The 56294-nt window shown below is 43.8% G+C and carries 60 protein-coding genes (2 of these 60 running past the window's edge); 21 read left to right on the forward strand and 39 right to left on the reverse strand.

Annotation, left to right across the window (positions count from 1 at the left end; all coding sequences use genetic code 11):
• On the forward strand, window positions 1-708 hold the 3' portion of the coding sequence (locus LIX84_RS11755) for an NAD(P)-dependent oxidoreductase (protein ID WP_104970214.1). The gene continues 171 nt to the left of window position 1, outside the view; the window shows 708 of its 879 coding nt (coding positions 172-879); the start codon falls outside the window, past its left edge; its stop codon occupies window positions 706-708.
• A gap of 166 nt (window positions 709-874) precedes the next feature.
• On the opposite strand, the gene LIX84_RS11760 is transcribed toward LIX84_RS11755, so the two are convergent.
• The 17 genes from LIX84_RS11760 to malK form a co-directional block, all read right to left on the reverse strand.
• Entirely contained in the window at window positions 875-2314 is a 1440-nt protein-coding gene (locus tag LIX84_RS11760) for a catalase (protein ID WP_226421376.1), read from the reverse strand.
• 289 nt (window positions 2315-2603) lie between these two features.
• Window positions 2604-3221: a glutathione S-transferase family protein gene (locus LIX84_RS11765; protein ID WP_047008454.1), complete on the reverse strand. Its 618-nt coding sequence runs from the start codon at window positions 3219-3221 to the stop codon at window positions 2604-2606.
• Window positions 3222-3236: 15 nt separating this feature from the next.
• Window positions 3237-4271 (reverse strand): NADP-dependent oxidoreductase, encoded by a 1035-nt coding sequence (locus LIX84_RS11770; RefSeq protein WP_065645713.1) that lies wholly within the window; start codon window positions 4269-4271, stop codon window positions 3237-3239.
• 149 nt (window positions 4272-4420) lie between these two features.
• Window positions 4421-5020 carry a TetR/AcrR family transcriptional regulator gene (locus LIX84_RS11775; RefSeq protein ID WP_046873784.1) on the reverse strand — a complete coding sequence of 200 codons (600 nt, stop codon included), beginning with the start codon at window positions 5018-5020 and terminating at the stop codon, window positions 4421-4423.
• A gap of 50 nt (window positions 5021-5070) precedes the next feature.
• Window positions 5071-5391 carry a N(4)-acetylcytidine aminohydrolase gene (gene yqfB, locus LIX84_RS11780; protein ID WP_005392475.1) on the reverse strand — a complete coding sequence of 107 codons (321 nt, stop codon included), beginning with the start codon at window positions 5389-5391 and terminating at the stop codon, window positions 5071-5073.
• A 64-nt stretch (window positions 5392-5455) separates the two neighbouring features.
• Complete coding sequence (locus LIX84_RS11785) at window positions 5456-5854, reverse strand: VanZ family protein (RefSeq protein WP_005392476.1); 399 nt, start codon at window positions 5852-5854, stop codon at window positions 5456-5458.
• A gap of 2 nt (window positions 5855-5856) precedes the next feature.
• A complete protein-coding gene (locus tag LIX84_RS11790) occupies window positions 5857-7164 on the reverse strand; it encodes an oligosaccharide flippase family protein (protein ID WP_226421377.1) in 1308 nt (435 codons plus the stop codon).
• Window positions 7165-7172: 8 nt separating this feature from the next.
• A complete protein-coding gene (locus LIX84_RS11795) occupies window positions 7173-8204 on the reverse strand; it encodes a glycosyltransferase family 4 protein (protein WP_226421378.1) in 1032 nt (343 codons plus the stop codon).
• Window positions 8201-9034: a putative capsular polysaccharide synthesis family protein gene (locus LIX84_RS11800; protein ID WP_104972863.1), complete on the reverse strand. Its 834-nt coding sequence runs from the start codon at window positions 9032-9034 to the stop codon at window positions 8201-8203. The genes LIX84_RS11795 and LIX84_RS11800 overlap by 4 nt, the downstream gene beginning before the upstream one ends.
• Before the next feature lie 15 nt (window positions 9035-9049).
• Window positions 9050-10273 (reverse strand): O-antigen ligase family protein, encoded by a 1224-nt coding sequence (locus LIX84_RS11805; protein ID WP_226421414.1) that lies wholly within the window; start codon window positions 10271-10273, stop codon window positions 9050-9052.
• On the reverse strand, window positions 10251-11297 hold the full coding sequence (locus LIX84_RS11810; RefSeq protein WP_226421379.1) for a glycosyltransferase: 1047 nt from the start codon (window positions 11295-11297) through the stop codon (window positions 10251-10253). Before LIX84_RS11810 ends, LIX84_RS11805 begins: the two co-directional genes overlap by 23 nt.
• Window positions 11275-12099 (reverse strand): putative capsular polysaccharide synthesis family protein, encoded by an 825-nt coding sequence (locus LIX84_RS11815; RefSeq protein ID WP_161445405.1) that lies wholly within the window; start codon window positions 12097-12099, stop codon window positions 11275-11277. The genes LIX84_RS11810 and LIX84_RS11815 overlap by 23 nt, the downstream gene beginning before the upstream one ends.
• Window positions 12077-14257 (reverse strand): GumC family protein, encoded by a 2181-nt coding sequence (locus tag LIX84_RS11820; RefSeq protein ID WP_226421380.1) that lies wholly within the window; start codon window positions 14255-14257, stop codon window positions 12077-12079. The genes LIX84_RS11815 and LIX84_RS11820 overlap by 23 nt, the downstream gene beginning before the upstream one ends.
• A 15-nt stretch (window positions 14258-14272) precedes the next feature.
• Complete coding sequence (locus LIX84_RS11825; protein ID WP_005392485.1) at window positions 14273-14806, reverse strand: polysaccharide biosynthesis/export family protein; 534 nt, start codon at window positions 14804-14806, stop codon at window positions 14273-14275.
• A gap of 12 nt (window positions 14807-14818) precedes the next feature.
• Entirely contained in the window at window positions 14819-16024 is a 1206-nt protein-coding gene (locus LIX84_RS11830) for an outer membrane beta-barrel protein (protein WP_226421381.1), read from the reverse strand.
• Between the two features lie 10 nt (window positions 16025-16034).
• A complete protein-coding gene (locus tag LIX84_RS11835) occupies window positions 16035-17435 on the reverse strand; it encodes an undecaprenyl-phosphate glucose phosphotransferase (RefSeq protein WP_005392488.1) in 1401 nt (466 codons plus the stop codon).
• A 423-nt stretch (window positions 17436-17858) separates the two neighbouring features.
• Window positions 17859-18977 (reverse strand): maltose/maltodextrin ABC transporter ATP-binding protein MalK, encoded by a 1119-nt coding sequence (gene malK / locus LIX84_RS11840; protein ID WP_114322833.1) that lies wholly within the window; start codon window positions 18975-18977, stop codon window positions 17859-17861.
• A gap of 672 nt (window positions 18978-19649) precedes the next feature.
• On the opposite strand from malK, the gene malE reads away from it, so the two are divergent.
• From malE to malG, 3 genes are all read left to right on the forward strand, one after another.
• Complete coding sequence (malE, locus tag LIX84_RS11845) at window positions 19650-20828, forward strand: maltose/maltodextrin ABC transporter substrate-binding protein MalE (protein ID WP_053809629.1); 1179 nt, start codon at window positions 19650-19652, stop codon at window positions 20826-20828.
• A gap of 79 nt (window positions 20829-20907) precedes the next feature.
• Window positions 20908-22482: a maltose ABC transporter permease MalF gene (malF, locus tag LIX84_RS11850; protein ID WP_031780258.1), complete on the forward strand. Its 1575-nt coding sequence runs from the start codon at window positions 20908-20910 to the stop codon at window positions 22480-22482.
• A 12-nt stretch (window positions 22483-22494) separates the two neighbouring features.
• Window positions 22495-23385, forward strand: coding sequence for a maltose ABC transporter permease MalG (gene malG, locus LIX84_RS11855; protein WP_005375275.1), 891 nt, complete (start codon window positions 22495-22497; stop codon window positions 23383-23385).
• Between the two features lie 362 nt (window positions 23386-23747).
• Here malG and LIX84_RS11860 read toward each other — a convergent pair whose 3' ends face one another.
• From LIX84_RS11860 to LIX84_RS11870, 3 genes are all read right to left on the reverse strand, one after another.
• Complete coding sequence (locus tag LIX84_RS11860) at window positions 23748-23993, reverse strand: hypothetical protein (RefSeq protein ID WP_005375277.1); 246 nt, start codon at window positions 23991-23993, stop codon at window positions 23748-23750.
• Window positions 23994-24164: 171 nt separating this feature from the next.
• Complete coding sequence (locus LIX84_RS11865) at window positions 24165-24650, reverse strand: acyl-CoA thioesterase (RefSeq protein WP_005392490.1); 486 nt, start codon at window positions 24648-24650, stop codon at window positions 24165-24167.
• 145 nt (window positions 24651-24795) lie between these two features.
• A complete protein-coding gene (locus tag LIX84_RS11870; protein WP_226421382.1) occupies window positions 24796-25701 on the reverse strand; it encodes a DMT family transporter in 906 nt (301 codons plus the stop codon).
• A 98-nt stretch (window positions 25702-25799) separates the two neighbouring features.
• Between LIX84_RS11870 and LIX84_RS11875 the strand changes: the two genes are divergently transcribed.
• Window positions 25800-26588: an AraC family transcriptional regulator gene (locus LIX84_RS11875; RefSeq protein WP_048625321.1), complete on the forward strand. Its 789-nt coding sequence runs from the start codon at window positions 25800-25802 to the stop codon at window positions 26586-26588.
• Here LIX84_RS11875 and LIX84_RS11880 read toward each other — a convergent pair.
• On the reverse strand, window positions 26583-27500 hold the full coding sequence (locus tag LIX84_RS11880) for a M14 family metallopeptidase (RefSeq protein WP_226421383.1): 918 nt from the start codon (window positions 27498-27500) through the stop codon (window positions 26583-26585). The two genes, LIX84_RS11875 and LIX84_RS11880, sit on opposite strands and share 6 nt — an antisense overlap.
• A 172-nt stretch (window positions 27501-27672) precedes the next feature.
• On the opposite strand from LIX84_RS11880, the gene LIX84_RS11885 reads away from it, so the two are divergent.
• Complete coding sequence (locus LIX84_RS11885; RefSeq protein WP_046873771.1) at window positions 27673-28578, forward strand: DUF808 domain-containing protein; 906 nt, start codon at window positions 27673-27675, stop codon at window positions 28576-28578.
• A 98-nt stretch (window positions 28579-28676) separates the two neighbouring features.
• Here LIX84_RS11885 and pyrC read toward each other — a convergent pair whose 3' ends face one another.
• Both pyrC and LIX84_RS11895 read right to left on the reverse strand, forming a co-directional pair.
• Window positions 28677-29705: a dihydroorotase gene (gene pyrC, locus LIX84_RS11890; RefSeq protein WP_226421384.1), complete on the reverse strand. Its 1029-nt coding sequence runs from the start codon at window positions 29703-29705 to the stop codon at window positions 28677-28679.
• A 155-nt stretch (window positions 29706-29860) separates the two neighbouring features.
• Window positions 29861-30025 (reverse strand): YqaE/Pmp3 family membrane protein, encoded by a 165-nt coding sequence (locus LIX84_RS11895; protein WP_005375297.1) that lies wholly within the window; start codon window positions 30023-30025, stop codon window positions 29861-29863.
• A gap of 267 nt (window positions 30026-30292) precedes the next feature.
• Between LIX84_RS11895 and LIX84_RS11900 the strand changes: the two genes are divergently transcribed.
• On the forward strand, window positions 30293-32110 hold the full coding sequence (locus tag LIX84_RS11900) for a hybrid-cluster NAD(P)-dependent oxidoreductase (protein WP_226421385.1): 1818 nt from the start codon (window positions 30293-30295) through the stop codon (window positions 32108-32110).
• An 82-nt stretch (window positions 32111-32192) separates the two neighbouring features.
• Here the strand turns inward: LIX84_RS11900 and nadE are convergent, their stop codons facing one another.
• Complete coding sequence (nadE, locus tag LIX84_RS11905) at window positions 32193-33023, reverse strand: ammonia-dependent NAD(+) synthetase (RefSeq protein WP_226421386.1); 831 nt, start codon at window positions 33021-33023, stop codon at window positions 32193-32195.
• A gap of 177 nt (window positions 33024-33200) precedes the next feature.
• On the opposite strand from nadE, the gene LIX84_RS11910 reads away from it, so the two are divergent.
• Together LIX84_RS11910 and LIX84_RS11915 are read left to right on the forward strand one after the other, a co-directional pair.
• Entirely contained in the window at window positions 33201-33734 is a 534-nt protein-coding gene (locus LIX84_RS11910) for a nicotinate-nicotinamide nucleotide adenylyltransferase (protein ID WP_226421387.1), read from the forward strand.
• 14 nt (window positions 33735-33748) lie between these two features.
• Complete coding sequence (locus LIX84_RS11915) at window positions 33749-34231, forward strand: hypothetical protein (RefSeq protein WP_226421388.1); 483 nt, start codon at window positions 33749-33751, stop codon at window positions 34229-34231.
• Between the two features lie 121 nt (window positions 34232-34352).
• Here the strand turns inward: LIX84_RS11915 and LIX84_RS11920 are convergent, their stop codons facing one another.
• Window positions 34353-34961, reverse strand: a complete 609-nt coding sequence (locus LIX84_RS11920) for a hypothetical protein (RefSeq protein WP_047008435.1) — start codon at window positions 34959-34961, stop codon at window positions 34353-34355.
• Window positions 34962-35152: 191 nt separating this feature from the next.
• Between LIX84_RS11920 and LIX84_RS11925 the strand changes: the two genes are divergently transcribed.
• Window positions 35153-36262 (forward strand): 1-acyl-sn-glycerol-3-phosphate acyltransferase, encoded by a 1110-nt coding sequence (locus tag LIX84_RS11925; protein WP_226421389.1) that lies wholly within the window; start codon window positions 35153-35155, stop codon window positions 36260-36262.
• 74 nt (window positions 36263-36336) lie between these two features.
• Here the strand turns inward: LIX84_RS11925 and LIX84_RS11930 are convergent, their stop codons facing one another.
• Window positions 36337-36936, reverse strand: coding sequence for a hypothetical protein (locus LIX84_RS11930; RefSeq protein WP_226421390.1), 600 nt, complete (start codon window positions 36934-36936; stop codon window positions 36337-36339).
• A 317-nt stretch (window positions 36937-37253) separates the two neighbouring features.
• On the opposite strand from LIX84_RS11930, the gene LIX84_RS11935 reads away from it, so the two are divergent.
• The gene (locus tag LIX84_RS11935) at window positions 37254-37526 is read left to right on the forward strand and encodes a YnjH family protein (RefSeq protein ID WP_006742199.1); all 273 of its coding nucleotides are present in this window, start codon (window positions 37254-37256) and stop codon (window positions 37524-37526) included.
• A 74-nt stretch (window positions 37527-37600) separates the two neighbouring features.
• Here LIX84_RS11935 and LIX84_RS11940 read toward each other — a convergent pair whose 3' ends face one another.
• A complete protein-coding gene (locus LIX84_RS11940; RefSeq protein ID WP_005375307.1) occupies window positions 37601-37900 on the reverse strand; it encodes a YfcZ/YiiS family protein in 300 nt (99 codons plus the stop codon).
• 607 nt (window positions 37901-38507) lie between these two features.
• Here LIX84_RS11940 and LIX84_RS11945 point away from each other — a divergent pair.
• A complete protein-coding gene (locus LIX84_RS11945; RefSeq protein ID WP_005392508.1) occupies window positions 38508-38969 on the forward strand; it encodes a TetR/AcrR family transcriptional regulator in 462 nt (153 codons plus the stop codon).
• Between the two features lie 191 nt (window positions 38970-39160).
• On the opposite strand, the gene LIX84_RS11950 is transcribed toward LIX84_RS11945, so the two are convergent.
• Genes LIX84_RS11950 through LIX84_RS11975 form a run of 6 tightly spaced genes read right to left on the reverse strand, consistent with a single transcriptional unit; the run spans window position 39161 to window position 43745 of the window.
• Window positions 39161-39943 (reverse strand): heme ABC transporter ATP-binding protein, encoded by a 783-nt coding sequence (locus tag LIX84_RS11950; RefSeq protein WP_226421391.1) that lies wholly within the window; start codon window positions 39941-39943, stop codon window positions 39161-39163.
• Complete coding sequence (locus tag LIX84_RS11955) at window positions 39943-40980, reverse strand: FecCD family ABC transporter permease (protein WP_012842435.1); 1038 nt, start codon at window positions 40978-40980, stop codon at window positions 39943-39945. Before LIX84_RS11955 ends, LIX84_RS11950 begins: the two co-directional genes overlap by 1 nt.
• 9 nt (window positions 40981-40989) lie before the next feature.
• Window positions 40990-41859 (reverse strand): heme/hemin ABC transporter substrate-binding protein, encoded by an 870-nt coding sequence (locus LIX84_RS11960; RefSeq protein WP_226421392.1) that lies wholly within the window; start codon window positions 41857-41859, stop codon window positions 40990-40992.
• A gap of 28 nt (window positions 41860-41887) precedes the next feature.
• Window positions 41888-42301 (reverse strand): ExbD/TolR family protein, encoded by a 414-nt coding sequence (locus tag LIX84_RS11965; RefSeq protein ID WP_046873761.1) that lies wholly within the window; start codon window positions 42299-42301, stop codon window positions 41888-41890.
• 5 nt (window positions 42302-42306) lie between these two features.
• Window positions 42307-42996, reverse strand: a complete 690-nt coding sequence (locus tag LIX84_RS11970) for a MotA/TolQ/ExbB proton channel family protein (RefSeq protein WP_139059238.1) — start codon at window positions 42994-42996, stop codon at window positions 42307-42309.
• Window positions 42996-43745 carry an energy transducer TonB gene (locus tag LIX84_RS11975; protein ID WP_041853118.1) on the reverse strand — a complete coding sequence of 250 codons (750 nt, stop codon included), beginning with the start codon at window positions 43743-43745 and terminating at the stop codon, window positions 42996-42998. The genes LIX84_RS11970 and LIX84_RS11975 overlap by 1 nt, the downstream gene beginning before the upstream one ends.
• 160 nt (window positions 43746-43905) lie before the next feature.
• Here LIX84_RS11975 and hutW point away from each other — a divergent pair, with 160 nt between their 5' ends.
• From hutW to LIX84_RS11995, 4 genes are all read left to right on the forward strand, one after another.
• Complete coding sequence (gene hutW / locus LIX84_RS11980; RefSeq protein WP_226421393.1) at window positions 43906-45276, forward strand: heme anaerobic degradation radical SAM methyltransferase ChuW/HutW; 1371 nt, start codon at window positions 43906-43908, stop codon at window positions 45274-45276.
• 29 nt (window positions 45277-45305) lie between these two features.
• Window positions 45306-45809: a heme utilization cystosolic carrier protein HutX gene (hutX, locus tag LIX84_RS11985; protein WP_005392516.1), complete on the forward strand. Its 504-nt coding sequence runs from the start codon at window positions 45306-45308 to the stop codon at window positions 45807-45809.
• A 56-nt stretch (window positions 45810-45865) separates the two neighbouring features.
• Entirely contained in the window at window positions 45866-46396 is a 531-nt protein-coding gene (hutZ, locus tag LIX84_RS11990; protein ID WP_226421394.1) for a heme utilization protein HutZ, read from the forward strand.
• A 98-nt stretch (window positions 46397-46494) separates the two neighbouring features.
• Complete coding sequence (locus LIX84_RS11995) at window positions 46495-47031, forward strand: ATP:cob(I)alamin adenosyltransferase (RefSeq protein WP_048625311.1); 537 nt, start codon at window positions 46495-46497, stop codon at window positions 47029-47031.
• Window positions 47032-47131: 100 nt separating this feature from the next.
• Here LIX84_RS11995 and LIX84_RS12000 read toward each other — a convergent pair whose 3' ends face one another.
• Complete coding sequence (locus tag LIX84_RS12000) at window positions 47132-48046, reverse strand: chemotaxis protein (RefSeq protein WP_005392519.1); 915 nt, start codon at window positions 48044-48046, stop codon at window positions 47132-47134.
• 214 nt (window positions 48047-48260) lie between these two features.
• Here LIX84_RS12000 and ppiC point away from each other — a divergent pair, with 214 nt between their 5' ends.
• Window positions 48261-48602 carry a peptidylprolyl isomerase PpiC gene (gene ppiC, locus LIX84_RS12005; protein ID WP_074189873.1) on the forward strand — a complete coding sequence of 114 codons (342 nt, stop codon included), beginning with the start codon at window positions 48261-48263 and terminating at the stop codon, window positions 48600-48602.
• 124 nt (window positions 48603-48726) lie between these two features.
• Here the strand turns inward: ppiC and LIX84_RS12010 are convergent, their stop codons facing one another.
• The 3 genes from LIX84_RS12010 to rcnR form a co-directional block, all read right to left on the reverse strand.
• Window positions 48727-49155 (reverse strand): hypothetical protein, encoded by a 429-nt coding sequence (locus LIX84_RS12010; RefSeq protein ID WP_226421395.1) that lies wholly within the window; start codon window positions 49153-49155, stop codon window positions 48727-48729.
• A complete protein-coding gene (locus LIX84_RS12015) occupies window positions 49152-50078 on the reverse strand; it encodes a zinc dependent phospholipase C family protein (protein WP_226421396.1) in 927 nt (308 codons plus the stop codon). The genes LIX84_RS12010 and LIX84_RS12015 overlap by 4 nt, the downstream gene beginning before the upstream one ends.
• 196 nt (window positions 50079-50274) lie before the next feature.
• Entirely contained in the window at window positions 50275-50547 is a 273-nt protein-coding gene (gene rcnR / locus LIX84_RS12020; protein ID WP_085344497.1) for a Ni(II)/Co(II)-binding transcriptional repressor RcnR, read from the reverse strand.
• 136 nt (window positions 50548-50683) lie between these two features.
• Between rcnR and LIX84_RS12025 the strand changes: the two genes are divergently transcribed.
• The 3 genes from LIX84_RS12025 (at window position 50684) to LIX84_RS12035 (ending at window position 54067) form a co-directional block, all read left to right on the forward strand.
• Window positions 50684-51760 (forward strand): nickel/cobalt efflux protein RcnA, encoded by a 1077-nt coding sequence (locus LIX84_RS12025; RefSeq protein ID WP_047008424.1) that lies wholly within the window; start codon window positions 50684-50686, stop codon window positions 51758-51760.
• Between the two features lie 51 nt (window positions 51761-51811).
• The gene (locus LIX84_RS12030) at window positions 51812-52162 is read left to right on the forward strand and encodes a DUF3147 family protein (RefSeq protein ID WP_005392525.1); all 351 of its coding nucleotides are present in this window, start codon (window positions 51812-51814) and stop codon (window positions 52160-52162) included.
• Window positions 52163-52507: 345 nt separating this feature from the next.
• Complete coding sequence (locus LIX84_RS12035; protein WP_226421397.1) at window positions 52508-54067, forward strand: methyl-accepting chemotaxis protein; 1560 nt, start codon at window positions 52508-52510, stop codon at window positions 54065-54067.
• A 131-nt stretch (window positions 54068-54198) separates the two neighbouring features.
• Here LIX84_RS12035 and LIX84_RS12040 read toward each other — a convergent pair whose 3' ends face one another.
• Entirely contained in the window at window positions 54199-55098 is a 900-nt protein-coding gene (locus LIX84_RS12040) for a LysR family transcriptional regulator (protein WP_182018284.1), read from the reverse strand.
• A gap of 142 nt (window positions 55099-55240) precedes the next feature.
• On the opposite strand from LIX84_RS12040, the gene accD reads away from it, so the two are divergent.
• On the forward strand, window positions 55241-56104 hold the full coding sequence (gene accD / locus LIX84_RS12045) for an acetyl-CoA carboxylase, carboxyltransferase subunit beta (RefSeq protein WP_047008421.1): 864 nt from the start codon (window positions 55241-55243) through the stop codon (window positions 56102-56104).
• 31 nt (window positions 56105-56135) lie between these two features.
• On the opposite strand, the gene LIX84_RS12050 is transcribed toward accD, so the two are convergent.
• A protein-coding gene (locus LIX84_RS12050; protein ID WP_226421398.1) for a hypothetical protein crosses the window boundary here: on the reverse strand, window positions 56136-56294 show its final stretch. 819 nt of this gene lie beyond the right edge of the window; only the last 159 of its 978 coding nucleotides appear in the window; the start codon falls outside the window, past its right edge — the gene reads right to left on this strand; it ends in the stop codon at window positions 56136-56138.

The raw sequence follows: 56294 nt of genomic DNA on the forward strand, positions 1-56294 counted from the left end.
GCAGAAGGTTGCGATATCGTATTTACTTGTGTCGGTAATGACGATGACGTGCGCAGCGTTGTATACGGTGAAGAAGGGATTCTAGTCGGTCTAAAAGCAGGCGCGGTACTGGTTGATCACACCACGACTTCCGCTGATTTAGCCGTTGAATTGGCCGATGCTTGTACCAAATATGGCAATCACTTCATTGATGCTCCGGTATCTGGTGGTCAAGCAGGCGCAGAAAATGGTGTTCTAACCATCATGTGTGGTGGTGAACAAAGCATTTTTGATCGTGTTGCTCCAGTGATGGACGTATATGCGAAGCAAATGACACTTCTGGGTGAAAATGGCCAAGGTCAACGTTGTAAAATGGTAAACCAAATCTGTATTGGTGGTGTGCTTCAAGGCTTGAGCGAAGCGTTGTTACTTGCGCAGAAATCCGGTTTGGATATTGAACAAGTAGTTGAAACACTCAAGCACGGTGCTGCAGGGTCATGGCAAATGGAAAACCGCGCCAAGACGATGGCGGAAGATCAGTTTGATTTTGGCTTCGCGATTGATTGGATGCGCAAAGACTTAGGCTTCTGTCTGCAAGAAGCAGAGCGAGTGGGTCTGGAGCTCCCACTGACTAAGAAAGTGGATGAGCAATACGCAGACCTTCAACGCGATGGTTTAGGCCGCATGGATACATCTGTTCTGATTAAAGCCGTCGCTAAGAATCAGTAGTAGATAAACAGTTCTTTGGTATCAAAGAGCTTGAAGAAATTTAAGTTGATCATAATCGTTCCCCTCGAACATTAGTGTGTGACTAACGAACTTGAATGAGGAGGTGCTTTGGGGCACCTCCTTTTTTATGTCTACTTATCACAGCATTTGCTGGTGCAGTGTCCGTTTACTTGTTTAAGCCTAGCGCAATCTCAAGGCCTTTGCCGTAAGCTTCGTCCGCTTGGTAGGCGTGGTTAACGTGACGTTCTTTGATGAAGTCTGGCACACCATCCATTGCACGAGCGGTGTTGTCGAATAGAGTTTGACGCTGTTCTTCGCTCATCAGACGGAATAGGTCTCCCGCTTGGCTGAAGTAGTCTTCGTCTACACGGTGATCGTAATGATCAGCATTGCCGTTGATGCGTAGAGGTGGCTCAGAGTAATCTGGTTGCTCTGCCCATTCTTGTTTGTAGTTTGGCTCGTAACCTAGTGTTGAACCAAAGTTGCCATCAACGCGCATTGCGCCATCGCGGTGGTAGCTGTGTACCGGACAACGAGGCGCGTTAACTGGAATTTGGTGATGGTTTACACCTAGGCGGTAACGCTGCGCGTCTCCGTATGCAAACAGACGGCCTTGCAGCATTTTGTCTGGCGAGAAGCCAATTCCAGGAACGATAGCTGCCGGGTTAAACGCGGACTGCTCAACTTCCGCATAGAAGTTTTCTGGGTTACGGTTCAGTTCAAACTCGCCTACTGGGATCAATGGATAATCTTTTTGTGACCATACTTTTGTTAGATCGAACGGGTTAAAGTTCACTTCATCCGCTTCTAGCTCAGGCATGATCTGGACGTACATCTTCCATTTAGGAAAGTCTTGATGCTCAATCGCTTCGTAAAGGTCACGGTGATGGCTTTCGCGGTCTTTACCTACGATCGCTTCTGCTTCTTGGTCAGTCAGGTTTTTGATGCCTTGCTGAGTTTTAAAGTGGAATTTCACCCAGTAACGCTCGTTTTCTGAGTTGATAAAGCTGAATGTGTGGCTACCGAAGCCGTGCATATGACGGTAAGACGCAGGAATACCGCGATCACTCATAACGATCGTAACTTGGTGGAATGCTTCTGGTAGTGATGTCCAAAAATCCCAGTTGTTTGTCGAGCTGCGCATGTTGGTGCGTGGATCGCGTTTCACCGCGTGGTTTAGATCTGGAAATTTTAGTGGATCACGGAGGAAGAACACTGGCGTGTTGTTACCAACCAAGTCCCAGTTGCCTTCTTCGGTGTAAAACTTTAGCGCAAAACCACGGATGTCGCGCTCTGCATCTGCGGCACCGCGCTCCCCCGCAACAGTGGTAAAGCGAGCAAATAGTTCGGTCTTTTTACCAATCTCCGAGAAGATCTTCGCGCGAGTGTATTTTGTGATGTCATGAGTCACAGTAAAGGTGCCGTAAGCGCCTGAGCCTTTGGCGTGCATACGACGCTCAGGAATCACTTCACGATCAAAGTGTGCCAGTTTTTCAAGGAACCAAACGTCTTGCAGTAGTTGGGGACCACGAGGACCTGCAGTCATCACATTTTGATTATGGGCGACAGGACAGCCTGCGGCGGTGGTTAATTTCTTATTTGTCATTTTTCTTCCCCTCCAGGGATCAATACCTTAGCAACTGAAGAGAAGATTATTACGGAAAAGCTGGAAGCAAAAACTGATACTGCTTATCAATTCAATAGGTGGTAACGATGATGAAAAGTAACTTAGAATCAAATTCTTAGCTGATTTTTATGATTGGTTTATTAACGTATTGGCGAAAAGGGTAAAAAGAGCACGCTGGCATTTGCATGAATTGCGCTTTGTTGACAAGGCTAACGTCGGAAATCGCCCCTTTGATATCGCTTTATTGAACATCAAAGGGGCGGAATGATTAGGAGTACTTCACTTCAATTTGCTCAGCTTTTTCAAACGCTGGATGCGTTGCGAGTTGTTTTCCATAACGCTCAATATTCGGGAAGTGACCAGCCAAACCGAACTTATGCACGAGCTCGACAATAAATGACATCATGATGTCTGCGCCAGTTAAACGTTCTTCTACTAGGTAAGTTTTGCCTTCTAGCGATTGCTCGAAATAACCCAGAACGTTCATCGCTTCTTTGTCAGCATAGCCTGATAGAAATTGAGTTTCGTTTGGCTCTTTGCTAATAAAGATTTTTAACAACATTGGTAAGATTGCTGAACTTTCAGCAAAGTGCATCCATTGCAGGTACTCAGTGTGCGCCTTCGTCCCACGCTCAGGAGCAAACGCACCATCACTGTACTTCTCAATCAAATATTCGGTCATCGCGCCAGATTCAATGATGAACTCGCCATCATCTTCAAGCAGGGGCGATTTACCAAGCGGATGAACGCTCTTTAGCTCAGGCGGTGCCATGAAAGTCACTTTGTCACGAACATAAGGCACGATTTCGTAATCCACATTTAGCTCTTCAAGTAACCAAATGATGCGCTTTGAGCGAGACTGATTGAGATGGTGAAGTTTAATCATTTATTTATCCCTTCCTTATAATGGGTCGTTAATCTGTACTACAAGCTTGCCGAAGTTCTTACCTTCCAACAGACCGATAAATGCTTCTGGTGCATTCTCCAGTCCTTGTACTAGATGTTCACGGTATTGGATCTTTCCTTCAGCCAACCATTGATTAATATCTTGCGCAAATTCACCGTAACGATGTCCGTAATCATCAAAAATGATGAAGCCTTGCACCTTGATTCGTTTAGTAAGCAGCTTACCCATTAATAATGGAAGATGGTCGGTACCTTCAGGCAGTTCTGTTGCGTTGTATTGAGAAATCAAACCACAAAGTGGGATACGTGCGCTGGTATTCAGAAGTGGCATTACAGCTTCGAATACTTTGCCACCTACGTTTTCGAAGTAAACATCGATACCTTGGTCACAGGCGTTTTTCAACTGCTCTGCAAAGTCGTCAGCTTTGTGATCAATACATTCATCGAAGCCAAGGACTTCTTTGGCGTAACGGCACTTTTCTTCTCCGCCTGCAATACCAACAACTCGACAACCTTTGATTTTGCCAATTTGACCAACGGTCGCGCCCACAGGGCCTGTCGCGGCTGCTACCACAATGGTTTCACCTGGTTTTGGCTGACCGATATCGAGCAAGCCCATGTACGCGGTAAAACCTGGCATGCCAGCAACACCTAGAGCGTATGATGGGTTTTGTGGTTCTTTGCCTAGTTTAATTACCATCTCACCAGTTGAGAGCGCGTAGTCTTGCCAGCCAACAGTGTATGCAAGAACCCATTCACCCGCTTCATAATCTGGGTGGTTTGATGCTTCTACCTGACAAACTGTGCCAGCGATCATTACGTCATCAACCGCAACAGGATCGGCGTATGACTCGGCATCGCTCATGCGACCGCGCATGTATGGGTCGAGAGATAAATAAACGGTTCTCAGTAGCATCTCACCATCTTGAGGAGTCGGTTTCGCCACTTCTTCTAGACGAAAGTTTTCTTTTGTTGGTGCACCATGGGGACGTGACGCGAGTACGATTCTGCGATTTGTTGCGTTAGTCATATTTATCTCACTTATTGATTAGACCGGTCGTCTAGTTTTGATTTCAAAATATCCCGCTCATAGAGCGGGAAAGTGTATTGTGCTATCACAGGAGTTATTACCAACTGTGAAACACATGTAGGGTGTTCATCTTACTTTTACGCTACCTACTATGGGCAAGTTCGCGTGTTTTGCAGTAGATGTTGAGTATAGGTCAGACTTTGCGTTAATGCTGCCTGATCTTGATACAGTTTGTTCAGCAAGCTTGCGCCGTTCCAAAGGTAGTATATCTGCCTTGCCAATAAAGCACTGTCACCATTTGGGATAGAGCCATCTTGAATGCCTACGTCAATGCAATCCGCCATTGCTTGAATGGTTTTGTCTGCACCTTGGCGTAACGCTAGACGCATGGGCTCTGAGAGATCGGAGACTTCCGCACTTAACTTGACCAACAAACATTTGTTCGCATTACATACGTCGTCTTCTACTTTGACCATTTCTTCAAAGTAGCTCATTAGGCGTTGGTAGCCATTCAGATCGGTATTGGTAAAGCGTGCGTTTAAACGCTCAAAATACTTAGTAAAGTAGTCTTGAATCATCGCTTCACCAAATTGTTCTTTGGATTTGAAGTAATGATAAAACGAGCCTTTCGGCACCGCGGCCTTTTTTAAAAGCTCTGAAAGGCCAACACTCGTAAACCCTCGGTTTACGATTAACTCGTATCCGACGTCGAGAATATGTTGGCGTGTGTCGTTCGTCTTTGCGTTCATGAGGCGTACTATAGAATGAATTAGACCAGTCGTCTAGTGTTTGTTGTAGGTTATTTGATTAGCTCGTACTCAATCACAAATAGCGTATCGGTGTTTGGGTAGATTTCTCGAATTAACTGCTTGAGTTTTGGTAGTTCGATGGCTTCTTGTTCAGCATGAAACTCATTGATATCTTCAAAGTTGAGTGGTTCTACAGAGCGTATTTTGATGTTGCAGACTTTACGATCCGTCTCTAGGGTAAAAACTTCGACCTCTGTATTTGGAACGTAGTGACTTTCTGATTCATCTCGAATCGTAATCGTTTTTTTGCCTGATGTGATCAACGGGGTTAAGAATTCAAAAAAGGTAATCTTGGTTGGGTGGGATGACATGATGTACTCGTTAGTCTGATTGTTTGGCGTAATTATATACCCAAATAACCTTGAGGTGCTTATTTCAAGAGAACGAGCGAGTGCGCAGGACGCGAATCAACTTGGCACTAAAGTAACCCGAGATAATGCCTATCCAGTTGGTACTGAGATCATCAAAACTAAATGAGCGACTTGGAATAAAAAGTTGGCTTATTTCTTCCATTGAAACGATAGCCAACAGCAGTAGCAAAAGGCGGATGCCAAAGACGTCGGCTTTACTTGAACTTACTAAAGAGGGGAAGGTGAAGACCGATAAAAAGCCGATCAATAAACTGAAAGTAAAGTGAAGCGTACTCGATCCACCTAAGTAGGTTTCCATTTGCAGGTAAGTGGCATGGTGTAAGTCAGAGCTTTTCCACAAAGAGAGTGAAGCCGTAAGCGTCAGAACGAAAACAAAACTTATCCGTGTCAGTATTGAAACCATAATTAACCTATTGGAAAGAATCCTAAGTAACGTTTTACAAAGTACAACGCTGCTAGATTCTGAATTGCCATGCCAATTGCCATCGCCCATGCTGCACCAATAACACCGAACGCTTGGCAAAGCGCAATGAGCAAGCAGATAGAGATTGTGCCGGAGGAAATTGTAATGTATTTCATGGTTCTTTCGTGACCGCTCATGAGTAATAAAAACCCTACAGAGCCAGTCGCAACATTGACTAACTGCCCTAAAGACAGGACGACTAACAGTGGCGCAGCAGCAAGAAACTCTTCACCAAAAAACCGCATCACAAACTCTGGGAATAGAGTGCAAATAATCACGGGCACAATGGCCAAACCAACGTTGGCTCGGCAAGCTAAACGGCTCAGGCTTTGCAGTTTGATCATTTGGCGTTCTTTGTAGAGAGAGGCAAACATAGGGGCGACCACAAAGTTAATGGTAATCAGCACAAAGCCAATCAGTAGTGATGTGCGTTGAGCTGCAGCTAATAAACCGAGTTCCGCTGTTGAGATAAAAAAGCCCGCAATGACAAGGCTTCCCCATTGAAGAACGTTCGTGAAGATACTGCCAATCCAGACTTGCTTGGCAGAAGCGACCATTTTTTTGTTTGGTACGAAAGCCGATGTCTGATACTGACCTGAACCTAGCCAATTAACACTGGATATTACCGCGACGCTCATACTCGCCAGAAGCAGTGCGGTCATCAGATTGTTTATATTTTGCTGACCGATATAGTCCAAGCCAAAGACAAAAAAGACCATCAACATACTCACGCCAAGCTGTAAAGCGAACAGTGATGACACGACCTTTCTACACGCTTGAAGCACACGACTGTTGGTCTGTGCAAGCACCAAAAACGGTATGCAGAACAAGCCTAAAGTAATCGCATGCATTGGCGATTGGGTCTGGTTTAGCTGTTCAGGAAACAGATTAAATCCTACCAACAAAACGGCAATGGCTAGCAAGCAAAACGCCATACTTCGATAAAGTGCAGTTTTATAGTTGTGGCTTTGTTGGAGTGTCTCTTTGTTGTTAAAGGCGATCGCATTGTAGCGAACTAATGAGACATCAAAACCTAGCTGAGAAACGATCGCGAGTAGTGAGACTAGGTTGAATAAAAAGAAAAATTGACCGGAAGTCGAAGCGTCACTGGCCTTCGATACAATCAGTGTCAGTAAAAAAGCAAATAGCGCACTCAACACACGCGTGATTGCGGTTTTCAATCCAGTAGATAGCAAGCTTTTTTTACCGCTGGGCATCAACAGTAATTTTTGTTGAATAGTGTGAAACATAGAGGTATTTAACCGTAAATATTATTGAGTGCGAGGCGCTGTTTTTCTTCACTGAAGTCGTCGTTTAACTCTGTTGTATATTGGCAAAAATCGATTTCATCATAATGATTGACACAGTGCGCGATCTGCTTGGCCATTTCTTCAGGTGTTAGCGCTAAAAATGGGTAGTTGAGATCTTTGGTCGCGCCGATAGTTCGAATCACCATAGGAAGATGTAATTTGGCTGCTTCTAGAATAGTTAACGGCATCCCTTCCCATGCTGCAGTATGTAAGTAAAGGTCTGAACCCTTGAGCTTTTTAACCACCTCATCACGAGGCAACATGCCAGTCACATCCACATTTTCTGTACGCAATTTTTGTTCAAGTGTGTGGTCACCGCCACCTATCCAAGTGATATCTAATGGGCGGTTAAGCGCATGTCGATTAAGGTGTTGCAATGTGTCGATGAGAAATTGCGGATCCTTTTGGGGCGCGACACGACCAAGCACAGCAAGTCGCAGCGCTTCTTGTCTGTTTCGCAATAAACGCTCTTCACTTTGATAAGATACGTAGTTGTTGAGCAGTTCAGCACGTTTCGCGCCAATGCTAATCGCCAGGTCACATTCTCGTTGGCTACAGCCTGCCACCACATCAATTTTGCTTAGTTTTACTTTCTCTAGCGCTTTATAGAGCTGGCGCGCGAATTCGGAGATATCTTCACGTTCGAAAGCATAACAGTGCGGAGTGTAAACCAAGCGCGCCTTGCCAAGTTTTAGAAATCGCCCGAGAAATCCCGCTTTACTCGAGTGCAAATGCACAACGTCAGGCGCAAGTGATGCAATCATGTGGTTTGCATCGCGAACAAATTGAAGTAAGCCGCCTTCCACCCATTTGGTCTGTGTGAAAATATGATGGTTGTTCTCATTGGTTAAGTCGTTTTCTCGAGCTCTGGCTAGCAAGAAATGTTGATAGGGCTCATCTCGAGAGGAGTGAGCATAACTATAGAGGGCTGTTTGAACGCCACCTCCGAAGGCTTCTGTAATATGGAGCACTTTTTTCATGATGATTTTGTTCCTGGTGTCTGCATCCATTTATGCTTGAAAGCATCACGTTCTTGTTCTGAATAAACGTGGCGATATAAGGGAAGATCGTACATATAGAACAGCTTTGAAAAGTCGTAGTGATGCTTAAAGTGCTGGTGGATATTGGAGTACCACTTGTTTTTCGCTTCATTGCTGTTTTTCAGCACGAAGTCTTGCAGCCCGAGAAACTCGCCAATTTCTTTATCGAGAGAGCTGAGCTTTTCGCATTTGATTAACATGACGTTGGCTTGCTCGTTCTTGAATGTGAAGAAAGGTTGAGTGTTGTCCAATTCTTGACGCATCACATCGATATTGAAGTTACGTTTTAACTCGTTGTCGAACCAGTCCGCAAAATAGTTGAGATTGATATAGTTATCGAAACAATGTTCGAGGTGCTGATACGTGACTGCCATATCTCGGTGAATTGCATCATTCTTTTTGCCTTCGATAAATTGCAAATGGAGGTCTTGAAAGAAACGAGAAAAGACTGTTGCGATTGGATCGCGGACCAGTGTGACGATTTTGATCTGTTCGCGTTTTTGTAAGATACGTTTTCGTTGCTTGAGCACTAAGCGGTAGAGCGCACGGTTTTTGAAATCGAAAAATTTACTCACGTCTTTTTTATTGTGATACATGTGAAATTCTTCGTGATCATCAAAGGTGTGGATGTGATAGCTTGGGATATTTCTTTCTCCCAGCGTGTGCTCAATTGACGATGAGCCAACTTTGCCCATTTGGTAAACTAAAACAAAATTGTCAGCTTGGAGTTCTCGGTTCTTTTCAAATTGTCGAGAGATTGAATACTTCATCTATCCTATCCTTGATTATTCAAATTCGTGGTGATGGTTTACCGGAAAAGTATGAGCAATGGTGTTGACCGTTGACTCGCGGCTCATGCTTATCATGACGGGTAATAAGAGTATTAAAATGATGGTGGTATTTACCGCAACGAAGAACACCATGATGAGGGCGTATATCGCGAGTAAGAGGCTTTTTCTGTTGTCATTGAGACTACGGAAGCAAAAGCGAATAAACAGAAAATAACCACCAAACAATAGGGCGATACCGAGCAACCCGTATTCAATTGCGGTATCTAACACAAAGTTGTGGGTGTAGATCGCCAGCTCATCATAGTTAAAGTAACTGATCATAAAGTTGGGTAACATTTTCGCGCCGACACCTAACACCGGGTGTTGAAGTAAAATATCTAGCCCATTGGCAAGTAATAGCTTTCTATGAAGATTCGATACCCAGCGTGCTTCACTTTGGTTGGCAAATAAGACGTCTTCTTGGGTTATTTCCAATGTGTCCGCTAGCGTTTCAAATCCAACGTAGAGTGTGGTTGTGATTGCAGTAAACACAATGAAGCTTAAGGCTAATAAAATCGTCCACGTGTACGTTTCATTAAGCGATTTTCTCATCAGGTTTTTTACGAGCAGCTGGTCAAAGAAGAAAAGCAGACAAAAACCAAGTAGTGCTTTTCTTTCTTGCGACAACACCAGTAATATCAAAGCGACGAGCATCAAAAGGTGGAAAGCGCGAATTTTATCCCGATAAAGGTATAGTAGTGAGCAAAGTACACCGAACCCGTATTTACTCACTCCGAGTAACTTAAACCCGCTTTGATATCCCTGAGCAAAGTGCCATAAGGCAACGAGCGTGCAGATCAAAAACAGCAGGTAAGTGAAATAAACCATAACCCTTTCATCATCAAACACGCCATAGGCGTACATTAGGCTAAGCAAGCAGAGAATCGCCAGCCATTGCACGGTTTCTATAACTAGCGGCATTAAGGGGACGCGATTTAGCAGGCCATTTAAGAACACATACCCAGTGAACAATACGAGGAACCCCATACAGGGATGCATGAGTTTTTCAGCTTTTCCTTCCAATACCACTAACGCTGTAAAACCAATGGACAAAAGACTTGCGATGTCAGATGGGGCTAGTGCTATTCCTCCAGCACGAAACTTCATAGGAATAAAGAACAATGTTAGTAAGCACGCAGCTATTATCGGAGTGTGGTTATTTATCGGTACAGAGTTCATCATAAATTTTGTAATAGCTATTCCTAAAATTATTCAAAGTAAACTGGCTACAACGTTCGACAAAAAAACAGGAAGCAGCTTCATAGGAATTTTTATTACCCACTATGTGAAGTATTTTTTTAATTAAATCATCGACTTGACCTTGTTTAAATAAATAAGTTTTATCTCCGATTACTTCATTTAGTCCGGGGACATCCGAGCCTAGAACTGGTAACCCTTCAGCCATGGCCTCTACAGCCGCAAGACCAAAACCTTCTACTTTTGAAGATTGTACATAAAGATCTAGACTAGACAGGAAGCGAGGAATATCTGAGGTGATACCATACCAATGGATACGATGATCGCAGTTTAAATCTTTTGCTTTTTTTCTAAGAACTTGTTTTTTTTCTCCGTCTCCAGCCAGGTGAAGGTGGTAGTTTTCTGGTAATTTAGCTATTGCACATATTAATGTTTCGTGGTCCTTATAGTGATGAAGCCTACCAACCATTCCTATATTTATAACTCTTTTTTTTTCTAGTTCCTTATATAATTTGGGTTGTCTAGAGAATCTATGAAGATCTACACCATTGAATATTACTTCATAGCGGTCTTTGTATGTAGGTATGAATTTAACTAATGCTTCTTGAACCTTGTGAGTAATGCAAATAGTTTTGTCATTATTCATATAAAGAAGGTGCTCCATAAACTTCAATAACGGATAGTCCCTGCGTCGGTTAGTTGTATTATGTTCTGTTTGTATTCTCCTTTTTCCAAAGGAAAATAGAGCGAGGTATATAGAAGGAAATAAATGACTATGTACTAAATCGGGCCATTGAAGTATTTTCCATTTTTCAATTAGAGACAATGACTTCCAAACATAGCACTTCACTTCACTTTCTTTCAGTTTGTCCTCGAAATCATTGTCTGGATTAAGAATGAGAACTCGTATTTTATATTGAGGCATATGTTGGACTACTAGATCTACAAGAAAGCGCTGCGCTCCACCATTACTCGATAAATCATTAATTATATGTAGTATTTTCATTTAAATATTTGTCCTTGAGTGATAGGATTTCAGAGTTTGAAAAGAAATGTTGTGCTAATTTTGATGAGAACATTTCTTCAACGTACTCGGGTGTAGGTTGAAATTGCGTTTTGAATTCTTTCATTAGTGGCGAGTACCATTTGTTGTCTGACTGATTTTCATAAACAACATCCACGGGGTAACCTAAAAAGCCTTCAACTGCGGAGTTAGCCTGCTTTAGCTTGTCACTTCGAATGACCAACAGTGAAAAGTTATTGTTATGGTATGTCTGATAGCCTACTTCGTGATTAAAAGGTTCGTTAAACACATCAATCCCTGTTAGTTGTTTGATCTCGTTGTCAAACCACTGCAGCGCATATTGATGATTCATGTGCTTATCAAATGCCTCTTGGAGTAATTGCGGTCGTTCGGTACGTATTGCGCTGTCATCTTTTAGATATTTGTCCGCCATCCAAAACGGAAGTGCTTGAAAGAACATTGAAACATTTCGTCCGATCGGTTCACGCACCAGCGAGATAATTCGAACTTTTTTCTTGCGCTTTAACATACGGCTCATCGCTATGCGCTTGAGTCGTCGCTTTAACGCATTGATCTGAGGTTTATGCAATTGCGCCCTTACAGGGGATATCTGTTTTTGCGCATCGACAGTCATAAGATCGTGCAAGTGAATCGAGTTAGGAATGGAATGTTCTAATGCACTCGAACCTACTTTGCCCATTTGATAGATCAATACCGGTTGTTCTTGGCTTTTCAACGTTTGGTACCAAGATGCGTTTGAGTTAGTAGGCGTATTTCTGGACATAAAGCGTTTCTCCTTCCTTAGTCTTGGCTTGTGTGATTAAGACGCCAAGAGATGGAACTGAGTGTTGTATTTGTTTAGATAACGCAAGGTTAACCAGTGATGATTTTGTCGACTCAGAGCGAATGACGGTAATCAGACCATTGGCATACTGACCAAGAATAAGTGCATCACTCACTGACAGTAGGGGCGGTGTATCGATAATGATCCGGTCATACTTATTTTGAAAATGTTCGAGCAACTTTTTAAAGCGATCAGAAGCTAGCAGTTCCTGTGGGTTTGGCGGAATTAGGCCTGCCGGTAATACATCTAAGTTGGCTTCTTTTATATGCGTAACACAATCTTTGATTGGCGTATCCATAGTCAGGATATGCGTTAAGCCTGGGCTTGATTCAGCAATACCAAACCGTTTTGCGATGGAAGGTCGGCGTAAATCGCAGTCGATGATCAATACCTTTTCCATTTTTGAAAACGACACCGCCATATTGATACTGGTCGATGTTTTTCCTTCTTCTGGAATGGCAGAAGTAAAGGGCAATATCTTTTGCTTAGTGTTGGTTAGTCTGAGCAGAAGCGAGGTTCTGACGGAGCGACAAGCTTCACTAAATAGCTTTTCTTCATCATCTAAATACGCGGTATAACTGACGCCGTTTTTACGCAAATTGCGTTTTTTGACCATCGGAATCACGCCTAAACACGTAACACCAAGTTTTTCCTGCACATCGGCTGTGCTTCGGATAACTTCTCGCAGAGTTTCTAAGATGATGACCAGCGCACAAGCAATGGCAAAGCCAAAAAATGTGGCAATCAGTACCAGTTTGATTCGTTGCGGTGCTACCGGAAATAGAGGGATGATGGCTTTGTCAGTAAAACGTGCAGTGACATTTTTGTAGTCGCTGGTGGCGTTGGTCTCTTTCTCACGATTTAAGAACGCTTCATAGAGTGCCTTATTGGATTCAACCTCGCGTTTTAACTGTTCGTAACGCGCTTTTTGTGACCCTAACGATTGGAAGTCCGACTTTTTGTGATCGAGTTCTGCTCGAAGCATGTCCTCTTGAGCCTTTGCAGCAAGAAGGTCTTGTTGCTTACTGAAGGAAATGTCACGAATGAGTTGCTGGGTTCTTGCTTGAATTTCAGAAAGCTGCGCTTTCGCCTGAATCATTCGGTCATGCTTGGGGCCGTAGCGCTGTGCCAGCTCAGAGAGATTTTTGGCTGCTTGGGCTTCTGATAATTTTAGGTCGCGGATCTGCGCTTGATTAGCGAATTCATCAATTGACAGCAAGCTGTCTAAACTTTGTGAAGATTTACGTCTTAACAGTTGGATTAACGTCTGCGCTTCAATGCGCTTATTGACAGCGACATTTAGCTTGCGAGTGAGTTCTTCTAGCTCATTTGCGTAAATTTCATCAATACCGTTTATATCGATCAATCCTTCTTTTAACAAGAATTCTTGCAGCGCTTGCTCAGAGTTACGTAATCGCTCCTCCAATTTTTGTGAGTTATTTGTCAACCAAGTGGCCGCATTTTGTGTAACGACCAATTTGGCTTCAAAATTTGCGTCAATGTAGGCTTGGCCGACCGCGTTGGCGATTGTTGTAGCAAGCTTAGGATCGGTAGAACGAAAGCGAATTCTGACTAATTGGGTGTTACGTACCGGCTCAATATCGAGTTTACTTCTGAAAGCTTGAAGCGCTTGATAATAGGACTCTGAAAACTGGGCGGTTTCTTTTGGGCTTGGAGCCACATTCAGTAGGTCTTGGACAAAAGGGATCGACTTTATTTGGTCGATCTTTTGATTTAATCCACCTGAGCGTGTGAACTCCGGTTGTTGAGTTAGGTTCAGCTCTCTAATGACCTTATCTGCAATATGATTCGATTTTAAAATAGCGATTTGCGTTTGAAAGTACTCTTTTTTTGTTGTGTCGACACCATATACTTCCTCGATTGAAAGGGCACTTTTTTGCTCTTCTTGGATGAGTAGCGTTGCTGTAGCTTGGTATATCGATGCTTTGGAGTAGATATACCAAGTACAAGTTAATGAAAACAGAAGCGTGAAAGCTGCGATGCTTAGCCAATTCTTTTTAATCGCTTTAAAGTGATGACCAAAACGAATCAGTTCTACTTTGTTCATCTGGAGATTATTTGGATGAGTCCCGTTCATTTGATTCCCTGTCACTTAAAAGAAGCTCTGGTCAATAAATACAATGTCACCAGGTTCAACGTTGCGGTGCATACTGACACCCTCTATCGTTTGACCCGTTTTATGTTTGGTGAGGTTAATGCCTTTGCGTGAGGCTCGGTCGGTCAAGCCACCCGCTAAAGCGATGGCCTTCTCTATGGTTAACCCTGGACGGTACTCAAATCCACCTGGTTTCCTGACTTCGCCATTAACGTAAAACAGACGAAAGTTATTGATAGTGACCATCACTTTTGGGTTGATGAGATAATCGCCTTTTAAGCCCGTTTCTATTTCGTACTTGAGTTGTTTCGGTGTTTTTTTGATTGCTTTGATTCGGCCAAGGTAGGGGTAATCAAAATAGCCATCTGACGTTATTAGAATATTTTTAATCGTAAGATCTTCTTCACCATAGACCTGCACGGAAATGGTATCGCCAGTATCGAGTAAGTAATCTTCCTCGTTTGAGTCAGCGTTGACCAAAGTGCTAAATAGCAACAACGCTACACTCATGAATGTGATGAATGCCTTCATTAATAATCCTTTTTACAGAGAAAACTGTGCGCTTAAAGTCCAAATGTTTTGTTCAAAGCTATAACCCGATCGGCTAGAGTTTTTATCTTGGTATTGCCAGTCGGCTTGCAGCTGTATCCAGCGTTTAATTTGATAATCGATACCAAAAGAGAGAGTGTAGCGATCGTCGTTTCTGGTGATCCCCGTATAGTCATCTTGTTGATAAATAGCACCTAAGCGAGTTGCAAGGTAACTATTCCAATCGTGCTTGAGGTTCAGTCGGTAACGAGTTTGTAGGTTGTAATCGCCATCTTGATCTGGGTTAACTGCCGCTTGAGTGGTTTTCACGCTGACTAGAGTTTGTTCTTGAGGCAGCCATTCAAAGCCGATATCCCAACTGAAGCCTTTAAATGTCTCTCGTTGAGCGCTGTCAAAATCTTTGATTTGATAACCGAGTCGAGCGATGCCTTTGGTTTTTCCCGTTACTTCCCATTCGGCACCTGTGTAATAGAAACTGGTGTTGTTATCTTTGGAAGGCTGCGCAGAATTTCGGTGTTGATAGTCGGTTACTAGTTGTTTTGTCCCAACCAACCAATAGGTTCTTGGCGTCGCCCTTAAATAGAATTCTAAGTGTGCATTAGGGGCTCGAAAATCGTTGTATTTTGTTTTAGCGTTTGTGCGCCCAGGTAATCCGTCACGGTAATTTTGATAGGTTTTATCACTGTAGCCTAAACCGAATTCGAGTCTGCCTTTTGCACCGTTAGAGCCAAAGACATAATTGGTTTTGATATCGTTACGGTTGAACTCAATTGGTGAGTCTATTGCGCTACCATTACCTTCGGTAATGTCTTCACCTCTAATTTCATGCTGGGCGCGAAAACGATAATCAACCACTAAACGATGACGATGATTGAACTCAAAAAAGTTGGAAAACTGAAAGGTATGATCGTCGAAGTCGTTGCGGTCATCGGATGAAAAACCTGCTTTCAACTTGTATAAAATATCTGCGCGATAGCGATTCCTTTCTATACGTGCTAATAAGCTTGGCTCTATACCCCAAATATTGACCGATTCTACATTGCCGGATTCCTCCGCTTTGTTGATGTTGTCATCGCCCTCGTAGAAAGTTCTTACAAGGGGAATAAACTCAATGCCAGACTCGGTTTGGTAAGCCATCGGTTCTGCGAGTAAGCCAGTTGAAAACAGACTCAATGCTATTGCCATTGTCAGTTTCTTCATAATCTCAACCTTAGTAAGCGTTAGCACCAGTGAACCCTTTGAAAACGGTCATGAAGATGATTTTGATGTCCATCCAAACCGACCAGTGGTGGATGTAATCCAAATCAAATTCGACTCTCTTTTCCATTTTTTCTAAGGTGTCTGTTTCGCCGCGATAGCCATTAATTTGCGCCCAGCCAGTAATGCCCGGTTTTACTTTGTGACGTAGCATGTAGCGGTCAACAATCTGGCGATACTCTTCATTGTGTGCCACGGCATGAGGACGTGGACCAACAATAGACATGGTCCCTTGCAGTACATTGATAAATTGAGGCAGTTCGTCCAAAGAGGTGCGACGCAGAAAACCACCAAAAGGCGTAATGCGTGGGTCGTTCTTTGTCGCCTGTTTCACGTGAGGGCCTTGATCCATAGTGGTCATTGAACGGAATTTCCATACTTCAATCTTGCGTCCATCGAGGCCGTAACGATGCTGTTTAAAAATGACCGGACCTTTAGAGGTCAGCTTAATGCCAATCGCAATGGTGAGCAGGACTGGAGAGATCAAGGCTAAAATAATGCTCGAAAACAAGATGTCTTCAAATCGTTTTACCCAGGAAGAAATTCCAGCAAATGGTGTATCAAACACGCTGAGCGTTTGAACTTGGCCGATTTGCGCCCAACGAGAATGCAAAAGGTTATAGGTAAAGAAGTCGGGAATCAGATACGTATTTGCGGTGGTGTCTGAGAATTGGTTAAGAAGCGATGCAATACGTTCTTTTGCGTGCATTGGCATTGCGATATAGACGTAATCCACTTCCCCTTTTTTGGCTCGCTCAAGAGCGTGGTCAACTGCCCCTTTAATAGGGTAAGCAGAATTTGGCAATCTGTCGGAAGAACGCTCATCGTAAAAGCCATCAAAAAGTACACCGTGTTCAGTGTGGTTTTGAATTTCGTTAGCAAGGGTAATGCCGTGAGGAGTTTGGCCGATGATGATCGCAGTACGAGTGTTGAATCCTTTTTTTCTTAAATAGGCTAATCCGGTACGGAATGTCACTCGCCATGCCAAAAGTAGAGCGGGCGTAATCGCAAACCACAATGCCAGAATAGTGTTATCAAATAAGTCATAGACTTCCGAAAAATACAGAACAATAAAGATAAGCGCGGAAGTTACTGCCCAGGCCACACAGACAATAATCATCTGCTCTTTAAACGAACTGGTTCGCCAAGAGCGGTACAGGTTGCCGCTTTCTGCCATAAATAGAAAGGAGATGCCTCCAACAAAAGCCAGTATGACGTAATCTTTCCCCATCGCAGTATTCATGTCTTTGAACACTAAAAGCAGCATAAAAGAGACGATGACAGCAAGATCTGAGATGCGATATAAAAAAGCGAACTCCATCTCGTGAGAGCGGATAAGTCCTTTTTGTTTCATGACTCAGTTTCCTTTCTTACACGCTACCGCCCTTGGGTGTCTCCCCCAATTGCCGTGTCGTGAGCGTTATTAGTAGTTGGTGAACAGAGCATTCTGTTGAATGCTTCTGAGTTTTTTGTCACGTGTAATTTCGTTGATAAGTGTAAAAATTTGCGTTGTTGAGGTAAGTGGAAATAAGAATGAAATTTAGACCTTTGGCTAAGTTTGGCGGGTTAGGAAAAAGCTGGTACTTACTCATGAGGGATGAGGAAAAGTATTAAAAATGAAGTATCAGTACAAAGACAATGGTTTATGTGAAGGTAGAAGAAACGGGTGATCTTATTGGTTAACGATTAATGATTTAGTATCGAATTACTTATATTTATTAGGATAAAAAAATCCCTCTCAAGTGAGAGGGATTTTTTGTGAGTAAGGACGAATGAATTATTCGACTTCCACGCCGTTTTCTTTGTATAGGCGGCGACATGCACGACCATCACTGTGGAACAGGTGACAACGGTGTGCTGGAATACCAATCTCGATTTTATCGCCGGTATCGACTGCGAGCGTGTCAGGCTGACGGAAAATAACGTCGGCGTCTGCGCCTTCTAGGTTTAGGTATACTTGAGTTTCGTTACCTAGCTTCTCTACAATCATCACTTCACCGTGAATGCTTGCATCAGCTTCAGAAGCGGCTAATAGGTGCTCAGGGCGAATGCCTAGAGACATGCGGTCGCCACGGTTAACAGTCGTGCCATCCACTGGAATCCAGAAAGATACACCATTAGATAGTTGAACTTTGACGCGCTCTGCTTCTACTTCATCAATGAATACGCTCATGAAGTTCATTTTCGGAGAACCGATAAAGCCTGCTACAAAGCGGTTTTGTGGGTAATGGTAAAGCTCAAGCGGCTTACCAACTTGCGATACATAACCGCCGTCTAGTACAACGATTTTATCTGCCATTGTCATTGCTTCTACCTGATCGTGCGTTACGTAGATCATGGTACAACCAAGTTGACGTTGTAGCTTAGTGATTTGCGCACGCATGTTTACACGCAGTGCGGCATCCAAGTTTGATAGTGGTTCATCTAGAAGGAATACATTAGGTTGCGATACCAGTGTTCGACCGATAGCCACACGTTGACGCTGACCACCTGAAAGCGCTTTTGGTTGGCGTTCAAGTAAGTGACCCAGTTGTAGAATTTCTGCAGCCTGTTCAACACGTTTGTCGATTTCTGCTTTGTCTGCTTTTGCTAATTTTAAGCCAAATGACATGTTGTCATATAAGTTAAGGTGTGGGTAAAGAGCGTAAGACTGGAATACCATACCAACACCACGTTTGGATGGTTCGACGTCATTCATGCGCTGGTCACCAATATACAAATCACCTGAAGTAATGTCTTCAAGACCGGCAATACAACGTAAAAGGGTAGATTTACCACAACCTGATGGACCTACGAAAACAACAAATTCACCTTCGTTGATTGTTAGGTCTACGTTCTTAGAAATCAGTACGTCGCCATACGCTTTACAAACATTTTTTAACGTGACACTCGCCATGTAGCTCGTCCTCGATTAATTTTTTATTATTCACCGCTCATCATTATATGAATTATCTAGCGAGCAGTAACAGTAGGAATCGGTAAGTTATTGCGGTTGGTAAGAAAAGTAGGGTAGCACTTCAATAAAATGTCCTGAATAGAAGTGCTACCCATCATAGCCAAGTACGAGTTTCTCTCCCCCACATTATTCGTGTTGTCTCCCCCGTGAAATAATTACCACAAACAACACCAATAATGACATTCCACTCGTCTGGCAATGCAAAACCAGCAAATCTTTTTCCTAATACGTAGGCACTGCTGGGAAAGGGTTCTTACCATCCACTCTTGGATGACTGAAGTTTGTAAGATTGTGCGAGGTGCGACATCCTCCTAATAGAAATAATTGTAGGGGGAGTAGGTAGGGAGGAGTAAAAAAGGAGGAGGAATAAAGCAGTTGGTCGGAAATCACATTATTGCACCACCTAAAGTTGAAACCGATCACAGGAAGTATCTGTTTTGTGATTTGAGTCTCTTACCCTTGGCGATTTAGATCACGAAAATACGTCATAATTGTAAGGGCGTAGGGATTAGGAGGATGAGACATATTGGATTATTTCAGATGATATATGTCGAAATACGGCTGAACCTCAATGGACTAGCCCTACATCAAAAATATAAAAAGGATACGAACATGAAAAAGTTAAGCGCTGTAGCACTAGGTACTCTTGTTGCTTTGGGTTCTTTTGGTGCTAATGCTGCCATCGAAGAAGGACAACTTACTATCTGGATCAACGGCGACAAAGGTTACAACGGCCTTGCTGAAGTTGGTAAAAAATTCGAAGAAGACACTGGCATTAAAGTGACAGTGGCTCACCCAGATGGCCTTCAAGACAAATTCCCTCAAACTGCAGCGACTGGTGACGGTCCTGACATCGTATTCTGGGCTCATGACCGTTTCGGTGGTTACGCAGAAGCTGGCCTGCTAGCAGAAATTAAACCTTCTAAGAACATTCAAGAAGGTATTGTTGATTTCGCTTGGGATGCTGTACGTTACGACGGCAAATTGATCGGCTACCCAGTTGCGGTTGAGTCTCTATCTCTAATCTACAACAAAGACCTAGTTCCAAACCCACCGAAGTCTTGGGAAGAAGTTGCAGCGCTAGATGCAAAACTTAAAAAAGACGGCAAGTCTGCAATCATGTGGAACCTAAAAGAACCGTACTTCACCTGGCCACTAATGGCTGCTGATGGCGGCTACGCGTTCAAATACACTTCTGAAGGTTACGATATTAAAGACGCTGGTATCGCGAAAGAAGGCGTTAAAGACGCAATGAGCTTCGTAAAAGGCTTGGTAGACAAAGGCGTGATCTCTGCAGATATGGACTACTCAGTATCTGAGTCTGCATTCAACCAAGGTAAGACAGCGATGACGATCAACGGTCCATGGTCTTGGGGCAACATCGAGAAGTCTGGCGTTAACTACGGCGTGACTACGCTACCTAAGTTCCAAGGTCAATCTTCTAAGCCATTCGTTGGTGTTCTAACGGCTGGTATCAGCACTGCGTCTCCAAACAAAGACCTAGCGGTTGAATTCATTGAGAACTACCTACTAACAAACGATGGCCTACGTATGGTTAACAACGATAAGCCTCTAGGTGCGGTAGCGCTTAACTCGTTCCAACGTGAACTAGATTCAGATACTCGTATCGCTGCGACAATGGACAACGCGATGAACGGCGAAATTATGCCAAACATTCCTCAAATGAACGCATTCTGGGGCGCGGCTAAGAACGCAATCATCAACGTAGTTGATGGTCGTCAAACTGTCGATGCAGCATTGGCAGACGCAGAAAAACAAATGACTAAATAATTAAGTAAGACCTTTTTAAGGAGGGGGCAACTCCTCCTTACTTTTCTATATTTATTCTATATTCGCTAGCAGGTTCCCTATGCAGTCAGTTCAAGGTACAAATGCTATGACAGCACCAGAAGCCAGCCTTCCGAGCAGCAAAAAAGTGTTCATGAAATGGTCACTTTTAGGCACAGTCGGCATTATCAATGGCTACGCAACAATCCTTATGTATTCACGCGGTGAGATTGCGTTTGCACTACTTACGATCATTCTTACCGCTTTAGCGTTGTTCATCTTTGGTAGTAAAAAGACGTACGCACATCGTTACATCTACCCTGGTATCGCAGGGATGATCCTTTTCATTCTTTTCCCTCTGGCGTACACCATAGGTTTGGCGTTTACCAACTACAGCGCGAAAAACCAACTCTCTTTTGATCGTGCGCAGAGCGTACTTTTGGACAGAACTTATCAAAGTGGTGATAGCTACCCGTTCACTTTATATAAAACGGATCAAGGACATCAGCTTGTGGTTGAAAAAGATGGTGAGCTACTTGCTACGCCCACTTTTCAGCTAGATAGCCTTTCAGCATCGGATCTTGACCTATCGCCAATTGAAGAAGCTACGGGCGAGAAAGAATCAATCAAGACGATTGTTAAGAGCCGTAATACGTTGAGCAGTGTTGATTTGCATCTGCCGAGCGGTGAAGACATCCGCATGAGCGGGTTACGTAAGTTTGCGGCAGTTGTGCCTTTGTACACGCTGCAAGAAGACGGCGAAACGCTTTACAACAACCGTACTGAAGAGACGTTACGTCCAAATATGGAAGTAGGTTACTACCAACCTGTCGATGAAAACGGTCAGTTTGTTGGTAGCACAGTGTCTCCTGGCTTTGTGGTGAACATTGGCACACACAACTTTGAGCGTGTGTGGAAAGATGATGGCATCAAAGAGCCGTTTATCAGTATCTTTATCTGGACGATTGTGTTCTCAGCACTCACCGTACTATTTACGCTTGTAATTGGTCTTGTTCTAGCAAGTGTTGTTCAGTGGGAAGCATTAAAAGGCCGCTCGGTTTACCGACTCTTACTGATTCTGCCTTATGCGGTACCGGCGTTTATTTCTATCTTGATCTTTAAAGGTTTGTTTAACCAAAGCTTTGGTGAGATCAACATGCTTCTGGAAGGTTTGTTCGGTATTAGCCCTGCTTGGTTCTCAGACCCGTTCATGGCGAAAACCATGATCCTGATTGTGAACACGTGGCTTGGTTTCCCTTACATGATGATTCTATGTATGGGTCTACTAAAAGCGATTCCTGATGATTTATATGAAGCGTCAGCAATTGATGGTGCGAACTTTATTACTAACTTTACTCGTATCACGCTACCAATGATGTTGAAGCCGTTAACACCACTGTTGATTGCGAGCTTTGCCTTCAACTTCAACAACTTCGTGCTTATCCAGTTGTTGACAGGCGGTGGTCCAAACATGATTGGTACGTCAGAACCTGCGGGTTACACTGACCTATTGGTAAGTTACACCTACCGAATCGCATTCGAAGGTGCGGGCGGTCAAGACTTCGGTCTAGCAAGTGCAGTAGCAACACTTATCTTCCTATTGGTTGGCGCATTGGCACTTATCAACCTACGCGTAACTAAAGTAGCTCAGGACTAAGGAGAGATTACAATGGCAATGGTACAAGGTAAGTCATTAAAGTATCGTGTTTGGGCTACTCATATTGCGATGTGGGCATTCTTGGCACTGATTATTTTCCCTTTACTGATGATCATCGCGATTTCATTCCGTGAAGGTAACTTTGCAACGGGTAGCCTGATCCCAGACAACCCAACGCTTGATCACTGGAAATTGGCATTAGGTTTCTCGGTGACTAACCCAGACGGTACAGTTACACCGCCACCATTCCCAGTCATGACATGGCTGTGGAACTCAGTAAAAGTGGGTGGTATTTCTGCAATCCTAATCGTGGCGCTATCAACCACATCAGCTTATGCGTTTGCTCGTATGAAGTTCAAAGGTAAGAACACTATCCTAAAAGCGATGATGATCTTCCAAATGTTCCCTGCGGTATTGGCATTGGTTGCTCTATACGCGTTGTTCGACAAATTGGGTCAGTACATCCCATTCCTTGGTCTGAACACGCACGGCGGTCTGATATTCGCTTATTTAGGTGGTATCGCACTGCACGTTTGGACGATTAAAGGCTACTTCGAAAGTATTGACTCTTCGTTAGAAGAAGCGGCGGCACTGGATGGTGCGACACCATGGCAAGCATTCCGTTTGGTATTGCTTCCATTGTCTGTGCCAATCCTGGCGGTAGTATTCATCTTGTCGTTCATCATGGTAATTGGTGAAGTTCCTGTAGCATCACTACTACTTTCTGATGTAGACTCGTACACACTTGCAGTGGGTATGCAGCAATACCTATATCCACAAAACTACTTGTGGGGTGACTTTGCTGCAGCTGCTGTACTTTCAGCAGTGCCAATCACTGCCGTATTCTTACTTGCTCAACGCTGGTTGGTTGGTGGTCTAACCGCTGGTGGTGTGAAAGGATAATCTCTTGTGGTCTGAGATTGATAAGAATAACTAGAAAAGGGCGACCGCATGGTCGCCCTTATACGTAGCACGGATATTACAATTTTGGTTTGGCCGCCGATCAGTAATATCTTGGCTTTTATTGGCGTTACGCATAGCTGGCTGTTAGCTTAGTTCCTTACGATTCAATCACTAACAGTTTCTTGTAACCATAACCTGAGTCTAGACTCAGGTTTTTTTATACCTGTTAAATACAGTTGTTCAATAAGCAGGTAAAGATTAGCGGCTTTGCAATGGATTCACAGGGCTAGGAGAATGCCCTGCGTAGCACTTCACATAAATAACCTGAGCTCAGGTATCAGTAAAATTAAGGTAGGGAAGGATTAAAACTCTCGACTGGAGGGGGCACATCCAACGTATTGAAGCAGCGTGTATAAGCTTTCTTGCTGTAGTGCGACGCGACGAAATAAATTTGCAAAGGTGACATCACCGCCAAAGCAGGTTTGAATGTAATGGTTAATTTCTGTTTCGTTATACCCCTCGACGTACATGGTTCTTACCCACTGGTACTCGACCGCTTTTAAATTGGTCAACGTCTCTTCACTTAAGGTCGTTTCTTTTAGTCTCAAGATCCAAACTCTATCCAACTCCAAAATAGTGGATGGATTTAAGCAAAGCTAGGTGAAGGATTTATGACAGAGGAGGCCGAGTGTGAAGCAAATGGCAAAATCATGATGTTGCTCCACACTCTGGTAATAAGTAACGTTGAGGTAGTCAATAGCGTTCTTAACGGATGTAGGTTACTTGAGATATTTTACGTGCGCTTCCATCTCTTCCCCGATTTCTTTGCGCATGTTCATAAGGCGGATAGCGGATTGTTCCAAGGCTTTATCTTCATCAGATTCTGGAACCCATTTCGGTACGTCGGTTGGTTTTCCGTTCTCATCTACAGCAACCATAATAACGATACAGTGGGTGGTGAGTCTGTTTTTCATTTGTTTTGGGTCACTGGCTTGCACGTCAATCGCGATGTGCATTGAGCTTCGTCCGGTATAAATGACTTTCGCGCTAACTTCGACTAAGTTGCCGACATGAATCGGCGCAACAAAACGAATACCACCTGCGTATGCAGTAATGCAATACTTGCCACTCCACGCTGCAGAGCAGGCGTAGGCTGCTAAGTCGATCCATTTCATTACGGCGCCGCCGTGCACTTTTCCGCCGAAATTGACGTCACTGGGTTCTGCTAAAAAGCGAAGGGTAATGTCTCTTTGACCACTGCTCATCTGTCTTTCCTTGGTGAGTTATTGTTTTCCCAATTTAGCAGCAAGATGAATTTTCGGGAATAGCGAATGAAACAAAATATTAACTTTTATTCGAACGATGAAAACAAAAAGCCACAGCGTAGTTCTGTGGCTTGGGGAACTGGGATTAATTGGCGGTGGAGGCAATCTCAGAATTGGGCAATGGCTTTCTGTGTCGTATTTTTATTTGCGACAGGATAACGCCAGAGATGACTAACAGCCCACCAATAATGTGGTAAGCGTAAATTTTCTCACCAATCAACGTTGAAGCAAGTACGACAGAAACCACGGGCATTAAGTTCATGAACATGGCACTTGAATCAGCGCCAATTGAATCAATCGCTTTCACCCACATTAACGGCGCAAAAATGGAAGCCGCAATGCCAGCATAGGCGATTAATGGTAGCGCGCCTTGGCTTGGTAACAGTTGCTCACTAGAGAGCCAAAGTGGTGTAAGCATCACAACCGAGAAGAAGCCTTGCATGTAAACCAGAGTCAAACTACTGAAAGGCATCTTCCAGCGTTTTAGCAGCACGCAATAAGCCGCGTATACCATAGCTGCAATCAGCATAAGGCTATCACCTTGGGTCATGTCTTGATGTAAAAAGTAGGTGATATCACCATGACCAAGCATAAACGCCAAGCCGCCGAGCGAAATCACACCACCGACGATACTTAACATTGATACAGACTTGCCTAACAGAGGAACACTTAAAAACACACTGAGCAAAGGAACCAAAGAGGTAATCAGTGCCATGTTGGAAGCCGTTGTCGTTAAACCAGCGTAGTAGCCAAGTGATTGGTTGAGCACCATGCCAAGTAACGCAAGAAATGCCAGCTTAGTTAAGTAAGGTCGAATAATGTGTCGTTGTTTGATGATCGCAGGCAGACAAAATGGCGTTAGGAGTACCATTGCGACAAACCAACGGTAGAAACTCATCGCACTTGGTTCAATTGCGCTCGCAGCCATCTTGTTCACAATTGAGTTACCACCCCAAATCATAACGGTGAAAAACGGAAGTAAATAAATCATGAGAACCCTATAGCACAATTATTGATGGCGCTAGTCTGGCAGGTCTTTATAATAAAAAGTATCTCTTAAAAGACATCGTAAGCGATAGGAAGACAATTTTGAAAAAGAGCGCCAGAAATCTTCATCCCTCATTATCAATCGACCGCGCACCATCGGATGTATTTATGAATTTTGAAGCCTTTCTCTCTAATACAGAAACGCGAATTCATAGCCATCCTTGGGGGCAAGTGCAGCTGATCAGCGGTGGGATCCTAGAGATGGATGCAGAAGATACAAGATTTCTAGCGCCTCCGCATCTTGCAATTTGGGTTCCTGCTGGAATCCGTCATACTAGTTACAACCGTAAACCTATCGAATATTGTTCTTTGAACATTGCCCCTGAATTGACGGCGCACTTTCCTACCAAAACGAGTCTGATCAAAGTGACTCCAATCGTGTCGTCCATTATTGAGGACTTTCGTCAACGAGACATTAACGTGGCGCAAAGTGATGAAGACAAGCGCTTGGTACAAGTGTTATTAGATCAGCTCGCAAAGCAAGAAGTGGAACACCACTTTTTACCAACGACCGATAACAAGTATCTTGAACCGATCTTAAAAGCAGTAGAAGAATCGCCGACGGATGAGATCAGTTTGGCGGAGTGGGCGGAAAAAGTGCATACCACAGAACGCACGTTGGCGAGACACTGTCAGAGTGAGTTGGGCATGAGCTTTACTGAGTGGCGTTTACGTGTACGCTATTTGCATTCTATGGAGTTGCTGCGTAAAGGGCAGACCGTAAAAGAAGTCGCGTTGACATTAGGTTATAACCAAGCTAGTCCTTTTATCGCGATGTTCAAGAAATACTCCGGCATGACACCGGAGCAATATAAGAACCGCTTATTATAACTGAGCCAGAACGTAATTCAGACCACCGACCACGGCTGCAACTTGCGCATCGTTGCACTCTTCGTCGGTCACTGTTGGGCTGTCTGGGTACACTTCCGTTGTCGTGCCGTAAACGCAATTTGTTACGCCGCCACACAGACCCAGCTTCACCATTGGGTAGTTGATAACGCCAAACTGTACGACTGGTGAACCAATGATTTCGCCATTTTCATCTGCAGGTGCAATGTGAGTCACTTTTGCAACCGACTCAATGACCGCTTTTTGAAAATCAGGCTGAGGGTTTTCACTATCTCCCACCGTGTAAAAACCGTCTGGGATCATGCCCTCGATGTACTCAATGCCATCACGAGCGGCAAGCGCAGGACGGAACTCTGTTTCATCGGAGTCTGTCGTCTCGTGCAAATCAATGTGCATTAATACATTGCCTAATGTCGCAACGAGCTTCATGAGGTTGGCAGATTCTTCGGCAGGGCTATCCTTATAGAAAGAGCGGTTTGGATCAATCGCGTTTGGGTTCCAGCGGTTGATCACCTCGTAACCCCAAGGGCTCACGCAAGGTGCAACGACAATATTGAAATGCTCTGCGTAGCACTCTGCATCTGTTTCTACAAACTTTAAAGCGCCATGTACACCACTCGTCTCGTAACCGTGCACGCCACCTGTGACCAAAACAACAGGCTTCGTTGAATCCCAGTTGCGAGTTTTGATACAAAACAGAGGGAAACGTGCCTCGTTGTATGAGAGTGCACCGTATTGTTCAACATCAAAACGCTCGCGTAGAGCATCGATTTTACTGACAACTTCATCTTGGTAGCTACGTTTTACTTCTTGCGTTGCTAACCAGGTTTTACGTTCTTCTTCGCTCCAAGGTTGGCCAGGGGTACCGATTGGGTAAATGTATCCACTTTTCATCTATACTTTTTCTTTTGACTGCTGAAAGGTATCACAAGACTAGACCTGTCTTATCTTAACGGCAATATAAAACACCATTTGGGATAGTATTCTTTGCAAAATCATCACTTTGATGAGTGATTTATTGGTGTTACATTTTGTTACTTACTCAATTTCATATAAGAGACAAAAAATGGCTGGAGCAAGTTTACTCACACTGTTGGATGATATTGCCACGGTACTCGACGATGTCGCCTTAATGTCGAAAATGGCGGCAAAGAAAACCGCAGGTGTGTTGGGTGATGACCTAGCGTTAAACGCTCAACAAGTGTCTGGTGTTGCATCTGAGCGAGAAATTCCAGTGGTTTGGGCGGTTGCGAAAGGCTCGTTCAAAAACAAATTGATTTTAGTTCCTTCAGCATTGCTAATTAGCGCGATTATTCCATGGCTTATCATGCCACTATTGCTAATTGGCGGCTTGTTTCTCTGCTTTGAAGGGGCAGAAAAGGTGCTTGAGAAAGTATTCCCTCACTCCCATCCGCACGAAGAAAAAGAAGAGTTAGTTAATACTGGCGAGTCGATAGAAGAGTATGAAAAACGCAAAGTTGCTGGTGCGATTCGAACGGACTTTATTCTTTCAGCGGAAATCATTGTGATTGCGTTGGGTACCGTGACTGGGGCGAGCCTTGTGACGCAAATCTTAGTGGTGAGCTTAATTGCAGTCATCATGACCATTGGTGTTTATGGCTTAGTAGCAGGCATCGTGAAATTGGATGACTTGGGCTTCTACCTTGAAATTCGCTCAAAAGGTAAGGGCTGGATGGCAAAAGTCGGCAGTGCTTTAGTTGCTTTTGCACCAAAGCTGATGAAGTTGTTAACGATTGTGGGTACTGCCGCGATGTTTTTAGTCGGTGGGGGGATTGTAGTGCACAACGTGCCTGCCATTCATCACTTTGTAGAGCCGATTATTATGAACTTTAGTGGTCATTCGGTTGCTACAGCGATTCTGCCTATTTTGCTTAACGGTATTATCGGTTTTGTGGCGGGTTTGATTGTGGTTGCTGTGTGGACAGCTGTAGAAAAAATTCGCGGCCACTAATAATCACAGCTCAAAACAAGAAAAGAACAACAAGGGTCATGACTTCTTTTCACAGAAAGGCATGACCCTCTTTTATGGGTGGAACGTCAGTAAAGTACTTACTTCACTTTCCACTCAATTTGTTCATTTGCTCGAATAGGCACAACGATATCATTGCCAAATGGCATCGTTTCCGGCACATCCCAAGCGGATTTTTCTAACGTTACCGTATCTGTGTTGCGCGCAATGCCGTAAAAATCAGGACCATTGAAGCTTGCAAACGCTTCCAAGTTTTCCAGCTTACCTTCATTCTCGAATACTTCTGCATAAAGCTCTAGTGCTGCGTGTGCGGTGTAAGAACCAGCACAACCGCAAGCTGACTCTTTTGCCCCTTTCGCATGTGGCGCAGAGTCGGTACCTAGGAAGAACTTCTTGCTACCACTGGTTGCAGCTTCGATCAGCGCTTGCTGGTGGGTGCTGCGCTTAAGAATTGGCAAACAGTAGAAATGAGGCTTAATACCACCCACAAGTATATGGTTACGGTTGAAAAGAAGATGGTGAGCAGTGATGGTAGCCGCTACGTTATCTGAGGCGTTATTAACGAAGCTTGCTGCGTCGGCAGTGGTGATGTGTTCTAGAACGATTTTAAGATTAGGGAAGTCATTGACGATAGGAGCGAGGACAGTATCAAGGAATTCTTTCTCTCGGTCGAAGATATCAACATCGTGATGTGTTACTTCGCCATGAACCAGAAGTAACATTCCGACTTCTTCCATCGCTTCGAGAACGTGGTAAATGTTCTTCGCATTGGTCACACCGGAATCTGAGTTTGTGGTAGCGCCTGCAGGATAAAGCTTGGCAGCAACAATGTTTCCGGTGGCTTTAGCCTTACGTATTTCATCTGGTGTGGTGTTGTCTGTGAGGTAAAGCGCCATCAAAGGTTCAAACTGTTCGCCATGTTGCTCTTTTAGAATTCGGTCACGGTAGGCTAGGGCGAGCTCAGTTGTAGTAACTGGTGGGACGGTATTTGGCATGATCAGCGCACGGCCATTGTAGCGGCTGATGTCGCGAACGGTGTCTCTAAGAACTTCCCCATCGCGTAAGTGAACGTGCCAGTCGTCAGGACGAGTGATTGTCAGTGTTGTCATTAATTGCTCCCACCATTGAAAAGTTGTCTGATTGGAGCCCAAGCGCCGTATTTGCTTTTGAGCAAACGCTTGCGCTTAGGCGACAGGATGATAGAGGAATTGCCCTCACATTTCATCCCATTTTTCACTTTTCTACAGAGTGAGAGTGTAAGTGGTTACTTCATTGTTAACCAAAGCGCGTGGATCGTACCTGGTAGAAAGAAGAAACACGTCAATATTAGGTTAATCAAAAAGTCTTTATTTAGACCTTTCTCCATAAACACCGCGACAGGCGGAAGAAAGATACATAACAAAATCAGAACCAGTTTTCTTGTATCCATAATTAAGCTCCAAATCGATAAATGGGAGTAGTGATAACTTAGGTGAATTATGTGTGTCGTATCACACTTTATCAAACGGTATTTGGTCAGAACGGTGTTAAAAAACGCGAATATTGAGTGTAGTAAATACTTGTCACTAAAACCAAATTTATAAGAATATGGTTTCTAGAAAGTTGCGATGGATGAAGAGACAGCAGACTCTGCAACTTAATGTGATTTGAGTATACAATACCGCAACAAATAAAAAACACCCGTAGGAAGAAGGCCATGTCGCAACCCGTTTTATCCCAAATTAATGTTTTTCCGGTTAAGTCAGTTGGCGGATTATCGCTGTCGTCCGTATGGGTTGAGAAGCAAGGATTGAGCTTCGATCGTCGCTTTATGATTGCGAAAGCTGATGGCTCGATGATCACTGCGCGAAAGTATCCGCAAATGGTAACCATTAAGTCTGCCTTATTGTCCGATGGGGTTGTGTTTAGCAGTTTGGGGATGGAGCCGCTTAAAATCCGTTATCAAGACTTTAAAATGCAGGAAACGCCAGCAACAGTTTGGAAAGACACCTTTACTGCATATACCACCACAGATGATGCAGATGATTGGTTTAGTCGTGTATTGGGTCAACGTGTTGAGTTGTTGTTTAGTGGTGAGCAATCGAATCGTGTTCGCGAAAAGCTAGGACAAAACGTTAGCTTTGCCGATGGTTATCCGGTGTTAGTGATTAGCCAGGCTTCCCTTGATGAACTGAACCGAAGAAGCTCTGAGCAACACTCTATGGATCAGTTCCGTACTAACTTAGTGGTCTCTGATACCAAGCCGTTTGAAGAAGATTCATGGAAGCGCATACGAATCGGTGAGGTAGAGTTTGAGTCTCTCAAACCTTGCGAGCGCTGTATCCTGACTACGGTGAATACCCAAAGAGGCACATTCCGTGAGAGCAAAGAGCCGCTCAAAACCTTGCAAGAGTTCCGTGCAAACGATGTCGGTGGTGTGTTCTTTGGCCAGAATCTTGTCGCGCGAAATGAAGGCATTATTCGTCAAGGCGATAAAGTTGAAGTATTGGAGTACAAAGAGCCGGAGTTTTACGCAGATAACTCGCCAGTGCGCATGACGTTAACATGTGTTGAGCGTGAAGAAATCGCCCAAGACTTCGTGACCTTATGGTTAGAACCAAACAAAGGTTCTTTACCTAATTACTTGCCAGGACAACACCTGCCAATAGAAGTGAATATTGATGGTAAGAAAGTAGGTCGACGCTATACGCTATCATCCAGTCCGTCTCGTCCGGGTCGCTATGCTATTTCTGTTAAGCGTATTGCAGGTGGAAGAGTCTCTAATTCGCTCTTAGACAATTTACAAGTCGGTGATGTTTTAGAGGCAGAACAACCTGATGGCCAGTTCCACCTAAAAACTCATGAAGCGCAGCCTTTATTGTTACTCTCAGCAGGCAGTGGAGTAACACCAATGCTATCGATGGTACGTTACTTAGCGGATCATAATCAGTTGGAGAACGTGGTTTTCTACCATCAATGTCGTACCGAAAATGATATTCCTTGTCGCTCTGAGTTGGAGCAGTTAAAGCGTAAGCACCCGGGGTTAGAAGTGAAAATCTGCTTGACGCAGCCTGCCGTTGATTGGTTTGGGTTAAAAGGGCGTTTAAGTTTGTCACACATTAAGCAAATCAAAGATATTGAACAGCGCCAAGTGTTTGTGTGTGGTCCTGATGGTTTTATGGAGAAAGCGAAAAATCTCCTACTAAGAAAAGGGCTGCCAGAAGAAAACTACCATCAAGAAGCGTTTGGCGTATCTTCAGTCACTTCAAGACCAGAGAAGAGCATAGCGATCGATTTTAATGGGACGAAAGTTGTAGGGAATAATCAGAAAACGTTGTTAGATCAGCTTGAAGACGCAGGGAAGGTTGTTAGCAATAGCTGCCGTGCTGGCTTATGCGGCGCGTGTAAGGTTCAGCTTACATCGGGTCAAGTACATCATCCGGACGTGCCTGCGTTGACAGATGAGGAACGTGCGATGGGAACCGTATTGGCGTGTTGTGCTGTCCCAGAGACGGACGTGACGGTAACAAACTAAGCGAGAAGGCTCCCCGGTTCTCAATAAAAACGCTGCTAACTTTAGCAGCGTTTTGAGTTTAAAAGTGAACGGAAAATATCGCTTAGTCGTAAATCGTTGGGATTGGCTGACGTTTGTGCTGCGTTGCTTTGTAAATCGCTACCAGACGATCACTCACTTGCTGTGGAACGGGTTTGCCTTCTAAGAAGTCATCGATCTGTTCATAAGTTAAGTTCAGAGCATCTTCATCTGCTTTTTGCGGCTCTAGTTCTTCTAGATCAGCCGTTGGTACTTTCTTAACAAGTAGCTCTGGTGCGCCTAATGTTGCAGCCAACTCGCGGACTTGACGCTTGCTTAAACCAAATAGAGGGGAAAGGTCGCACGCGCCGTCACCAAACTTAGTGTAAAAACCGGTGATGTTCTCTGCTGAGTGGTCTGTTCCCAATACTAAGCCGCCAACGTAACCAGCGATTTCATATTGTGCAATCATACGAGCTCGCGCTTTTACGTTACCTTTTACGAAATCAATTTTGTCGACTTCAGTCGGAAGCAGGCTCGTCCCTTGCAACGCGGTATCGGTCGCCGCATGCAAACCGTCAACACCATCTTTAATGTTCACAGACACAGAGTGTGTTGGCTTGATGAAAGAGAGTGCCAGTTGCGCTTCATCTTCATCTTTTTGCTCACCGTAAGGCAGACGTACTGCGATAAACTGATATTTGTCAGTACCTGATTCCGCATTCAATTGTTCTACTGCAAGTTGGGCAAGGCGACCTAACGTGGTTGAGTCAACACCGCCACTAATGCCAAGCACCAGTGACTTACAACCTGCTTCTTGTAGCTTACGCTTAATAAAAGCAATACGGCGTTCAATTTCAAAATGCGGATCAATTGAAGGGAGTACACGCATTTCATCACGGATGGATTGTTCCATTTAGGGTTCCTTTTCCTGCAAATATTTCAGACACCAAAGCCCGCTTGCTCAAATGGTGATAAACCATGCAATTGAGACTGATAAACACGACTTTAGGGTCAAAAGCTGTAAAGATTAGTAGTATCATACCGAAATCATCAGATTAGAAAACTCTCTTCAACCAGGTAATCACCGGATATGAAAAAAATCGCCATTTTTGGTAGTGCATTTAACCCACCTAGTTTAGGGCACAAAAGTGTTATTGAGTCATTGAGCCACTTTGACCTTGTGCTACTTGAACCTAGCATTGCACACGCTTGGGGCAAGAATATGCTCGATTACCCAACTCGGTGCAAAATGGTTGATGCATTCATCAAAGATATGGGGCTTTCTAATGTTCGGCGTTCTGATGCAGAGCAAGCTTTGTACCAACCCGGACAAAGTGTGACAACCTATGCGTTGTTAGAAAAAATTCAAGAAATCTACCCAACAGCCGATATAACTTTTGTCATAGGTCCTGATAATTTCTTCAAATTTGCTAAATTTAGTAGAGCAGACGAGATTATGGAACGTTGGACTGTTATGGCGTGCCCTGAAAAAGTAAAAGTCAGAAGCACGGATATACGTAACGCATTGGTTACGGGTGAAGACATAAACGCCTACACAACCCCGTCCGTCTGTGAATTGTTGCTTAACGAAGGCTTATACAAAGAAACATTATCTGGGAACTGAGAGGTCAGATTTTCATGGTCAGATTAGCCGTATTTAGTGCATGTGCGCTGCTTGTGGTCACACAAGCTCATTCTGCGTGTAACTATTTTTCTGATCGTTCTGTTGTGTTTGAAGATAACACCCTTCCTATCTGTGAAGAAATTTTAGATTCCATTGGCGTATTAAGTACGGATGCGTTGATTTGGTATGCTGCGGAAGCGAGATTCGAAGGGCCAACAGAAAACTATTGGGAAGAGTGGGCGATTAAGCCGGAAGACACACCACTCCTAACCCAAAATCTAGAAAAGAATTATTTTGGGCTTGGTTTTTGGATGCCGGAAGAGCTCCGAGACGAAGAGAGCAAAATGGACACAGAAGAGTGGCTCCGTAGTCATGGCCTGATGTTCAGCGTGGGTTTTGGTGATAAATCCGGCGGACAGCCAAGAATGCGATTTGATTATCGTTGGCACGAATATTACGACGCTGACTGGATGATGCAGATTGAAGTTCCCTTCTAGTCACCTTGAGCGAACATAAAAAGGGCGTACATCATCCATGCACGCCCTTTTTATTTGAGTCTCTATTCTCTGCGCGCATCACTCTGCGTAATACTGAAAAGATGGCTCGTTAGAATGCGAGTTATAGCGCTTCTCCAAAGACCAAAAAGCAAAGTTGCTCATATTCTTCTGTGTTACCCGCAAAAAGCGTATCGACAATCTGCTCTTCTTTCTTTCCCGACAGCTTCATTTTTCTTGCTTCACGGAGTGTCAGTACCAAGCACAGCTCCTTAGAAATGTCCATGTCACAACCAGGCGTCCACTGATTGATGGTTTTTGTTAACGTTGAGTGCGCTAGTTTCGGAGAGAGAGTCAATACTTCATGTCTTACTACCGTCAGCAGATCGGTTTGCAGATCTGAGCGCTCGGCTGTTGTTGCTAGTTTCTCGACGAGGGCTTTTAGCAGCGGTGAAGGTTTCACAAAACCTGCTTGTTGTGAGAAGTCATCATTTAAACGCACAGAAAAATCACAACGATATACACGAGAATTAGGTAAAAAGGTGAGGGAGCTCAAACATCCTTGAGGAATCCAAAAATATTGGCCTGGTTCAATGGCATACTCCTGCTTACCCAATTTAATGACGGCTAACCCTTCGACGACAGACAGCAGACTGTGCTTCAGTGCTTTTTTGCGCGCAGCTACTTCAAGAAAGGGGTATTTAGCGTCGTGAAATTCAATTGCGTAGTTCATTATGAGTACCAGTGTTTTTTGGCGCTAAGGGTAACGTTAAACCTATACGATTCCAACCAGCTGAGAGAATTTTTTAGCATGAGAAATTGTAGCCTAACTGGTATGACCATGTTAAAAGTATGGGTTGAAATGCTGCTTGTCAGCAAAACTATGCGTAAAATGTGCCAGCTTTTTTTGATATGTAATGAACAATGACTGCCAATACCGATCCTTATATTGAAATTCGTCCTTACAATGACGAAGAAATTCCAGCAGCGCTGGATCGTCTAATCCAAGATGATGAATTTATCACTGCTATTCTCGATCATCGCTTTGCTAATAAAGCAGCGTGGTTTAAAACGCTAATGAGCCCGATCCTGCGCATCTATCTGAAAGCTAAATGGAGCAAGCTTGATTCAGTAGAAGCGATTCAGATTGAAGTGAAGAAGTATCTGAAAGATACATTGAATAAGACAACGGATGGCGTCACTTTTTCTGGTTTGGATAAGCTGGATAAAAACACGTCGTACTTATTCGTTTCTAACCACCGTGATATTGCGATGGACCCTGCGCTAGTAAACTATGGCTTGTACCAAAGTGGGCACCGTACGGTTCGTATTGCGATTGGTGACAACCTGCTGAAGAAGCCATGTGCGACAGAATTGATGCGACTCAATAAAAGCTTCATCGTTAAGCGCTCTGCTAAGGCGCCTAGAGAAATGATGAAAGCATTAGGACAACTGTCGAGCTACATTAAACACTCGCTTGATACCGGTAATTCAATTTGGATTGCCCAAAAGGAAGGTCGTGCCAAAGATGGAAACGACTTTACTGATCCTGCGATTTTAAAAATGTTCCATGTTGAAGGCCGCAAGCAGAAGATCAGCTTTGGTGAATACACGCGTTCTTTGAAAATCGTTCCTGTCTCGATTGCCTATGAAAATGATCCATGTGACATTGCCAAAGCAAAAGAGCTGTACGAAAAAGCAGAAAATGGCCGTTATGAAAAAGGTGAATTTGAAGATATCGAAAGCATTATTCAGGGCATCATTGGTTATAAAGGCCGTGTGCATGTCGCGTTTGGTGATGTGATTGATCAAGAGTTTGAAACGCCAGAATCTCTTGCCGGCGAAATCGACCGCCAAATTCACAACAACTACAAGTTGTACCCAATCAACTTGCTAGCTGCTGGACGCGAAGATTCAAGCATCATCACAGAGGCGGTGAAGCGTAACCTCGCGGATAAATTGGAGCAGTTACCTGAAGGGGCAAGACCTTATTTGGTGGCGAGCTATGCCAACCCAGTGAACAATCAAGAGTAATATTCATCACTGAACTTGATGGATTATGAACGCCTTAAAGCCTCGGTTTCCCGGGGCTTTTTCTTGTCTGCTTTTTAAGGTGCAACAGCCCCGCCAAGGGTTAAATTGCTAGGCCACTTGGTGATCTTGTTACCACCTAAAAAGATATTCCCTTTCACCGTCATCGTGTCTGGAAATACTTGTAGCGCTGATCCTCCTATATAAAGGTTACCATCAACCACCAATCCTTCAGGAAGAGCAGAGATAGGAGTGCGAATAACACTTAAATCGCCTTTGACTCGAAGTTTAGCTGGGAGCGTTTTTAATGGTGTATCCGTCAAGTTCAGATAACCGCCGAGTTTGATGCCCCTAGGCCAGTTTTCGATCTTACTACCCAGTAGATTCGCATAACCTTTTATCTTTGTACCTGAGCGAATGGTTTTGAGTACGCTGTTGGTTGCTTCCAAACTGCCTCCAACATCAAGCCCCTTAGGCAGCTTTTTGATCGGGGTTTGCGAGATATTTAAGTTGCCTTTGACCACTAACCCAGAAGGTAATTGGGTGTAAGGTTTGTTTCGTAGATCAAGATTACCGTAATTATCGGTGTGACCAAACTTAGAGTAGTAATCTAGCTCATATGCGAAAGATGGGAAGCAGAGCAGCATCAAGGTAAGGAAAAGGGAAACAAAACGCATAGCCAGAGACTTAGTTAAACATAGAGATCTTAAGTGCTCATCTTATACTTAAATAGACTCATTATGCATACTTTGTTAACAGTTTTTGATTTTTAGCCCAAGAACTTCAAATTAGGGCTTTATCTGAAAGCATACACGCGCTCACGATGCCGAGTTTCTTCAGTGTGCAAGTTAGGGAATGATTAAGTGATTGATTATATAGTTTATTTAAAAAGTAAATGTGAGAAAATATCAGTAGAGATATGAAGAATATGAGGTTCTGCCAAGAACTGAACAAGCGTCCTTGTTAGTATCATGAGCGTCTGAGGGAGATTTTCATGAAGTTAAAAAGAGTGTCTATTTTTGCCGCTGGTGTTGTAGCAGTACTACTATCTGGGGCCGCTTTTGCTAAATCATACAGTACGCCAGAAAGCAAAGCGCTGGTGGTCGCTGACGGCAAGGTAGGTCAGCGTATCTGTTACTACGATGATAAAGCCTACACCACCGGAGCCGTGATTAATGTTGAGGGTGTATTACTGATGTGTACAGCTGAGAACGATTTTGAAACGAATGGTTCGTTAAAGTGGGTGGTATTCAAAAAAGATAAATAAACGCCAAAAAACGGTCTGTTTAATATTAGGATAGAGGAAAAATAAAAAAGCGAGCACAGAGCTCGCTTTTTCCATTAACGCGCGAGTGAGCGAGTTTTTAATTCAAAGATAAGCTTTTCAGCACTTACTTCAAATTTGAATCGAGCCGTCGCTTGGTTTGACTCTTCTGTTATTTCAGAAACATTGTATTCAACATCAGCACATACTGATTTAGCGAGCTCAATGTATTTTTGTAGTTCAGACTCTAGCTCTGTTTTTGTCTGTGCGAAAACCGTTACGTCGGCAACTTCGTCACCTTCTTTGATGATGAAGCCAATCTCGCCTGCGCAGCCGCAAGCTTCACATACTTGGTTTTTTTCTAATTCGACACTCATAACGAATCCTCTTGTAAATACTAAGGGTATTCTATCAGGTATTTGATCTGTATCTACAAAAATGACGAGTTTTGAATAAAAAAAGAACAGAATAGGCGCTTGTTAAGTAAGGGTTAAAGATTGGATTACTAAATCATCAAGAACGTTAATGTGATATATATCAACATTTAAAATCAATTAACGAACATAGTGACGAGATTTCGCTCAGCCCAGTTGAACTAATGGACAATTTATAAGACTATTTCTTGATTGATTATTTTTAATAATTATCATTCTTGGTCTTTGAATAGTTTCGATGAATAATTGGCGCAAGGTTTTGATGAGACTAACTTTTCGCCTTATTTTGAGTAGCATGTATTGACAAAAACATAACTGCAAATTGCACATTACGCACTGTAAAGACGTTATGATTTGGAACTTAACTTTATATTAAGTAGTCGCAGTACATATATCCAAATGGCCTTAATGCGCAGGTGTTAGCGGTTCAATTTTTAGGTTTCGCTTAACGAAGTGTCTTGGGCAACTTGGGTATAATGCTAAGAATGATTTCATTCTGGCCTCATTTAATAGTGAGTTAGATGGATTTACAAAGAGAAGAGCTTAAAATATGCCAAAGCGTAGTAAAGAAGATACCGAAATCACTATCCAAAAGATCATGGATGCCGTTGTTGATCAGCTACTAAGACTAGGTTACGACAAAATGTCGTACACGACTCTAAGTCAGCAGACAGGTATATCTCGTACCGGTATTAGCCATCACTTCCCTAAGAAAACGGACTTCACCGCCGCACTGGATGGCCGTATCTTTAAAATGTTTATTGAACACCTAGAGTTTGATAAAGGGCTAAGTGCATTTTCACAAAGTTGGATTAAAGCACTGGAAGATGCTGAGTTCCTCGCGATTTTACGACTGCTATTCCATCACATTGTCACGGCCGAAAATGCGCAAGAATTTGCTGCTAACGGTATTGACCGTTTATACAAAATGGTTGAAAGCCAGTTTGGCGCAGGTGGTGACAAAGAGCTCGAGTGGTTGATTGGCCGTTCATTGATCCAAATGAGTAAGTAATAGCAATTGAGAGCGCTAGATGAACACTTGTTTGCTGCTTTGGTTGTAAAGCCAAGGCAGAACACAGTAATTTTCTCGCCGCTCTTTTGAGCCCAAGATTCGATTAAATATCAAAGCAAAGGCCCGCAATATGATTATTGCGGGCCTTTGTCGTTTGGAAAGCAGAAGAGACGGCTCAGAAGAGATACACGCTAAGCGGCGGCCTGAACTTGAGGAAAGTCTAAAGTTGGATGTTTTGTCACGATGGAGCGGTAGCCATAAACGTGCTCAATGCGTTCTGGCGTCAGTGCATTCCATGGTGTGTCATCACAAACCAGTTTTCCGTTATGTAAAAGTACAAGTCGGTCTGCGTACTGGGAGGCTAAATTCAAGTCATGCAACACGACAACGACTGCGGCGTTCTGTATTTTCGCGGCCTCACGAGCAATCTTTAACGTGTTGTGTTGGTGGGCGAGATCTAACGCAGAGGTTGGCTCATCAAGCATCAAGATTCGTTCCTCGCCAGATTGGTGTAGCTGTGTCATCACGCGTGCTAGATGTAATCGTTGCTTTTCGCCACCAGATAAAGATGGATAGAGGCTTTCTGCCAAATGCATTACATCGGTTTGTTTCATGTAATGTAAAGCTAACTTAGTGGTTTCTTTATTGGACAGCGATAGCGGAATCGCGCCTAATTCGACCACTTCTCTGGCTAAAAATGGGAAGGTCAACGTACTGTGCTGTGGGAGCATCGCAATGTGTTTTGCGCTTTTTTCAGGCTCCCAATCATGCTTTTGTTTACCGAAGTAGGCGATGTCATGATTTGAAGAGATTTCACCACACAGAAGCTTGAGCAAAGTACTTTTTCCCGCACCGTTGGGGCCGAGTAGGGCGGTCACTTCACCAGCTCGGATATCAATATTGATGTCATCGAGAACAATGCGCTTGCCATATTTCATCGAAATGTTTTTACCCGATAAAACGATCTGGTTCATTACAAAATCTTCCCTTTCTGCTGGAACAATAAGTAGATGAAGAAGGGTGCACCGATCAAGGCGGTCACGATACCGACGGGTAATTCTGCTGGTGCCACGGCAATACGAGCAAACATATCAGCAGCGGTAAGAAGCAGCGCTCCCATGAGTGCAGAGATTGGCAGTAGCGTTCGATGGTCGGGGCCTGCTAGCATGCGTCCTAAGTGAGGAATCACGAGCCCGATAAAACCAATTGCACCACTAATACTCACCGTAATACCAACCCCCAATGCAGAGAGCAAAATAAGCTGTCGTTTGAGTTTTTGGACCGGAACTCCCAAGTGTCTTGCTTCTGATTCCCCTAGCAGAAGAGCATTCAGCGCCATCGATTTTTTCTGGAACCAGAATAATAGGACGACCAGCGTGACAGCGGATAGGCCTATCCCCGACCAATTTGCGCCAGCTAATGAGCCCATCGACCAAAGTGTTAGATCTCGTAGCATCTGATCATCAGCAATAAAGTTCATGTAACCGATCGCCGCTCCTGAAAGCGCGCTGATGGCAACACCAGCTAACAACATAATCGTAACTGAGGTACCAAATTTACTTGTGCCGAGCTTATAAACGAGAATGGTCGTCAACGCACCACCTAGGAAAGCAAAAAGAGGCAGCGCAGCTAAGTTCATTAGTTGCGGATAGTTTTGGCTAAACTCTGCAAATACAACAATAGCGAACGCACCGCCAAGTGCAGCACCAGCAGACACACCAATGATGCCGGGCTCGGCCAGCGGGTTACGGAATAAGCCCTGCATAACCACGCCACAAATCGCCAAAATAGCCCCGATGAACATACATAAAATGGTGCGAGGTAATCGGATCTCATTAATCACCAACTGAATGTGAGGAGCGAGATCAGAACTGCTTCCTGTTAGGCTACGCAAACTGTCAGTGAAACTAATGCTCATTGGACCTACTGTAATAGAGGCGATAGCAACAAATGCTAAAAAGCCACTAAGTACTGATAACGTCGTTGAAAGGGAGATACGTCTTAACAACATGTCATGTCTCTATGGGTAAAGCAGCGCATTCAGACGCTCGGCTTCTGCAAGGCTTTTAAGACCCAAACCACCAACAAGGGCGTGACCGTCAATCGTGATGATATTTTTATTCATTCCCGCAGGTGTTGCGGCGAGAAGTGGCATTGCTTTTAAAATCGCATCGGCACCGCCCAGCGTTTCATAGCTGCGACCGCTAACGAGAATAACGTCAGGCTGCATCTCTACCATGGCTTCTGTGGATAAAGGCTTGTAAGAAGACAGCTGGTCAGCAGCTGGGTTTTGTCCGCCTGCTAGCTGGATAATTGCATCGGGTGTGGTTTCTGATCCTGCAACGTTCGCAGGTCGACCTTCATGGATGAGTAGAAACAGTACTTTCTTTTTCTGAGCTTGAGCAGGTTGATTTGCATTGAGTGCTTGAACTTGCGCTTTCACATCTTGCTTTAAATCTTCCGCTTTAGCCTGGCGATTCATAAGGTTCGCAATTTGATAGATACGTTGGTAAAGGCCCTCAACGTTGGCATCGGTATTGACGATTTCTACATCTACCCCCGCCGCTTTTAATTGGTTCAATGCTGTTTTCGGTCCCATCTCATCAGAGCCAATGACTTTTGTCGGACGTAAGGCGAGCAACCCTTCTGCTGAAAGGCGGCGATGGTAGCCTACTTTAGGCAGCTCCATGCCTTTTGGTAACTGACTGGTTACGTCGATAGCAACCAAGCTATCTTTAGCGTCGAGTTCAAGCAACAGTTCAGTGACGGCACTGCCTGCACTAACAACACGCTCTGATGATGGTGTTTCATTGGCAAAAAGTTGGCTACTCGCAAGTAGGGAAATGGCTGCCGTAACAACAGCATGAATGGTGGCACGTGTGTTCTTCATTTTGAAAGGATCTCTATCTTACTTATTTTTATGATGGCTCTTCAGTGAGTAACTGAGTTGCCTGAATTCCGTTTTCTTGTAAAAAGCCGAGAAGTTGAACTAGCGACTGAATGTTCGCGGTTTTTTCTGCTCCAATCACAATCGGTTTATCGCTTGATTTACTCTCTTCTAGCAGCGCGAGGGTAAAGTTGTCCCAATCGATGTATGTCTTGCCGTTAATGGCCCAGTAAGGCTCGTCTTTGAGAATATTTACCGTGATGGATTGCTTATCGACATCTGCAACGGCCTGAGATTCTGTACTCGGTAAATTGACATCTAATGAATCGAGCTTGACCGCTGCAGTTAACATCAGGAAAACCATTACGATAAAAATGATGTCCAACAGCGGTGTTAAATCAGGAGTTAAGTCGTTACGAGTGTTGTCTTTTGGCGTTTTAATCATTGTGCTTATGCCTCGACCTTTGCAGAAGAGCGCACTGCTAATGTTGAATTGTCTGGCGACACGTGTTGCAGAGAGATACCTTCAAGCCATAAGTTGACATAGTTTAATGTGTGTTCGAGTTTGGCGATCACACGATCCGCCCACAAACCAATGATTTGTGCTCCTGAAATCGCAGGAAGGGCGATAATAAGACCTGCTGCAGTAGTGCGCATGGCCAAACCTAGACCGTCTGCCAAATCATTCGGGGTGATATTCCCCGTTGAGACAGCGATGCCTTTGAACATCTCAATTAAGCCAAGTACCGTACCAAGCAAACCAATCAAAGGGCTAATGACGCCAATCAACGTCAGTAAGCGAAGGCCAGAATGCAGCTGATGACGTTTTTCTTGTAGCCAAATGCCTGCGGCATCTTCTCTTAGAGACTTTGAGAAAGAGTGATGGGCAAGCAACATGGCAACGCCACGATAAAGGAGCGGTCGCTTATGCGACAATTCTTCTGCAAGCGTCTCAAGATCGTTTCCATTCGTTGGGTCTAACCCAATGAGTTTTTGGCGAATGGCTCGTTTCCCGACGCCAAGGCTAATCAAAACGTGGAATAACCGCTCGGTAATGATCATGACGGTGAGGGCTGAGCAAATGATCAAAGGCCATGTCATTAGGCCAAGTTGAGTTTGTAATTCTTGTAGTTGTTCCATTATCCATCCAACTTAAAACGAACAGGTACTTGTACTCGGTGAGCCACTTTTAGCCCGCCCGAAATATGTGGTGTAAATTGCCACTGTTTGATGGCACGAAGCGCTGAGGCGTCCAGCGATTCTGTGCCGGAAGACTCAATCAAAACCTGTTTAATTTGATTGCCATTTTCATCGAGCCATATTTCATATAAGGCTACGCCTTCGATACCGCGTCTTTGTGCAGATCTTGGGTAGCGAGGCTGAGTTGGTTGATTCACAAACGTTGGTTTGTCGACCAAAATAGGTTGAGACGTTGCCCCTTTGGATTGGCTCGCTGGCGCGGTTTGCTGAGCGACCATCTCTTTCTTCGCCGGTTCCGTTTTTTTCTTCGGTTTGGCTTCGGGCTGATTCTCTTGTTTTGTTACGGCTTTGGCTGGTTCCACCGTCTTAGGCTTAGATTGTTTAATCGGCTCTGTTTTTTTCTTCACTACCTTTTTCTTAACAGCGTCTTTCTTAACGACCTGTTTCTTTACGATCTTCTTTTCTGGCTCAGGCTGCTCCTGAGGCTGCGGCTCTTTTGGTGGCGCCACATTTTCTGGCGTGGATTTTTCGACGGTAGGTGGTGGTGCCGATACAAGGTTTAAACTTACCGAACTTGCTGGATTTCCAGCAGGCATCGCGAACACTTTCGTTTCTTGAGAAACAAAAAGAAGTGCGGCATGGATGGCAAGGGAAGCACCTCCTGCAATGACATATCTTTGTACGTTCACGGAATATCTCGGGAAACTATGAAAACTTGAGCAGATTATTACTCACAACCGAAATAAGATCAATTATCAATTGCATTATCATTACGCTCAAATTATGATTCTTGCAGATTTTTAAAGACGAGCCTCTACCCCTTATATGGTGGGAGCTAAGCGAGTATATATGAGCGTCGATATCGATAAATTTGACGAATCAGTGTTGGGAAGCGATAGCCCTGACCCATTGCGATTTGCCTTTGTTAAGAAACATTCGGCACACGCTGGCGGAGCGAGCGTGCCTGTACCTCCACCTCAGCAACAGGCGATTTTTTCAAGCGTTACCGCTAACTCGGTTAAAGCGACCAATAAACGTTGTCTTTATATTCACGTTCCATTTTGTCGCGTACGTTGCACCTTTTGTAACTTCTTTCAAAATGCTGCGAGCCGCGCACTGGTTGATGAGTACTTTGACGCACTGATGCAGGAGCTCAAGGAGAAAGCTGCACTGCCTTGGACACAAAACGGTATTTTCCATGCTGTGTATATTGGTGGTGGAACGCCAACGGATCTGTCTCCAGTACAGGTTCGCGTGTTAGGTCAGGCGATTCATGATCACTTTCCTTTGGCTGCGGATTGTGAAATCACCTTAGAAGGTCGCATCAACCGTTTTTCTGATGAGCTATACCAAGGCGCTCTCGACGGTGGATTTAATCGTTTCTCTTTTGGTGTGCAAAGTTTTAATACACAAGTGCGTCGCAGCGCGAAACGATTAGATGATAGAGAAGATGTGCTCAAGCGAGTTAGCGAGATTGCCAACGAAGACAAAATTCCTGTCATTATCGATTTACTCTACGGCTTGCCTTATCAAACCAAAGAAGTGCTAGAGCAAGATTTAAATGATTTTCTCTCGACTGGCGCACACGGGTTGGACTTATATCAGTTGGTAGTCGGTGGTTCAGCACCCATGCTTAACCTTGTAGAAAAAGGAAAAATCCCCCCACCAGCTACCACACCAGAAAAAGCAGGCATGTATGAGCTCGGTGTGAACTTTATGGACAAACACCATATGAAGCAACTGAGTGTGAACCATTGGGCAATCGATAACCGTGAACGTAGTTTATACAACAGTTTAGCCAAGACATATGCAGAGGTACTGCCAATTGGCTGTGGCGCTGGAGGTAATATCGGTGGTTACGGAATGATGCAACATCGCACATTGGCGACCTATATTAAAGCCATCAAAGAAGGGCAAAGCCCCATCGCTATGATGATGAAGCAAAGCCCTCTAGATCCACTATTTGCTGCACTCAAATCCGGGTTTGATCGCGGTATCGTTCAGGCAAACCAACTGCCATCGTTTATGGGGGAGGACACGTTCGGATTTTTAATGCCTCTATTTAAAGTGTGGCAGCAAAAAGGTTTAGTGGAACTGCATGAACGCAGCCTAGTTCTTACTCTTGCTGGTAGTTTCTGGGCTGTTTCATTGGCTCAAGGTTGTATTCAGGTACTTACGTCAGAGATGAACGAAACCGTACCGAAAGTATCCAATAATTAATGAAAAAATTGAAAAAAGACGGAAAACATATGGAATCAATCAAACAACAAGTTGAAGCATTACTAGAGCAAGAACCGCAATTATTGCCAGCAGCAATGGCAGAACGTCTCGGTATTTCTGAATTTGAGGTTGTTGCGGCTTTGCCGCAGGAAATGGTGGCCATCGCTCCAGGAGCGCAAGCACAAAGCATTCTAGAAGGTTTGGTTGGTTTCGGCCCGGTGACGACTATTGTTCACTCTTTTGGCTCTATTTTTGAAGTCAAAGCGCCATTCCCAAAAGGAAAAGTGGCGCGTGGCTATTACAATTTAATGGGCAGAGAAGGTGAGCTACACGGTCACTTGAAGCTAGATAATGTTAAAAATGTTGCATTGGTCAGCAAACCGTTTATGGGCAGAGAGAGTCACTATTTTGGCTTTTTCTCTGAGTGCGGAAGCAATGTTTTCAAAGTTTATTTAGGCCGTAACGAAAAGCGCGAGCTACTTGAAGATCAAGTCACGGCATTCCGCGCCCTGCAAGCCGAATTGAAAAAGTAATCACAAACATAATCGAGGCTCAACTCGAATACTAATTAGTAAAGTCAGGTATCAATATGGATCAACAAGTTAAACAAGAGCGTTTGCAAGGTCGTTTAGGGCCAGAGATCAAAGAGTTTCGTCAGGAGCGTCGTACGCTTCAGCTTGCAACTGTCGATGTAGAAGGTCGCCCTAATGTAAGCTACGCGCCTTATGTCCAAAATCAGGAAGGCTACTTCGTACTCATTTCTAAAATCGCTCGTCATGCTCGTAACCTTCTAGAAAATCCAAACGTTTCTTTGATGATGATCGAAGATGAAGAGCCTTCAAAGCAGTTGTTTGCTCGTAAGCGCTTAACTTTTGATGCTGTGGCAAATGTGGTTGAGCGTGACACGGAGATGTGGCACCAAGTTGTTGGACAAATGAAAGAGCGTTTTGGTGAGATTATTGATGGTCTCAGCCAGCTAGAGGATTTCGTGTTGTTCAACTTAAAACCAGAATCGGGGCTATTTGTTAAAGGCTTTGGTCAAGCGTATCAAGTCTCTGGCGACGATTTAGTGGACTTTGTTCACCTTCAAGAAGGTCACAAGAAAATCGAAAGTGCTTGATTGTAAACCGGTCATGTAAATATCGAGCATTCGGAATAATGAACGCATAAGGGGGAGTTAGGTTATACTGGCTCCCTTTTTTATATTGGAACAAAAGCATGAAGCCTGTGAGCAAGGAATTGAGCGAGATTTGCTATCCCTTTATTTACGAGGACAGTCCGGTTTGTGACTTTGAAATCACGGCAGATGAACTTTGTAGTCGTATTGGTTTAGTTCTCGCGATGGATCTGGACGAGTTTAGCCGCGATATACTGACAAGAATGCAGCCTAATGTTTATCACCTAAATGGTTCGGTTCGCGGAAAGCTAGCGATTACAGAAGCGGAAGTTGAAGAGCTAAAGGCAGATTATGAATTACTTAAGCAACGCATTGACGGAGGATTCAAAGGTTTCGTTCTACCCGGAGGGCACCCTGCATCCAGTCAATTGCATTTGTGCCGTTGCCAAGCTAAAAAAACGGTACGAGCATTAGTTGCGATCGAACATGCAGGTAAGAAGCAACCTGCCCCCATTCTATTTCGTTACGCGAACTTATTGGCGAATGTACTTTATAGCTTGGCTTCTTATATCAATCACATCAATCAAGTCGAAGAGACAGAGTTTGTATCTCGTAGTTACTCGATGCCAAAGAAGTGACCTGAGAAACTAGCAGCTGCGAACATCAAAGCTTCTGCGCGAAAAAATGGCCGCAAAACACCATATTCGACAATTTGTTTCTTGGCTGTTTAGTTAAGATTTAAGAAGCCATAGCTTTGGCTTCTAGTTCTTTTGCACCGCGCAGCATGGCTTCAATCAGCTCACCAGCATTGAACTTCTCAAGCGCCTCGTGTGCGCCAACTTGGTGAGCTCTGTCTACACAGATTTCGCTCGATAACGACGTATGCAAAATGCGGTATGAGTGATTAAGAGCGGAGTCATTTTGTACTTCGAATGCTAACTCGTAGCCGTCAAGCCCTGGCATCTCAATATCACTGACCAAAATATCGATTGGTCGATGAGCCTCAGCCTCGCTTTTCATCAGCTCTAATGCGTCTAAACCATTTTTACAAATTTGGTATCCGATATTGATACTATCAAGAGCATCACACAGCTGTTTACGAGCGATGGAAGAGTCATCCACCAAAAGAATGCTTAATGCTTTTAGGCGCTCACGTTCAACATCTGTCAGCATCGGGATCTTTGAGTTTTCGTATTGCGGATAAATTTTGGAAAGCAGCAGTTCTACATCCAGCATCTGAACCGTTTTGTCTTCGTAGCGAGTAATACCCGTTACGAAAATATTTTTCCCAGCGCTCGCTGGTGGGGTTTCAATGGCTTTCCAATCGCATTCAATGATCTTCTCAATACTACGAACCATAAAGGCGACCACGGTTCGCAAACAGTCTGTCACGATCAAGTAGCAATTCTTGTATTCTTCTTCACTGATAGGACGAAAGCCGACAGCCGCTGACATGTCGATCACAGGCACTGTTAAGTTACGTATTGTAACGGTGCCAATGACGTGATGATGCGAGTAAGGGATCTTCGTGGTTGGCATATACGGAACGATTTCACGGACTTTTAGCGTGCCTATCGCGAAACTCTGTTGCAGGGTGAGTTTGAACATCAACATGCCCTGAGATTGATTCGCTTTACTAACGACTTTTGCCATGAAATAACCTTATAAATACCACCGAATTGTGTCTAATCTAATCTTATCAGACGAAGGCTTCAACCATCGGAGAGACAAATGTGAGCTTTTTAGACAATCTCTTAAAGAATAGTGATTAACTGAGCAAAACTTGGTTGTATTTTAATCTTGTTATGCCGAAAGTTTTATAGTCCCATGTATTTGAGCCTTGAAGCCGCCTAGGTATAAACAAGAAATGTTTGGCGTGTTAAAAGGGATTGGGTACACTTGCGCGACCAGAATAGTGAGAGATAGATCAATGGCAAATACAGCAGCCGCATTACATATTCTTGTGAAGCACAAAGAGCAAGCAGAAGACATTATCAAGCAACTGAAAAAAGGCGCAAAGTTTCAGACACTAGCGAAGAAGTATTCCACTTGCCCGTCAGGCAAGCGCGGTGGTGATCTTGGTGAGTTCCGCCGTGGTCAAATGGTACCTCAGTTCGACAAAGTGTGCTTTTCTGGCGAGGTTCTGACGCCACATCTAGTCAAAACCAAGTTCGGCTGGCATGTTGTAAAAGTGCTTTACAGAACGTAGTGATTTCTTACAGGTAAGCTTGAGCTTTTTAAATATTACCTGTTTCTGCATATTGTGAGTAATACATGACAGGCATAAGTTAAAGCCATGTATTACTCATAAATTTCCTCTATTTTCCCTACTGTTAATCAGTACAAAGAGATGCCGCATCAAGTTTGATTTGGCATGAGTAAGGTTTTGGGGAGTCCCAATAGATCTTATCAAATTCTGAGTTGCAACCTGCATCTTCCATTAGTGCTGTATCCCCGTCACATATCAACATAACTGCATTATTACCTTGAAACTCTGAAAGAATTCGATAATTAGAAATGTTTCCATCGATAGCTAACTGTGAGAGTTTGGTGATTTGAGCTGGATTAGCTGACATCGCATTTTCGAATATTTCTTTCTCTGTTAGTCCTGCTGTGTCTCCAAACTTGAGCTCACCGTCAACAGCTTGGGCTACATCTTTTAAAATCGAGGCCATATCAAACATGACCTCTTCAGGATATTGAGAGCTGTTAGCGCAAGAAGTCAATGAGAGAAGAAGGGTGATAACGATGATTAGCTTCATAGATTTCTCCAAGCACTAAGCTGTCCGCTTTCATTTCGGCCAGTGTCTAAATTCCAATTTTCAAAAAAGCCAGTATCTTGGTTTTCATAAATGGTAGCTGCCAGCTTTTCCCAAAATATTTGGATTGTCTTAATCGCCTTATCAAAAATTTCATCGTAGTGCTTAATACCATCTGGCGTTTCTAAATCCTGAATATAAGTAGAGTCAACTTCGTTTGGAAGCGGGTAAGTTAACCCTAGTTTAGAAGCCACATGCCTCGCCCAAGGAAATAAGCGATGCGACTCCTCAGCATTGTCCACAACGGATTGAAATCCTTCGTGCCAGACGTTTACGTCAGGTTTGCATTCTTTAGCATATTCGGGATAAGTAGCTGAAAGAGCATTAGACCAAATAATACGAATAACAGGATCTATTAGGTTGTTGTTATTCTGGTCCACACAACTGCCGATGTTTTCTCTGACTCTATCTGCAAGGCCAATACTTCCGAGTTGCATCCTGGACAGCCAAATATAAGCATCTTGGTGCATTTCACAAATTCTGTGTTGCTGGGCGTTTTCTGCGTAAGGGCCCACTTTTAATTCAACAACAGGATGAAGAGTAATATCGGTTGCTACATGTGCTACAAAGCCACATAACCATGAGAAGGCTTTTTCAAAGTGTTCGTTATCTTCGGCTTTTACCTGTTGAATAAGAGCATCAATTAGCTTACCAACGTGGTTGTAATGCATTTTATCTGCCCACTTATTTTGCGCAGAACTCATTAGAGCAAGGTAAGGATAGTCGGGGCTTACACAACCGAGCTCTAAATACCGTTTATTTTGAGCTAAAGCCTTTTTTGCTTCTTGAGGTATGTTTAACTTCATCAATGCATTATTAGCAGAAGCTTCATTTACCGCTGTGATATGTGCGAAAGCACCAGGCATAGTAACCTCCATGTACAGTTTAAATGCATGGAGTTTACTATGCAGGCAATATGTTCGTTGCGACTCGAGTCTTATAAAAATAAATGTTTATGTATTGGATATCGAGCGAGGCATTTGCAAATTATCGCCTTAGGACTTGCGTTATCTATTTTAATGAAAATCGATAATGGCACTTCAAAAAATTAATGAAATCGTGTTATTTGATATAGGAGTCCAGTACTTTCAATACGACTTCCATATCTTTTTCACGTTGAGTTTTGTCTTCCTCAAGTACAACGTGCTCAAGTAAGTGGCCTTTTATCACCTCTTTCATTAAGCCATTTACAGCCCCTCGAATTGCAGCGATTTGTTGCAACACATCTTGGCACTCATGTTCTTCTTCCAGCATTTTTTTAAGACCATTCACCTGACCCTGTATTTTGCTGACACGGGTATTGAGCTTCTTTTGATCTCTAGTTGTATGCGACATGTCTTATCTTCTTTAAGTTACTGACTGCGAGATTCTAACTGATAATGTAGCACTCATCTTATACTGGGGGGTAGTATTAAATACTAGGGGGGAGTATAGTTTAGGGCAACTTTAGAAGAGCATATTGAGAATAACAATGGATTTCGTCACATTATTACAACAAGGTAACGGATGGTTTTTTATACCCAGCGCCATTTTATTAGGAGCGTTACATGGATTAGAGCCAGGACATTCAAAAACGATGATGGCCGCGTTTATTGTGGCCGTAAAAGGAACAGTGAAGCAGGCGGTGATGTTGGGGTTGGCTGCAACGCTTTCCCATACGGCGATCGTATGGATAATTGCTGCGGGTGGGATGTATATAAGTCAAAGATTTACTGCAGAAGCTGCGGAGCCATGGATGCAGCTTATCTCTGGGGTGATTATCGTTTCGACGGGTTTATGGATGTTCTGGAGAACGTGGAGTGATGAGCGAGCTTGGCACAAAGCTCATAAGCAAGCTCGAGACTGGAGAACGCAAGTTGTCGATACTGGTCATGGGCATCTATCGCTTTCTATCGTAGAAGAAGGGCATCACTGCCGTTTTCAGTTACGCACACTTAACGGTAAGCCTTTAACGGCTGAAAACGTTAAACTAGTGCTACCCAACGCAATCAGACAGCCTTCTGATATTTATCACTTTATTGAGCGCGATGGCTATTTGGAGTCCGCCTCCTGTATTGAAGCCTCTGATGATTTCTTCGTCACGTTGATGGTCGGGCACCATGATCACACCCACGATTTCGAGGTGCATTTTCATGCGGATTCCCATTCGGAAAGTGAGAATAAAGAGTACCAAGATGCTCATGAGCGTGCTCACGCTCTAGATATTCAAAAGCGCTTTGGCGATCGAGATGTTACCAATGGACAAATACTTCTGTTTGGTTTGACTGGTGGGTTAATACCATGCCCGGCGGCGGTCACTGTTTTACTCATTTGTTTGCAACTTAAGGCCATGACACTTGGTGCAACCTTGGTGGTGTCGTTCAGTATTGGTCTAGCGTTAACTTTAGTTGCGGTTGGTGTTGTCGCGGCAGTGGGCGTTCAAAAAGCAACATCGAAGTGGAGTGGTTTGAACGATGTGGCTCGTCGTGCACCTTATCTATCGGGGATCTTGATTAGCGCCGTTGGTGTATATATGGGCATGCACGGGTTTACGACGTTAATGAGCTAAGCTCTGTTGTAATTATTACGTCGCTTTTTGTTTATTAAAGGTAGCTCTTTCATGTTGTGGATGATTACTAAGTACGCGTTAACCGCAGGAATAGTGGTGCTGATATCTGAAGTTGCCAAGAGAAGTGATAAAGCGGGAGCGCTGATTGCCGCGCTCCCGACGGTCACTATTTTAGCTTTGATTTGGATGTATATTGAAGGGCAAGGTCAGGAAAAGCTCGCGAACCACGCGTTTTATACTTTTTGGTATGTACTGCCTACATTGCCGATGTTTCTAGTTTTTCCTTTCTTACTGAGCCGATATTCGTTTTGGTTCTCTTTGGGGATTTGCGCCATTATTTCAATCGTTTGTTTCTTCATTGTGACCATCGTTATCAAAGAGTTTGGAATAGAATTAACTTAATTGAGCAAAGGAGAATTGTAAGAATATAGGTCGAAGCGCTCGCTTATTTATATTTTCAAGGCTCTAACTAGAACTCTTTCTTTAACGCTCGATGCTAGTGTGGCCGCTTACTTGAAGTTAGCGATTGCTCCCTTGTCTTTCAGCCAAACCTCGTAGAAATGTGACGTTTTGAAGACTTTTCTTCCTTCATTCTAAAGTTATCGGTAATCAGGCAGATACAGTGGCTACAAAGTTACGTCTAGCTTTGCCAGACAGGCTAAAAATACAGTTTGTGTTGGTTATAAGAGGCGAAAGGCTTAACGCTCTGTCGTGAGCATCACATTGAATTGTACCGAGACAATTAAAATGAAAAGAATCATCTTATTAGCCGTTTGCGCCATGTTTGGTATTGCTGTCGTGGCAAGTATGGCATCAACGTACCTAATTTCGAGTCAGAAAATCGATGACATCATCTTAAACAAATCCCAAGTTCAAGCTGAGTTTTTAGCAGGAAATGCAAGTTATATTTTGGAGAACTCAGCCAATCCAATGCAAGACTTACAATCGCTCGTTGAGGGTTTGAAACAACGTTCAGACGTAAGCTATGCAGTCGTAATTGATCGCAATGTGACGGCGGTTGCTCACAGTGATAAGCAAAAGCTAAATAAAACCTACAATGATAACTACACCGTTGAAGGTGCAACCAAAGGTGTACAACAGTATTCAAAGTGGTATGCCGATGTCCAGAAAGTGTGGGTGTTTGATATCATGGCGCCGATCTACGTGAATGGTCAGTTGTACGGCACGTTTGATATTGGTATTCCTATTACAGAAGTAAGCCAAGCGACGAATGGAATTATTACTTCCCAACTGATTTCCATGGTGGTGATCTTCGTTCTGTGTGTTTTGGCTCTATCGCTTCTACTCAACAAGCTGATGCGACCGCTCTCTGCGCTTAAGGAGGCGTTGCAAGACATCTCGAAAGGTGACGGAGACTTAACGGTTCGTTTACCAGCAAAAGGTAATGACGAAGTCGCACAAATTTCTTCGGCGTTCAACGTGTTTGTTGGCAAGGTACATGAAATCATTACACAAGTTGTAAATACTGGTGTGGATCTGAATGGTTCCGCTGTCGCGCTGCGTGGACAATCTCAACAAGCGCTTGCAAGAGGCCAGGAGCAGAATGAGCAAACCATGCTGGTTGTCACGTCTATGAACGAAATGATCGCGACCGTCAACGAAATCGCGTCAAATGCTGCTGGTGCAGCGAGTGCTGCGAGTACGGCAAGTAATGAAACTCAAGATGGCTACAATACGCTAGAACGCACCAAGACGGCGATGACGAATCTTGAAAACGAGATGAACAGTACTTCCAATATTATCGTAAGCCTTGCGGACAACACTCAGTCGATTGGTAGTATTCTCGAAGTCATTAGAGGGATCTCTGAGCAAACGAACCTATTGGCGTTAAATGCCGCTATTGAAGCAGCGCGCGCCGGTGATGCCGGACGAGGTTTCGCCGTAGTGGCAGACGAGGTCCGTAATCTTGCAACTAAAACGGCTCAGTCCACTGATGAAATTGACAATATGATCCATCAGTTGCAAACCGAAGCCCAAAGTGCGGTTAATTCAATGAGTAATAGTAGAACCCTAATTGAAGAAGGCACTGCAGAAACGGAGCTCGCTCGACAAGCACTAGAGGCAATTGCAGATCAAGTGACCACTATTTTGGATATCAATACTCAGGTGGCAACGGCAACAGAACAGCAATCGACGGTAGCAAATGAAATTAACATGAATATGGATACCGTCAGTCACTCCGTGAAAAACGCGCTAACGGCGAGTGAGCAATTGGAAGAATCAAGTCAACAACTTGCGGAATTATCGAGAACTCTCGATCGCCACGTAGGAGCGTTTAGAATTTAAACGCCAACGGAAATCCTTTTGCAAAAGCCAGTAAATCTCGATTGCTGGCTTTTTTATTTGAGAAAATCGAATGTCGATTTGCTCTACTATGCCAGTTTTTATAGTTATTGGGATAAATGATTAGTGCTTAACTAGGCGTTAAGCTTCGCGTGTTGTTTTAAGTGCTCAACAAACATAGAGATTTTCTTGGCTAAGTGCTTTCTAGAAGAGTAAAACGCATAAAGCACTAAATCTTCAGGTTCGTATTCTAGAGGGATGACTTCAAGCTTGCCGCTCTCGATCTCATCTTTGCATGATGCTATTGGAAGTATTGCGTATCCAAGCCCTGATAACGCGCCAGATTTAGCGAGATGGCCACTGTTTACTTTGAACGAGGATTGTACTGTTTGCGTAATATGACCTCCGTCGGGATTTTTAAACACCCAGGGAGCGCCATTTACTGCAGTAAGTGTCGTGATACAGGGAACATGATTTAAATCCGTAATTTTGTAAGGGCGGCCGCACTTAATAAGCAGTTGAGGCGCAGCCAAAATAACACTGGGCCAGCGTTTGATTTCCCTTGCTACCCAATTGCTGTCAGACAAAGTCCCTCTATGAAAACTCAAAATGACATCAAAGCTATCAATAACATCATCTTTAGGGTTTAGCGTTGTATCGCAAGACAAAGAGATTGACGGGTATTGCGTGCAAAAGGTGACAACCGCTTTGGCCAGTACAGGTGTGTCTGGCATAAGAATACGTAGCTCTCCCGTTACGGTGTGCGAGTGGCGAGTCACGGTTTCTAGAGCGTTGTTGAGTTGTTCTAATAATGGACGAGTGCTGCTATAGAGTTCTTCTCCTGCCTCGGTAGGTGTCATTCGCCTTGTCGTTCTATTGAACAACCTGATGTTTAACTTTTCTTCAAGCAGGGCAATATGTCGGCTGACATTCGATGTTGGTATATTCAAACACTCAGCGGCTCGCTTAAAGCTGTTGTTTTCATACACACAGTGAAAACTTTTTAACCAGATTTGGTCGACGTTATCAAACATTCTATTGTCCCACTTTGTTGGATTATCAAGCCAGCATATTGCACTTTATCCTCAGACTGAGTTGCATACAATTTTATTTAACAGTCAGAGCGGGCAAACGATGCAGATGTCGTGCTACGAGGTGATCAATAATGAGGTACTCATGAGTTGGCTAGAAAGGTTATTTGAGAATAAGAATATAATAGGTTCGCGCAAAGCGTCTATTCCAGAGGGCGTTTGGACAAAATGCCCTGAATGTGAACAAATACTTTATCGCGCGGCATTAAAAGAGAATTTGGAAGTATGTCCTAGGTGCTCTCATCACATGAGAATGGCTGCACGTCAAAGGTTGAACACTTTTCTGGATCATGGAACACAGCAAGAGTTGGCAAGTGAGTTGGAACCGCAGGATATTTTGGGTTTTAAAGACTTAAAGCGATATAAAGAGCGAATTGCCATCGCGCAGAAAACGACTGGAGAAAAAGATGCCTTGGTTGTGATGCAGGGGAAGTTACTAGGCTTGCCTGTTGTAGCTTGTGCGTTTGAATTCTCTTTCATGGCTGGCTCGATGGGGGCGGTGGTTGGCGAGAAATTTGTCCGCGCCGTTGAAACTGCGATTAATACAAAATCTGGGCTAGTGTGTTTTTCTGCTTGCGGAGGGGCGCGCATGCAAGAGTCTTTGGTAGCACTAATGCAAATGTCAAAAACCAGCGCCGCGTTAAACCACTTATCTGAGCACAGATTACCCTATATCTCAGTATTGACGGACCAAACTTATGGTGGCGTCTCGGCGAGTTTAGCCATGTTGGGAGACATCAATATTGGTGAACCTAAAGCAAGCATTGGCTTTGCGGGACGGCGTGTTATTGAACAAACGGTACGTGAAAAGCTACCAGACGAGTTTCAAAGAAGTGAGTTTTTATTAGCACATGGTGCATTAGATATGATTGTAGACAGACGTGAAATGCGTGATCGCGTTGGCGGCTTATTGGCTAAGTTAACCAACGCGAGGGTGGTCTCAGAATAGGTGGTATTAAAGTTAGGCTTAGTACTTGCGTTTATTGAGCCGTAATCATTACAAACCGTTCATTTTGCCCCCATCTTGGTTCCGCATTCATTAGGCTGAGATCCAACGCCGTTTGATATGGGTCAACAGCAAAATGGTCGCTTACTAAACCCCAGAGCATCCAGTTGATTGCGGTTTCATTCTCGGTAAG

It is taken from the genome of Vibrio sp. E14 (assembly GCF_020515785.1).
GTDB lineage: Bacteria > Pseudomonadota > Gammaproteobacteria > Enterobacterales > Vibrionaceae > Vibrio > Vibrio diabolicus.

Excerpts from the sequence above, each read along its gene's own strand:
- LIX84_RS11760 (WP_226421376.1), bottom strand. The coding sequence starts at position 2,314 with ATGACAAATAAGAAATTAACCACCGCCGCAGGCTGTCCTGTCGCCCAT.
- LIX84_RS11765 (WP_047008454.1), bottom strand. The coding sequence starts at position 3,221 with ATGATTAAACTTCACCATCTCAATCAGTCTCGCTCAAAGCGCATCATT.
- LIX84_RS11770 (WP_065645713.1), bottom strand. The coding sequence starts at position 4,271 with ATGACTAACGCAACAAATCGCAGAATCGTACTCGCGTCACGTCCCCAT.
- LIX84_RS11775 (WP_046873784.1), bottom strand. The coding sequence starts at position 5,020 with ATGAACGCAAAGACGAACGACACACGCCAACATATTCTCGACGTCGGA.
- yqfB (WP_005392475.1), bottom strand. The coding sequence starts at position 5,391 with ATGTCATCCCACCCAACCAAGATTACCTTTTTTGAATTCTTAACCCCG.
- LIX84_RS11785 (WP_005392476.1), bottom strand. The coding sequence starts at position 5,854 with ATGGTTTCAATACTGACACGGATAAGTTTTGTTTTCGTTCTGACGCTT.
- LIX84_RS11790 (WP_226421377.1), bottom strand. The coding sequence starts at position 7,164 with ATGTTTCACACTATTCAACAAAAATTACTGTTGATGCCCAGCGGTAAA.
- LIX84_RS11795 (WP_226421378.1), bottom strand. The coding sequence starts at position 8,204 with ATGAAAAAAGTGCTCCATATTACAGAAGCCTTCGGAGGTGGCGTTCAA.
- LIX84_RS11800 (WP_104972863.1), bottom strand. The coding sequence starts at position 9,034 with ATGAAGTATTCAATCTCTCGACAATTTGAAAAGAACCGAGAACTCCAA.
- LIX84_RS11805 (WP_226421414.1), bottom strand. The coding sequence starts at position 10,273 with ATGAACTCTGTACCGATAAATAACCACACTCCGATAATAGCTGCGTGC.
- LIX84_RS11810 (WP_226421379.1), bottom strand. The coding sequence starts at position 11,297 with ATGAAAATACTACATATAATTAATGATTTATCGAGTAATGGTGGAGCG.
- LIX84_RS11815 (WP_161445405.1), bottom strand. The coding sequence starts at position 12,099 with ATGTCCAGAAATACGCCTACTAACTCAAACGCATCTTGGTACCAAACG.
- LIX84_RS11820 (WP_226421380.1), bottom strand. The coding sequence starts at position 14,257 with ATGAACGGGACTCATCCAAATAATCTCCAGATGAACAAAGTAGAACTG.
- LIX84_RS11825 (WP_005392485.1), bottom strand. The coding sequence starts at position 14,806 with ATGAAGGCATTCATCACATTCATGAGTGTAGCGTTGTTGCTATTTAGC.
- LIX84_RS11830 (WP_226421381.1), bottom strand. The coding sequence starts at position 16,024 with ATGAAGAAACTGACAATGGCAATAGCATTGAGTCTGTTTTCAACTGGC.
- LIX84_RS11835 (WP_005392488.1), bottom strand. The coding sequence starts at position 17,435 with ATGAAACAAAAAGGACTTATCCGCTCTCACGAGATGGAGTTCGCTTTT.
- malK (WP_114322833.1), bottom strand. The coding sequence starts at position 18,977 with ATGGCGAGTGTCACGTTAAAAAATGTTTGTAAAGCGTATGGCGACGTA.
- malE (WP_053809629.1), top strand. The coding sequence starts at position 19,650 with ATGAAAAAGTTAAGCGCTGTAGCACTAGGTACTCTTGTTGCTTTGGGT.
- malF (WP_031780258.1), top strand. The coding sequence starts at position 20,908 with ATGCAGTCAGTTCAAGGTACAAATGCTATGACAGCACCAGAAGCCAGC.
- malG (WP_005375275.1), top strand. The coding sequence starts at position 22,495 with ATGGCAATGGTACAAGGTAAGTCATTAAAGTATCGTGTTTGGGCTACT.
- LIX84_RS11865 (WP_005392490.1), bottom strand. The coding sequence starts at position 24,650 with ATGAGCAGTGGTCAAAGAGACATTACCCTTCGCTTTTTAGCAGAACCC.
- LIX84_RS11870 (WP_226421382.1), bottom strand. The coding sequence starts at position 25,701 with ATGATTTATTTACTTCCGTTTTTCACCGTTATGATTTGGGGTGGTAAC.
- LIX84_RS11880 (WP_226421383.1), bottom strand. The coding sequence starts at position 27,500 with ATGAAAAGTGGATACATTTACCCAATCGGTACCCCTGGCCAACCTTGG.
- LIX84_RS11885 (WP_046873771.1), top strand. The coding sequence starts at position 27,673 with ATGGCTGGAGCAAGTTTACTCACACTGTTGGATGATATTGCCACGGTA.
- pyrC (WP_226421384.1), bottom strand. The coding sequence starts at position 29,705 with ATGACAACACTGACAATCACTCGTCCTGACGACTGGCACGTTCACTTA.
- LIX84_RS11895 (WP_005375297.1), bottom strand. The coding sequence starts at position 30,025 with ATGGATACAAGAAAACTGGTTCTGATTTTGTTATGTATCTTTCTTCCG.
- LIX84_RS11900 (WP_226421385.1), top strand. The coding sequence starts at position 30,293 with ATGTCGCAACCCGTTTTATCCCAAATTAATGTTTTTCCGGTTAAGTCA.
- nadE (WP_226421386.1), bottom strand. The coding sequence starts at position 33,023 with ATGGAACAATCCATCCGTGATGAAATGCGTGTACTCCCTTCAATTGAT.
- LIX84_RS11910 (WP_226421387.1), top strand. The coding sequence starts at position 33,201 with ATGAAAAAAATCGCCATTTTTGGTAGTGCATTTAACCCACCTAGTTTA.
- LIX84_RS11915 (WP_226421388.1), top strand. The coding sequence starts at position 33,749 with ATGGTCAGATTAGCCGTATTTAGTGCATGTGCGCTGCTTGTGGTCACA.
- LIX84_RS11920 (WP_047008435.1), bottom strand. The coding sequence starts at position 34,961 with ATGAACTACGCAATTGAATTTCACGACGCTAAATACCCCTTTCTTGAA.
- LIX84_RS11925 (WP_226421389.1), top strand. The coding sequence starts at position 35,153 with ATGACTGCCAATACCGATCCTTATATTGAAATTCGTCCTTACAATGAC.
- LIX84_RS11930 (WP_226421390.1), bottom strand. The coding sequence starts at position 36,936 with ATGCGTTTTGTTTCCCTTTTCCTTACCTTGATGCTGCTCTGCTTCCCA.
- LIX84_RS11935 (WP_006742199.1), top strand. The coding sequence starts at position 37,254 with ATGAAGTTAAAAAGAGTGTCTATTTTTGCCGCTGGTGTTGTAGCAGTA.
- LIX84_RS11940 (WP_005375307.1), bottom strand. The coding sequence starts at position 37,900 with ATGAGTGTCGAATTAGAAAAAAACCAAGTATGTGAAGCTTGCGGCTGC.
- LIX84_RS11945 (WP_005392508.1), top strand. The coding sequence starts at position 38,508 with ATGCCAAAGCGTAGTAAAGAAGATACCGAAATCACTATCCAAAAGATC.
- LIX84_RS11950 (WP_226421391.1), bottom strand. The coding sequence starts at position 39,943 with ATGAACCAGATCGTTTTATCGGGTAAAAACATTTCGATGAAATATGGC.
- LIX84_RS11955 (WP_012842435.1), bottom strand. The coding sequence starts at position 40,980 with ATGTTGTTAAGACGTATCTCCCTTTCAACGACGTTATCAGTACTTAGT.
- LIX84_RS11960 (WP_226421392.1), bottom strand. The coding sequence starts at position 41,859 with ATGAAGAACACACGTGCCACCATTCATGCTGTTGTTACGGCAGCCATT.
- LIX84_RS11965 (WP_046873761.1), bottom strand. The coding sequence starts at position 42,301 with ATGATTAAAACGCCAAAAGACAACACTCGTAACGACTTAACTCCTGAT.
- LIX84_RS11970 (WP_139059238.1), bottom strand. The coding sequence starts at position 42,996 with ATGGAACAACTACAAGAATTACAAACTCAACTTGGCCTAATGACATGG.
- hutW (WP_226421393.1), top strand. The coding sequence starts at position 43,906 with ATGAGCGTCGATATCGATAAATTTGACGAATCAGTGTTGGGAAGCGAT.
- hutX (WP_005392516.1), top strand. The coding sequence starts at position 45,306 with ATGGAATCAATCAAACAACAAGTTGAAGCATTACTAGAGCAAGAACCG.
- hutZ (WP_226421394.1), top strand. The coding sequence starts at position 45,866 with ATGGATCAACAAGTTAAACAAGAGCGTTTGCAAGGTCGTTTAGGGCCA.
- LIX84_RS11995 (WP_048625311.1), top strand. The coding sequence starts at position 46,495 with ATGAAGCCTGTGAGCAAGGAATTGAGCGAGATTTGCTATCCCTTTATT.
- LIX84_RS12000 (WP_005392519.1), bottom strand. The coding sequence starts at position 48,046 with ATGGCAAAAGTCGTTAGTAAAGCGAATCAATCTCAGGGCATGTTGATG.
- ppiC (WP_074189873.1), top strand. The coding sequence starts at position 48,261 with ATGTTTGGCGTGTTAAAAGGGATTGGGTACACTTGCGCGACCAGAATA.
- LIX84_RS12010 (WP_226421395.1), bottom strand. The coding sequence starts at position 49,155 with ATGAAGCTAATCATCGTTATCACCCTTCTTCTCTCATTGACTTCTTGC.
- LIX84_RS12015 (WP_226421396.1), bottom strand. The coding sequence starts at position 50,078 with ATGCCTGGTGCTTTCGCACATATCACAGCGGTAAATGAAGCTTCTGCT.
- rcnR (WP_085344497.1), bottom strand. The coding sequence starts at position 50,547 with ATGTCGCATACAACTAGAGATCAAAAGAAGCTCAATACCCGTGTCAGC.
- LIX84_RS12025 (WP_047008424.1), top strand. The coding sequence starts at position 50,684 with ATGGATTTCGTCACATTATTACAACAAGGTAACGGATGGTTTTTTATA.
- LIX84_RS12030 (WP_005392525.1), top strand. The coding sequence starts at position 51,812 with ATGTTGTGGATGATTACTAAGTACGCGTTAACCGCAGGAATAGTGGTG.
- LIX84_RS12035 (WP_226421397.1), top strand. The coding sequence starts at position 52,508 with ATGAAAAGAATCATCTTATTAGCCGTTTGCGCCATGTTTGGTATTGCT.
- LIX84_RS12040 (WP_182018284.1), bottom strand. The coding sequence starts at position 55,098 with ATGTTTGATAACGTCGACCAAATCTGGTTAAAAAGTTTTCACTGTGTG.
- accD (WP_047008421.1), top strand. The coding sequence starts at position 55,241 with ATGAGTTGGCTAGAAAGGTTATTTGAGAATAAGAATATAATAGGTTCG.